The organism is Streptomyces sp. NPDC058773, assembly GCF_042746015.1.
Lineage (GTDB): Bacteria > Actinomycetota > Actinomycetes > Streptomycetales > Streptomycetaceae > Streptomyces.
Genome location: NZ_JBHYPE010000060.1, coordinates 1 through 41,193, shown reverse-complemented (window position 1 = coordinate 41,193; position 41,193 = coordinate 1). Strand labels below are relative to the sequence as shown.

Below are 41,193 nucleotides of genomic sequence, written 5' to 3'. Positions count from 1 at the left end.
CCACCCCCCAGGTCATCGGTTCGACAGGGGGAGACAGTCATGCCGGGCCCGGAGGCCAGCGGCCCTCTTGCAGGACCGCGAAGAACATAACGGGGGGGAGGGGACGCACGGCACCCGCCGCCCCTCCGCCCCGCCGCCCGCCTGGCGAACGGCGCCCAGCCGCCGGCAACGCGCCGCGCCCGCTCCCCCAACAGCCACACCCTGCATAAAGTGGCGATGAACAGTGGCACGCAAGCATCACCCACCACAGCAGGAGGCCGGCGACCATGAGCGACGCGAATTCCGAGCCGCAGGGGCCCGAGGCGATCGAGCACGCGCACGACCCCGAGGTGCTTCAGCTCGCGGCCAAGGTGTTCGACCTGGCGCGGCACGGCGACACCGACACCGTCGCCGCCTACGTGGACGCGGGCGTACCGGCCAACCTGACGAACGACAAGGGCGACTCGCTCCTGATGCTGGCGGCGTACCACGGCCACCCCGCCACCGTGGAGGCCCTGTTGCAGCGCGGCGCCGACGCCGACCGCCCCAACGACCGCGGCCAGACCCCCCTCGCCGGCGCGGTGTTCAAGGCCGAGGACGAGGTCGTGAAGATCCTGATGGCACACGGCGCGGACCCGACGGCCGGCACCCCGTCGGCGATCGACACGGCCCGGATGTTCCAGAAGGCGGAGTTGCTGAAGCTGTTCGGCGCGGAGTAACCGGCGGACAGCGCGGCAGACGGCGCGGCAGGCGGCCCGGGAGGCGTGGCCCGGCCCCGCCCCGAGGACGGGCCACCACCACGCTTGACCTCAAGCTCACTTGAGGTCCTAGCGTCGGCTCCCGAACGGCACCCCGCCGCTCCACGCCACGAAGGGCCCCGCATGTCCGAGCACCCGTACCGCCTCGCAGTGATCACCGGCAGCACCCGGGAGGGCCGGTTCGCCCCCGTCATCGCGAACTGGTTCACCCGGCACACCGAAGGCCACCCGCACATCGACGTGGACGTCATCGACCTCAACGACGTCCGCCCGTACGAACTCCGTTACGGCAGCGAGGAGTACGAGACCTTCGCCAAGCGGGTCGACGAGGCGGACGCCTTCGTCGTGATCACCCCGGAGTACAACCACTCCTTCCCGGCCCCGCTCAAGCACGCCATCGATCTGCTGCACCCCCAGTGGCACGCCAAGCCGGTCGGCTTCGTGTCGTACGGCGGGATCTCCGGCGGCCTCCGGGCGGTCGAGCAACTGCGGCTGGTCTTCGCCGAGTTGCACGCCACCACGGTGCGCGAAACGGTGAGTTTCCCGTCCGCCGGCAACCTCTTCGACGACACGGGCCACCTGCACGACCCGGCCCCCGCCGCAGCGGCCGCCGACAAGCTGCTCCACCAGCTCACGTGGTGGGCGGTGGCCCTCCGCGAGGCCCGCACGACCCGCCCGTACGCCGCCTAGGCAGCCCCCTCCTTCTCGCCGTCCGCCCCGATCGCGCGGTCGACGAGCGCCGAGATCAGCCCCCCGGTCTCCTCCTCCGGCACCACGCCGGGCAGCGTCAGCTGCTCCAGCATCAGCCCTGTCATGGCGAGGTAGATCAGCATCACGGCAGTACGGTCACCCGGCAGCCCGCTCTCCAGGTGGAAGCGGATGTCGTCATCGAGCGTGGCCCGGATGACCCGGGTCAGCTCCGCCCGCAGTTCGGGCCGCCGGGTCGCCTCCAGGCGCAGCTCCAGCATCGCCAGATAGCCGGTGCGGTTCTCGGTCACCCGGCGGTTGATCCACCGCATCAGCTCGGCGACGAGTTCCCGGGTCGGCGGTGCGGCCATCACCGCGGTGACCTCGTCCGGGTCCGGCGCGATCCGCTCGTGGATCTGCGCGGTGACCTGCGCCAGCAGATCGTCCCTGTTGGCGAAGTAGTTGGAGGCGGTGCCACCGGGCACGCCCGCGGCCGCATCCACCGCCCGGAACGTCAGCCCGCGCGCACCGTCCCGCGCCAGCACCTCGATCGACGCATCCACCAGCGCAGCCCGGCGCTCAGGGTTACGCACCATGTCGTCCACCTCGCTCCATGTCGCCCGCCCCTTTCCTCTGCTCTCTTCTGCTGCCCTTGCTCTCTTCTGCTCCGGCTTCCCGGACTTCCTCCCCCGGCCTCCCGGAAAAACCCCGTTCCGAAAACCCCTGGCAACCACTACGGTTAAAGTACTACAACTGAAGTTGTTGCGCGCCGGACCGGCCGTCGCCAACAGAGGGGACCACCATGCGCTTCGCCAAACTCGGCACCGCCCTGCTCACCGACGACGTCGCCGCCAGCACCCGCTTCTACGCCGCCCACTTCGGCTTCCGGCCACTGGCGGAACTGGGCTGGTACGCCACCCTCCAGCACCCCCAACACCCGGAATACAGCCTGGACTTCGTCCAGCGCGGCCACGAGGCCGTGCCCGCCGGCTTCCGCACCCAGGAGACCGGCGGCATCGTGCTCGCCTTCCTCGTCACGGACGCCGCAGCCGAGGAAGCCGCCCTGCGCGCCAAGAACGTCCCCATCGCAGAACCCCTGAGGGACGAGCCCTGGGGCCAACGCCGCTTCAACGTCTGGGCCCCCGAAGGCACCCTGATCGAGGTACTCCAGAACATCGACCCCGACCCGGAGTGGATGGCGGCCCAGGGGCTGTGACGGGCGGCCCTCAGGGGCCACCGGGAGGCCGCCTGCCCCGTACGCCGCCCAGTGCCGGCCGGCTACGGCGCAGTCCGGAGGTTTGGCACGCCACGCCTTCGGGGCCGCCGCGGCCCCTCGTTGGACAGTCCCTCACAGAGCCGGGCACTCGGGCCTTGAGAGCACTCGGGCGCTCGGGGCCTCGGGCCGTCCCGGCACCCGGCCCAAACCTGACGGATCCTGCCACCCTTGAGCCTCCTGGGCTCGGGCTCCCGGTAACAGCCTTAGGGACTCAGGCGGCCCGGGCCCACCGACCACTCAGGCGGTTCCGGCGCCCCGTGGGCCTTCGGAGTCACCGGCGGATTCCGCCTGGTGCTCCGCACGGGCAGCCGCCAACGCCCGCTCAAAACCATGCTGGGTGGCGTCACACCACTGCATGAGATCCCGCAGCACCTCCCGCAGATTCCCGCTCGGGGTCCGCCGCCAGCCCCCTTCGGACAGCCCGTACACCCGCAGCACCTCCTCCGCCCGCGCCACCCGCTCATCACTCGCCATCGCGCCCATACCGCCCCGCCTCACTCGTCGCCAGTCCTTCACCAGCCGCCGGCACGGCCTCGCCCAACCCGGCCCGCTCCAGGCCCCGTTCCCCCTTCACGCCGACACAGGTCATCCACCCGAAGCATTCCAATGCAAACGCATCGGAACGCCGCCCGGCAACCCGAATTCCCAGCCTCAGGCGGCAGAGTTCTCCGTAACGTGGACGCGGCCTTGCCTCGGTGCCGCGGCAAGGCGGAACGAAGGGGTGGCGGGGCCGCGGTTGCAGCACCCGGCCGTCCTCACGCGGCTGCGACGGTTCGGGCCCCCGGCCGCGGGCAGGCAAGGCCGACAGCCGGCGGCTGATCACCCTGATACGACCGAAGGCGCCGAGGACGGCCGAGCGGCTGATCGAGGGATCTTCGCCGCGCCGCCCTGGACGATCCCGCCTCCCGGGCCCACTACGACGAGAAGACCACCCAGGGCAAGCAGCACACTCACCCCCTGCCCTGCCTCGCCAGGCGCCGGGCCGACGCCCTGTTCGCGATGCTCCGTGACGGAACCCTCTACGAACCACAGCCGTCGGCCACAGTCACCTGGTCAGCGGGCCCGCGAGAAGGACGACTCGGTCGGCTTCGACGTCGAAGCCGAGCACCGGATGGCCACAGTCGCCTTCCGGGTCCAGCAGCACCGGCTTACGCAACCGCCGCCCGATCTCCCGAAGGAAGCCGCAGAACACATCAAGCCGATCCTGGCCCTGCAACTCCCGCAGGTCGACGTCGAAGTCGACTTCATCGTCGGCATGAAAACGAAAGATCACCAACACCTCGGCCGTTGGCCGGACCCACAGCTCCGGGCGCTCGGCATCCGCCGGACGGGACAGCACGGCCTCCGCCCGGGGCACCGGAAGCACCGCGTCTCCTTCGGAGTACTGGCACTTCCAGCCCTTCTCCGCGACAAGATCGAGGACCTCCTGCCAGTCCTCCACCGAGGCGTTCGGGACGCGCGCGTCCGGCAACCGCCCCACCAGGTCAAGGTCGAAGAAGCACTTCACGTCATCCCACAGCAGGTCGGCCACCCCGCCATGCTGCCCGGTTCCCCGGCCCAACTCACCCCCGTTTCCCTTGGCCAAAGACAATGGGGCCTCCACCCCGCCGCATCCCGTAACCGGAACGGCCGTCCGCAGCCCGCCGGACACAGGAGGCAAGAACGCAGGAACCCGCCCACTCAGCTCCCACAGGACCCAGCCCTCGAAGGGCCCGACCCCCGGAGGGCCCACCTCCCGGGAGGGCTCACCCCCTCGAAGGTCGCTCCTGCAAGGCCCAGCCGTTGCCATCCGGGTCGCTGAAGTAGACGAACGAGTTCCATGCGCCGCCGGGACCGTCGGCCATCGCGCCGTCCTCGACGTGCTGAACGGGGCCGGCCGCCACCCCGTGTTCGACCAATTGCGCACGGGCCGCGGCGATATCGGAGACCACCAGTTGCAGCCCCTGCAACGAGCCGGGCGACCCCTCCGTGACGCCACTGCCCGCGCCGATGACGATCGAGCAGCCCGATCCCGGCGGTGTCAGCTGCACGATGCGCACCTCGTCGCCAATGGACATGTCGTGGTCGACGGCAAAGCCCAGCTGCTCGCTGTAGAAGCGCTTCGCCCGCTCCACATCGCTGACCGGAACCGGCACCAGTTCGAGCTTCCAGTCCATGGCGCGCCGTCCTTCCGTACGGGGCGACGGCCCATGAACAGCGGCCGCCGGAACCGGCCTTGTCGCGCTGCAAGAAGTCTAAGGAGCGGGACGGGAAGACGCGCACCGATTGACGGAGTGAGCACTCACTCCGTAGCTTCAGGATATGACACCACCACCTTCACGCCGACGCGCACCCGGCATGAGCGCCGAGGAACGGCGGGCCATGATCGTGGCCGCTGCCCTGCCCCTCGTGGCGGAGTACGGCGCGGCCGTCACCACCAGCCGGATCGCCCGCGCCGCCGGCATCGGGGAAGCCACGATCTTCCGGGCCTTCAAGGACAAGGACGAGCTGCTGGACGCCTGCGTCGCCGAGGCGGCCGGCACCGACCATGTGCTGCGTGAGCTCGCCTCCATCTCCCTGGACGTGCCGCTGGCCGCCCGGCTGGCCGAGGCCGCCGAGGCACTCCGCGCCCACATGGAACGCATGGGCACCGTCGTCAGCGCCCTCCACGCCTCGGGACACCGCCGGAGCCGCGGCCCCGGCCCCGAGAGTGGGCCGCTCGCCGGAGACGGACCAGCCACCGGAAGCAGGCCGGATACGGGTGCCGGGCCGGAAGCCGGAAGCGGACCAGGTACCGGTGCCGCGCCGGATTCCGGAAGTGGCCCGGGTACCGGTGCCGAGCCGGGCACCCGAAGCGGTTCAGGTACCCGTGCCGGAGCGGGCGCCGGCCCCCAGGGCGGTACGGAGCCGCCGCCGGACCGCCGGACGCAGTCCATCGCCGCGCTGCGCAACGCCGTCGTCGAGCTGATCGAGCCCGACCGGGCCGCCTTCCGCCTGAGTCCCGAGAAGGTCGCCGCCGCCTTTCTGGGCCTGCTCTTCACCCGGCTTCAGGCCCCGGTGCCGGAGGCCGAAGCGCCGCTCACCCCCGAAGAGCTCATCGCCGTACTCCTGCACGGCACCCTCCACGCCCCCGGGAGCGCCTGATGGCCGTGACCCTCAACCACACCATCGTCCCGGCCGCCGATCACCGCACGGCCGCCCGCTTCTTCGCCTCGGTCATGGGCCTGCCCGAACTCCCGCCGGCCGGCCGTCACGGGCACTTCCTCCCGGTCCGGGTGAACGAAACGCTCACCCTCGACTTCATGACCGCACCGGATGTCCCCGGCCATCACCTCGCCTTCGACGTGGACCCTGAGACGTTCAACGGCATCCTCGCCCGCCTCCGGGCCGCCCACATCCCCTACGGCAACGCCCCCACCACCCCGGACAACGGCCGTACCGACCACCCCCTGTGCGCCCGCGGCCTGTTCTTCAGCGACGACTCACACAACCTGTACGAGGTCATGTCAGAGGCCATGTCACCGGAGTGAGGCAGCCGCCGCCGGCTTCGACCGCCGGCTTCGACCGCCGCTCCGTCGCTGCTCCCCGGCCTGCTTCCCCGCTGCTCTCAGCCGTTGACGAGCGTCATGCTGGCCTCGTCGTAACGCGTTCCGGCTATCTGGGCTGCCGGAGCGGCGGCGTCGATGGTGGCGAGTTCCTCGGCGGTCAGCTCGATGGTGAGGGCGCCGAGGTTCTCCTCCAGGTACTTCTGCCGACGGGTACCGGGGATCGGCACGACATCGGTCCCGCGGTGCTGCACCCAGGCCAGGGCGAGCTGCCCGGCGCTGACGCCCTTCTCGGCGGCGAGTTCGTCGAGCTTCGCCACGATGGCGAGGTTCTGCTCCAGATTGCCGTCGGCGAAGCGCGGCTGGCTGCGCCGCATATCCGACTCCTGCAGCCCCTGCACCGAGGTGTAGCGGCCGGTCAGGAAGCCGCGCCCGAGCGGTGAGAACGGCACCAGGCCGATACCGAGTTCACGGCACACCGGTGCGATCCCGTCCTCCAGGTCGCGGGTCCACAGCGACCACTCGCTCTGCAGCGCGGCGATCGGATGCACCGCATGCGCCCGGCGGAGGGTCGCCGCACTCGCCTCGGACAGACCGAGGTGGCGCACCTTGCCGGCCGCGACGAGTTCGGCCATCGCCCCGACGGTCTCCTCGATCGGCACCTCGGGGTCGACGCGGTGCTGGTAGTAGAGGTCGATGTGGTCGGCCCCGAGCCGGCGCAGCGATGCGTCGCACGCCTCACGTACGTAGGCGGCGTCGCCCCGGACGGCGGCCGGCTCACCGAGGCGGTTGGTGAAGCCGAACTTCGTCGCCAGCACCACCTCGTCGCGCCGGCCGGCGATGGCCCGGCCGATCAACTCCTCGTTGCGGCCCGCACCGTAGAAATCTGCGGTGTCCAGGAGGGTGACGCCGAGGTCGAGCGCGCGGTTGATGGTCGCGGCCGACTGCGCGTCGTCCGACTCCCCGTAGCCGTGGCTCATGCCCATGCAGCCGAGCCCCTGCGCGGAAACCGCCAGCTCGCCGAGGTGACGCGTCGGGATCTGCGCCGGGATGTTCGTCGTGGTCATGGCTGGTGCTACCTCCTGGGCGTACGGCGGAAGGATCTGGCTCTCGGGACCTGAGCCCAGCGCCCCGGTCCGGCCGCAGCAGTCCGCCGAGCCGAGCCCTGCATTGTTCTGAGCCGTCCTGAGCTGTTCTGAGCTGCGCCGAGTCCGGCACTGAAGTGAGGCCGCCGGTCCCGAGATCCCGTTCCTGGACGGTATGAGTTGAAGTGCACTCCAAGTCAACAGGCCTTTTCCGGGTGTTGGTTGAGCAGCGCTCGCACCCAAGCGGCGACGCCTCACGCCTGCCGTCGTGTCAGCCTCCGCCGGCGGTGTCTCCCGCTATTGCCCGTAGCGCCTGGCAGTGTGCGGCGAAGGCGGTGCGGCCGCCGGGCGTCAGGGAGAGCCAGGTCCGCGGGCGCTTGCCGACATAGCCCTTGGTGACGGCGACATAGCCGGCCTTCTCCAGGGTGGCGACCTGCCGTGACAGGACCGAGTCGCTCACCTCGACGGTGTCGCGGACGAAGGCGAACTCGGCCTTGTCGGCGGCCGCCAGGGTCGCCACGATGGAGAAGCGGACCGGGGCGTGGATCACCTCGTCGAGTCCGTGACGCGGATGTGCCCCGGGACGCGTTTCGGTCACCGTCGCGCCTCCAAATAGCCGCCTATCAGCCCGGGAAGAGCCACCACCACTGCGCCGGGCACCCACCACCACACGGCACCCTGGTACCAGAGACTGCCGGGCAACAGCACCGCGATGGAGAGTGCGGTCCACACCGTGATCAAAACGGCATGCCACCGTCCGAAGCCGCGCCGGGCAACGCGCTGGCGGGCCGCGAAGACCGACAGTCCCACGATGGCGGCGACCCAGACGCCGGTGCCGATCGCCACGCCGTGCGGCGTGGGCAGCAGCCCGGTGGCCAGCACCATGAACGCGGCCGCGCAGCCGTAGATCACTTGATATCTGACATACCACTTGGTGCCCTTGCGCACTGTCGAGCCCAGCTCCTGCGCTCGGGCCAGTGCGGCCGCCGCGTCGTGTGAGGCGTACTCCGCCATCTCAGTTCCCCCTGACCGATGCTCCGCTGCCGCCGGTTCCTCCGGCGCCGCCGTTCCCTTCAAGAGCCTTGGAGTTGCCCGCTCGACTGCCGCCCGGCTCGCATCCCCGCTCACCGAGTCGCACTCGGACGTTCCGAACCGCCCCCCGACTTCCTGCATTCAGCGTGACAAGAACTTTCCAATCTGACAAGTACTTTCCAGTCATTGTGAGTTAGGGGAGCGCGCACCGCGACCGTCTGTGCGCCAAGGCGCAGGTCAGGTAGTGTGGCGGCCCCAGAAGTGAACGGACCGAGGAGGTGAGACCGATTCCCCGCCAGACCAGGCAGGTGCTCCCGGCTCACGCCCGTGCGGTCCAACCGATGCAGGTGACCCTCCGGCACAGGTGACCCGGGAAGCGCACTCGGCGCCCCGAAAGGCTCACATGTCGTCATCTCCGATGCCGTCCCACTCATCACCCCTCCCAGCGCCCGCCGCGGCGCCCCTCACCGCACCGCTCTCCCACTCCACCGTCGTCACCACGCTGCGCACCGCCGGCTGTGTCTTCGCCGAGGACGAGGCGGAGCTGCTCCTGGCCACCGCCCGTACGGCGGACGAACTCGCCGCCATGGTGGAGCGGCGCGTCCTCGGCCTGCCTCTGGAACAGGTCGTCGGCTGGGCGGAGTTCCGCGGACGACGGGTCACCGTCGATCCCGGTGTCTTCGTACCGCGCCGCCGCACCGAGTTCCTCGTGGGCCGGGCCGTCGGCCTCGGGCGCCGGGCCGCCGGCCGCACCGGCCGGCCACCGGTCGTCGTCGACCTCTGCTGCGGATCCGGTGCGGTGGGCGCAGTCCTGGCCGATGCTCTGGAACGGGTCGAGCTGTACGCGGCGGACATCGAGCCCGCCGCGGTGCGCTGCGCCCGCCGCAATATCGCTCCCGTCGGGGGTGAGGTCTTCGAGGGCGATCTGTTCGACGCGCTGCCCATGGGGCTACGGGGTCGTATCGATGTCCTGGTGGCCAACGTTCCCTACGTACCGAGCGAGGAGGTCGGGCTGCTGCCGCCCGAGGCCCGGGAGTACGAGCCGCTGGTGGCGCTCGACGGCGGTGCGGACGGGCTCGACGTACTGCGCCGGGTGACCGCCGCCGCGCCGCAGTGGCTCGCGCCAGGAGGTCATCTGCTGGTCGAGACGAGCGAACGGCAGGCCCCGCAGGCGGTCGAGGCCTTCACACGGAATGGGCTGCTTCCCAGGGTGGCCGAATCGGAGGAGCTGTACGCGACGGTCATCATCGGGACCCGGCCACCGAAGGAGCGGTGAACGGGGCGGCGGGCAGCGGCGACGAGCCACGACGGTGAGCAGGGGCAGCGCGCTGGGGCGGTGAGCAGCGGCAGCAAGCAGGGCCTCCCGCGCCGCCCCCCGGCGGCGCGGGAGTATCGTGCGAACCCGTACGCCCGGCCGGAGAAATGCGCTGGGCCCCGGCCCGACGGCGCTCTGCCGTGACGGCATGCCTTCGCTGAGCCATGCCCACTACTGTGCCGAAATCGTCGCTCAGACCGAGCTGTTGAAGTCCCACATCGAGGGCGCCGACGCGCCCCCCTGGCCGAACTCCTGCTGCTCATCTACGGCCGCCGCGCCACCCACGACGCCGGGACCGGTGGCCACAACGGCGGGGACGGTGGCAGCGGAAGCGGCACCGGTAGCAGCAACGGCATCGAGATCGTCGGCGAGGTGTCGCTGCTCGACGCCTGGCTCGACGGGGTCAGCTTCTGGCTCAAGGAGTGAGGGCTCCTCCGGACGGCGGCCTGAGCCTGCCCCGGTCGCGGTCCGCGCCGGACTCATCCGCCAGGTGAGGGCGACGGGCCGCACCCGCGCCCACCCGCTCAGCCCGCAGCCGCGCCGAACCACTTCCGCAGAGGGCCCAGCAGATCGCTCTGCTCGTCACCGACCCACGCCACATGCCCGTCCGGCCGCAACAGCACGGCGGGCACGTCCAGTTCCTCGCTCACCTGGCTTCCCTCGCCTTCCGCGGTTCCCTCGCCCGCGTCCACGACGTGGTCGATCCGGTCCTCCCAGCCCGCCACCGACAGCAGGCCGGTCCGGTCGAGCAGGAGGCCGCGGGCGCCGTGCATCAGCTCGTAGAGGCGCCCGCTCTTCAGCGGCACGTCCCGCATCCGCCGGCCGAGCAGGTCGTGGCCCTCGCCGAAGTCGTAGCGGACCCCGACCGCGGTGATCATCTCGGTCACGTAGCGGTTCACCTCCTCGAAGTCCATCAGCTTCGAGAACAGCTCGCGCAGCGCGGTCGCACCGGGGTCGGTCCCCAGCAGGGTGATCTGCGCGCGGGTGTTCTCCAGTACGCGGGCGCCCACCGGGTGCCGTTCGGTGTGGTAGCTGTCCAACAGCCCTTCCGGCGCCCAGCCGTTGACCTCGGCGGCCAGTTTCCAGCCGAGGTTGAACGCGTCCTGGACCCCGAGGTTGAGCCCCTGCCCGCCGGTCGGCGGGTGGATGTGCGCCGCGTCGCCGGCCAGCAGCACCCGGCCGACCCGGTAGCGCTCGGCCTGCCGGGTGGCGTCGCCGAACCGGGAGAGCCAGCGCGGCGAGTGCACCCCGAAATCGGTGCCCGCGACGGCGCGCAGCTGCTGCCGGAAGTCCCCGAGCGTCGGCGCGGTCCCACGCTCCTCGGTCACACCGTCCGCGGGCACGACGAGGCGGTACGCGCCGTCCCCGAGCGGGATGACGCCGAACCGCAGCTGCGTCTTGCGGACCTCCTCGACGACGGCCTCGATCGTCGCCGGATCCTCGGTCAGCTCCAGGTCGCCCAGCAGCGTCTCGACCGTGGCGGGCTCCCCGGGGAAGCCCACACCGATCTGTTTGCGCACCGTGCTGCGGCCGCCGTCGCAGCCGACGACGTAACGCGAGCGCAGGTACGTCCCTCCTCCGCCCCCGGCGGCCTCGCCCCCGATACCGGGGCCGCCACCGGCCGCGCCCTCTTGGGCGGCGGTGCCCGCGCTCGCCAGCTCGACGGTCACCCCGTCCTCGTCCTGGCTCAGCCCGACCACTTCGCAGCCGCGCCGGATCTCGGCGCCGAGTTCGAGGGCGCGCTCGTTGAGCAGCTGCTCGGTGACCGGCTGCGGGGTGGCGAGGCCGTACGGGTGCGCCGTGTCCAGCCGCTCCGGCCACGGCTTCTGGATGCCGCCGAAGAGACCGCCGGCCTGGAACGTCTCGCTGACCGCGAGGAACCGGTCCAGCAGACCGCGCTGGTCCATCAACTCGACGCTGCGCGTGTGCAGACCGCGCCCCCGGGACTGTCCGGTCGGCTCGGCGAGCTTCTCCAGTACGACCGTCCGCACCCCGGCCAGCCGCAGCTCGGCGGCCAGCATCAACCCGGTCGGTCCCCCGCCCACGACGATCACATCGATCATCACAACCCCCATTTCCGCAGGTCCTGGCTTCAGGCCGGTGATTCTGCGGTACATGGGGGGCCTTGCCGCAAGGCCCCCCATGAGCTATACGTTGAGAGTGGCAAGGAGCGGTTGACCTCCTTGCCTTTGTCTTTGCGTCCGGGCTTTTGCGTTTGCCGTCCGGTCCGGACGGACGGTCGCCTCTCGGAGCGGCGCACCGCGCGCCGTATTACCGACCGGCCCCTACGCCATCGGGCCGAGGTCTCCCTCCACAACGGTCTGGACGATCCGGGGCCGGTCCCAGAGCGCCAGGAGTTCATTCGCGAGGCCCACGACGGGCAGGGGTTCCTGGTCGCCGTGCACCGTGATGGCGGCCGCCGACAGGCTGCGCGGGACGGCTCCGGCGTCGAGGAGGACGCGCCATTCCTCCGGGCCCAGCTCCAGGAACTCCAGGCCGGTGAGCTCGGCGATCTCCAGCGGGTCGGCGAGCGTGCCGGGGTAGGCGGTGAGGGTGCGCAGGCGAGGCAGCGCGATGACGGGGGCGAGGCTGAGCGGAGCCCCCTCCCACACGCCGATGCGCAGGACTTCCAGGCCGGGGTGGGCGGCGGCCTCGATGCTCTTCAGCTGGGCGATGTTGACCCACGCCACGGCCGGTGGCTGGTCCCCACGGCGGTCGTCGCGCTCTTCCGCGCTCCGGTGCATCACCAGGTCCGTGAGGGAATCGGCCAGGAGCTCGGCGCCGATGTTCTGTTCGTGGTCGAGCATGATGACCTGGCCCGTGTGGCCGCGCGGCCCGGGTGTCAGATCGACCGCCAGCCGGTCGCCACCGCCGTTGTCCCCGAAGACGATCCAGCCGGGTGAGCCGACCAGGCCCTGCACCGCGGCGTCGGGCGGAGTGACGACCGCGGCCGTCGCCGCGAACCCCCAGCGGCAGTGACGGGACGACGCGTCGGCAACGTACAGGTCGTCCAGAGCGAAGAGCTCGCAGCCGACCGCCGTGCACTCGCGCTGCGCTGCCTCGGGGTCGTCGCCCAGGTCTTCCCACCGTGCCCGGGTGACCCGGTAGAGCGCCTTGAGTTCGTCGGGCAGCGTGCGGCCCAGGCGCGCTTCCGCGGCGGCTATCTCCTCCTCCGTCGCGCCGATGGCGTCGGGCAGCCGCTCGCGGAGCGTCCGCGCCAGCAGCTCCGGATCCGCCGTAGCGGCCGGCACCGCCCCGGGCACCGGCTCGGGGAGACGGCGCCAGGGCTCGGGCACGGCGCCCTCGACCAGGATGAGCGCCCCCGGGTGGGGGTTGCCGAGACCGGGCTCCGCTGCGGGGCTGGGCCCGAGGAGGCGGAGCGTGGTCTTCCCGGCCGGTGCGATCTGCGCGGTGAACGCGATGTCGTCGACACCGGCGGCCGCGAGCGCGCTCTGCACCCGCTGCGCCGCGTCGGCCACGTCCTGCACAGCAGTCCGGGCGGCTCGGCCCTGCGACGGGCGCCGCGGCTGGAGGGCCAGACTCCAGCTGTGCCGGCCGATGCGTCCCGACACCCTGGCGGGCGGGGCAGCATCTCGCTTCGCCCCGGCCGCCCGCAACAGCCGCAGCACGGGCACCCAGGTCGCGAAGTCGTCGATGGCGGGACTCTGTTCCTTCATGCGCAGACCGTATGCGGGACCACTGACATCGCAGGGTGCCGTCCCTTCGCAGCTACTGGCCGACACGACACCCAGCGGGGAAACACGGCAGCCGACGGGACACAAGCCGCCGGCCGGGACATACGGCACGCAGGCGGACCGGCCGGCCCGCTCCCGGGCCCCTGCCGCGTACGTTCCGACGGCGGCGCCGGACGGGGTTGACCCTGCCCCTGCGTCAGGGTTGGAACCTGGCCGCATGACGCACAACAGCACCTCCCCCGCCCGGCTCACCCCGCCCGCCGGAGGGTTCCAGGAGATCGACGGCCGCCGCATTTTCGTGCACCGGTCGGGCAGCGGCGGGCCGGCCGTGGTGTTCCTGCCGGGCGCGAGCGCGGTCGGTCTGGACTACTTCGGTGTGCAGCAGGGGGTTTCGCAGTTCACCACCGCCGTGGTGTACGACCGCGGCGGCACGGGCTACAGCGATCCCCTCCCGCTTCCGCGCACCGCCGCAGCGGTCGCCACGGAACTGCGCGAGCTGCTGCACGCCCAGAACATCGCCGGCCCCTACGTTCTGGTCCCGCACTCCCTCGGCGGCTTCTACGCGCACCGGTTCGCGCAGTTGTACCCGCAGGACGTGGCCGGGCTGGTCTGGCTGGATGCCTTCCACCGCGACTGGGACGCCTTCATGCCGCCCGCGGCGAGTCTGTCCGCGGTCGAGCAGACGGCACCTGACCGGGAGCGGCTGGAACAACTGCGCCCGGCCCTGCGCGAGATGAGCGCCGAATTGCTCGCGGACCACCCGGAGCACATACGGCACGCGCTGCTCGATGCCAAGATGAGCGACGCATGGACCGACATCGGCATCGCCGAGCGCACCGGGCTGGCCGGACTCGCCACCGAACTGCGGGCCGGGCCGGGCCTTCCCGACGTCCCGCTGGTCGCACTCACCGTGGTCGGCACCGACCCCGCCCAGCAGGCGCTGACGTCGGAGCGGACGCTGCAGGAGATGCATGACGGCCACACGAGAATGGACGCGGCCCTGGTGAACGCGGTCTCGTACGGGGAACAACGCCTCCTCTCCGACACCGTCCACCACCGGCTCTGCTTCGACCGCCCCGATGCCGTGATCCAGGCGGTCCGCGACGTCGTCGATCGCGTTCGTCCCTGAGACGGGGCTCGTCCCGAAGTCCGCCGTGCCACTCCCGCAGTCGACCGGGCTCGCCCGTAAGCCGACAGGCCTCGCCCCCAATTAGACTCAGCGAGACCACGCTGCACGAAGACACGAGGGGGACGGTGCTCACGATCGGCCGGCTCGCGGCAACCGCCGGCGTGACCGTGCGCACCGTTCGCCACTACCACCACGTCGGCCTGCTGCCCGAGCCCGAGCGCGACGCCTCCGGCTACCGCCGTTACGGCGCGCAGGCGGCGGTGGATCTCATCCGGATCAGGACCCTCGCCGATGCGGGGGTGCCACTGGCCCGTATCGGCGCGCTGCTGCGGGCGCAGCCGGCCGAATTCGCCGCGGCCGTCACCGACATCGACGCCGAACTGCAGCGCAAGATCGGCCAACTCACCGAATACCGCCGCAGGATCGCCGAACTGGCCGGCGGCGAACGGCTCGTCCTGCCCCCCGAGGTCGTCGCCGTCCTGGACCGGATGCGCGGTCTCGGGGTCAGCGAACTGCGGGTACGGCTGGAACGCGACGCGTGGATCCTGCTGCGGGCAATGGACCCGCAGGCCGTGCCGCAGCGGATACGGGAGAAGAACGCCGACCTCGACGACCCCGAGACGACGCGCCTGTACCTCGCCTGCGATCAGTCGGTCGACTGGGATCCGGACGATCCCCGCCTGGACCGGCTCATCGACGACCTGGACGCCTGGGAGATCGCACACGGACAGGACGGCGAACGGGGAGGGTCCCGGAAGCTGGTCTCTGCGCGGATCTCCGAGGCCTCACCGGCCTGGCAGCGCATCCTGGAGGCGCTCGCCCACCGCGCCGAGCAGCGCCGGACCGCCGGGCACGAAGGCTGATCCGCCCCCTCCTCCCACCCGAGCGGACCACTCCAGCTAGCGCTTGCTTGCAATAGTTAGCACGGCGAGGCACCATCGAGACATGGCATCACTCAACGTCGGCAATCTCGGCGAGTTCCTGCGGGAGCAGCGGCGCACCGCGCAGCTGAGTCTGCGGCAGCTCGCAGATGCCGCCGGGGTGTCCAACCCGTACCTCAGCCAGATCGAGCGCGGCTTGCGCAAGCCGAGCGCGGAGATTCTGCAGCAACTCGCCAAGGCGCTGCGGATATCCGCGGAGACGCTCTACGTCCAGGCCGGGATTCTGGACGAGCGGCAGGGTCTGGACGGGGTCGAGGTGCAGACCGCGATACTCACCGACCCGGCGCTGAACGAGCGGCAGAAGCAGGTCCTGCTGCAGATCTACGAGTCCTTCCGCAAGGAGAACGGGCTCGGGAACGGCGGCAAGGCCCCCGCCGCGAGCGGTGACGGCAAGGACACCGCTGCGAGCGGACACGAGAACGGGCGCGGCACGGACTCCCTTGAGACAGAGGCCGACGGCGGCCCGCACGCCACCTGAGCAACCGATTTCGTTTCCAGGAGGAACAACGTCATGGCCATCAACACCGATGACCTCCGCAAGGCCCTGACCGACGCGACCCCGCTGTACGCCCTGGCCGGCACCGTCGACCTGGCTGCCGAGAAGCTCGGCGAGGTCCCGCAGTTCGTCGAGAAGATCCGGGTCGAGGCGCCCAAGCGCTTCGAGTCCGTGCGCAGCACCGACCCCAAGGACGTCCAGGCCCTGGTGACCAAGCAGGCCAAGGACGCCAAGGAGAAGCTGTCCGAGCTGCTGGGCTCGCTCGACGGCGACATCAAGAAGGTCCGTGACCAGGCGCAGGAGCTGGCGCTCCAGGGTGTGGGCCGGGCCGCCGAGGCCGTCGTCCGGACCCGTGAGGGCTACGAGGAGCTCGCCGAGCGCGGCCGGGGCGCCGTGGCCACGTGGCGCGGCGAGGCCGCCGACCAGGTCGAGGACCTCGCGGTGGCGATCGAGCCGGAGCCGGCGCGGAAGCCCGCCCCCAAGCCGTCGCCGAAGCCGGCCGCCAAGAACGGCCCGAAGCCGCAGGGCGCCAACGGGGCCAAGGCGGAGACCAAGGCCACCCCCTCGACGCAGCCCAAGCCGGCCGCGGCGAAGAAGCCGGTGGCGCAGCGCAAGCCGGCGCCGGCCAAGAAGAGCACCCCGCCGTCCGCCAAGTGACCGCGGAGCGCAGGAGGTAGCGGGCCGTGAGCTCGCTCACCCGGCGCCGGGAGCGCCGATTCACCGCACGGGCCGGGCACACTTCAGGTGCCCGGCCCGTTGTTTGGGTACGGTGGGCCGATCGGGCGGCAGACGGCCGCGGCAGCAGACCGACACGAGACGACTGGCGAACGGGCGGTGCACGGCGTGCTGATTTACGGGTTCCAGAGCTTCCTGAGCTGGGTGCAGCTCGCCCTGGGCATCTACGCCGCGGTGATGCTGATCGACGCGGCCGTACGGCGTGAGGACGCCTACCGCGCGGCGAGCAAGCAGACCAAGGGCATGTGGCTGATCTTCCTCGCGCTGGCCACGGCGCTGCTGTTCATTCTCCCGATCATGTCGTTCCTGCCGGTCATCGGCGTGATCGCAGTGATCGTCTACACCGTCGACGTACGGCCGGCGCTGCGTGAGGTCACGGGCGGCGGCGGTCCGCGCCGCGGCGGTTCCAGCTCGGACGGGCCGTACGGGCCCTACAACGGCGGGCGCTGAGCCGCACCGGGCCCCGACCCGGCCCCCGGAACCCGCGGCTGCGTCAGCGCCGGTCCAGCAGGAGGACGGCGACGTCGTCGGTCAGCTCGCCGCCGTTGAGGTCGCGGACCTCCCGGACCGACGCGTCCAGCAGTTCCTCGCCGCTGAGACCGGCCGCCATCTGGCGGCTGACCAGCTCGGTCATGCCTTCCTGGCCGAGGCGCTGATTGCCCTGGCCGATCCGGCCCTCGATCAGGCCGTCGGTGTACATCATCAGGCTCCAGGCGCCGCCCAGCTCGACCTGCCGGCGCGGCCAGCGGGCGTGCGGGAGCAGGCCGAGCGCCGGGCCGCCGAATTCGTACGGCAGCAGCGCCGGCTGCTCCCCGGCGCGGGCCAGCAGCGGTGCCGGGTGGCCGGCCAGGCAGAGCCCGGCGCGGCGGCCGTCCGCCGAGATGTCGACGGTGCACAGCGTCGCGAAGATCTCGTCGTCCGCGCGCTCGTGCTCCAGCACCTTCTGGAGGGTGGCGAGCAGCTCGTCGCCGCAGAGCCCGGCGAAGGTCAGCGCGCGCCAGGCGATCCGCAGCTCGACGCCGAGGGCGGCCTCGTCGGGGCCGTGGCCGCAGACGTCGCCGATCATCGCGTGGACGGTGCCGTCCGGGGTGCGGACGGTGTCGTAGAAGTCGCCGCCGAGCAGCGCGCGGCTGCGACCGGGGCGGTAGCAGGCGGCGAACCGGAGGTCGGAGCCGTCGAGCAGCGGCGTGGGCAGCAGACCGCGCTCCAGGCGGGCGTTCTCCTGGGCCAGCATCCGGGACTCGGTCAGCTGGCGCTGGGCGAGGTCGGCGCGTTTGCGTTCCACGGCGTAGCGGACCGCACGGCTGAGGACCGCGCCGTCCAGCTCGTCGCGGAAGAGGTAGTCCTGGGCGCCGACGCGGACGGCGTCGGCGGCGCGCTCGGCGTCCGTCTCGTAGGTGAGCACGAGGACGGCGTGCGAGGTCGCCATGCGCAGCACGTCGTGCAGCATGCCGAGGGTGTCCCCGGGGGCGGCGGCGGCGTCGCCGTCAGGGTCGGCGGCGGGCTCGGCCGGGGGCAGGTCGAGCAGGATGCAGTGCACGTCGTCGGTGAGCAGCCGCTCGGCCTCGGTGAGGTTGCGGGCGGTCCGCAGGCGCACCTTGCGGCCCGCCCAGTCCCACATCTCGGGGACATGGCTGTTGGGGTCCTCGCCGATGAGGAGCAGCGTCAGGCCCTGGTGCAGCGGTCCACGATCGGCTGAAATTCGCTCCTCGGCCGACTGGGGCTGTCCGGCTTCCGGGAAGCCCTGCACCGCCGGACGGACCGGCTCGTGGCCGGCGGCGGGCGACGGGATGCCCGCGCTCCGGGCCGTCGCGTCTCCCGCGCCCGGCACGTCGGCGACCCGCGCGGTGGCCGCGCAGACGTCGTCCGCCGGTCCTGCCTGCTGAGGCAGCACGACCGTCCGCTGGTGCGGTACGGGTACGGGCATTGATCTGCTTCCTTCCCTCCCCCCGAGGGGCGCGATGGGCACCTGCCGGCGCCTCACCGTGCCCGGCTCCCTGCGTTCGTCGGTCAAATGAGTGAGGCGTACGCCGGGCACTGACAGGCGACCATAGCGTCAGTGTGGAGAGGTATGGAATGCCCGGCAGCAATCGGCCATCGGCATATGCCGCACCTGATAAGCCATTTGACCTGGGGAGGGCGGAATGCGGAATGACGAACATCACCCCGCATGAGTGCATTCAGCTACACCACGACAACCCTCAGATAGCAAGCAATCCGGTCATTTATCGTCCGTGTGATGCGCGCCATCGTCGCCGTCGGGGCGCACCACGCCGAGGATCGGCATGGACCCGGCGCCGGTGACCGTCACCTGCCGGCCGGGCCGCGGCGCATGCACCATTGCGCCGTCACCGAGGTACATCCCGACATGGCTGGCATCCGAGAAATAAATGATCAGATCGCCCGGCCGCATATCCCGCAGGCCGACCCTGGGAAGCTGCCGCCACTGCTCCTGTGAGGTCCGCGGAATCGTGTGGCCACCGGCCTGCCAGGCCCGCAGCGTCAGCCCGGAGCAGTCGAAGGTGTCCGGCCCCTCGGCGCCCCACACGTAATCCTTGCCGACCTGTGCGGTGGCGAAGGAAATCGCCTTCTTGCCGGCCGCCGACGCTTTGTTGCTGATGTCGTCCAGCACACCGGAGTCGAGCCACTTCTGCTGCTGCTTGAAGGCCTGCTCCTCCTCCAGCTTCTTCAGCCGGTCCTTTTCCTTGGCGGCCAGCCGGGATTCCAGCTGCTTTGCCTCGTCGATCTTTTTCTTGATGTCCCGCCGGGCGCTTTCCTTCTTCTTGCGGTGCGCCTCCAGCTGCTCCCAGCGGTCCGTCGCGGAGTCCGAATACTTCTCCAAGTCACCCTTGAGGTGCGCGAGTTGACTGATGACACGCTTGGCGGCCAGCTGCCCCTTACGGGCCAGGGTGGCATTGTCGAGAAAGCCTTCGGGGTCGGCGTCGAGCATCAGCTTCGCCTCGGAGGGCAGCCCGCCGCCGCGGTACTGGGCGCTGGCCAGCGAGCCCGCCTGGCGCTTGAGGGCGGTCAGCTTGCGCTGGGTGCTGTCGATGGTGCGCGCCAGCCTGACGATCTCCTTCTGCTGGAGCTCGACCTGCTCCTCGGCGGCGTTGTAGGCGTCGGTGGCCTGTTCGGCCTTGCGGTAGAGGGCGTCGATCTTCTTGCGCGCCTCGTCGAGGCGGCGGGCGTCGGCATCGGCGGCGGCCGCCGCGCCACCGGCCCGCCGTGCGTCCGCCGAGGGGTTCTTCGGGTCATCGGCGTACGCGGCCGTGGCCGTGCCGCCCAGCAGCCCCATCGCGCAGAGGACGACGGCGGTGCAGGCCACCAGCCGGCCGCCCTGAATACCTCGTATCCCCCGCATACCCCGTACGCCCCGAACGCCCTGCTGTGCCCCCTGGCTCCCCACCAGCCACCTCCGGTCGTTCCGCACCGATTCGCCGTGCCTCAGGCGCGGATGCTGCCATACCGACTGGTAATTCAACAGGGCGCCGGGCCGTTTCGCACCAGTCGGTGCGCAGTTCTCCGCTCCGCACCCAGCCGATGGCCGAGGTTCACCCTGCGTTCACTCCCCTCCATCGGCCGCTTCACTTGATCTACCTAATTTCAGCCGTACCGAGTGCGCGTCCTGCCCACAGCGCAAGCGCGACACACCGGTATGGCAAAGATCGCGCCATTCCATGCCCGCATCACCCCCTTGCTCGCCGACGAAGCGGCGCGCCCCAGGAAGGAACTCTCGACAGTGAAGCTTCAGCGCAAGAACCGGGTTCGCGCCCTCGCCGTTGGCGCTCTCGCCGTCTCCGGTGCCCTGGCCCTGTCCGCGTGCGGCTCCGACGACACCACCGGTGCCGGCGGCGGTGGCGCCGCCAAGCCGGCCAACATCAAGTGCGACGGCAAGGGCAAGCTGCTCGCGTCCGGCTCGTCCGCGCAGAAGAACGCCATGGACGTCTGGGTGCAGGCGTACTCGGGTGCCTGCAAGGGCACCGAGATCAACTACCAGCCGACGGGCTCCGGCGCCGGCGTGACCACCTTCCTGCAGGGCCAGACGGCCTTCGCCGGCTCCGACTCGGCCCTCAAGCCCGAAGAGGTCGCCAAGTCGAAGAAGGTCTGCAAGGGCGGCCAGGCCATCGACCTGCCGATGGTCGGCGGCCCGATCGCGGTCGGCTACAACGTCCCCGGCGTCGACAACCTGGTGCTGGACGCCAAGACCCTGTCGCAGATCTTCGACTCGAAGATCACCAAGTGGAACGACCCGGCGATCAAGGAGCTGAACCCGGGCGCCAAGCTCCCGGACCTCAAGATCCAGGCGTTCCACCGCTCCGACGACTCGGGCACCACCGACAACTTCACCAAGTACCTCAAGGCCGCCGGTGACTGGAAGCACGAGCCGGCGAAGAAGTGGGAGGGCGCGGGCGGCCAGGCGGCCTCCGGCTCGGCCGGCGTCTCCTCGCAGGTCAAGCAGACCAGCGGCGCGATCTCCTACTTCGAGCTGTCGTACGCCACGGCCGGCAAGATCGCCACGGCGAAGCTGAACACCGGCGCCAAGGCTCCGGTCGAGGCCACCGTCGACAACGCCTCCAAGGCCATCTCCGAGGCCAAGCAGGTCGGCAAGGGCGATGACCTGGCCCTGGACCTCAACTACACCACCAAGGCCGAGGGTGCCTACCCGATCACCCTGGTGACGTACGAGATCGCCTGCGACAAGGGCAACAAGGCCGCGACGCTGCCCGCCACCAAGTCCTTCCTGACCTACGTCTCCAGCAAGGACGGCCAGAACGCCCTCAAGGCGCTCGGCTACGCCCCGCTGCCCACCGAGATCGCCGACAAGGTCCGCGCGGCCGTCGCCAAGATCTCCTGACCCACCGGGCGGCGGCCCACAGGCCGCCCACGGTCCACCCAAAGGGGCCCCTTCGCCAGGGCCCCTTTCGGGCCGCCGCCCTTCCGGTGCACCGCCGCGCCAGGAGCCTCACCCGGCTCCGCAGACCGGAGAACCCATGAATACAGCTTCCTCGACAACTGATACGCCTCCGCCACCCCCCGCCGGCCGCACGGCCATATCGGGCAAGGCGGTCCGCCCCGGTGACCGGATCTTCCTCGGGCTCTCCCGGGGCTCCGGAATCGCCCTCCTGGTGATCATGGCCGCCATCGCGGGCTTCCTCACCTACCGCTCCGTGCTCGCCATCTCCGGCGACAAGGCCAACTTCTTCACCACCTGGGACTGGAACGCGAGCGGCACGGAGCCGAAGTTCGGCATCGCCGTGCTCGCCTTCGGCACCGTCGTCAGCTCCGTGATCGCGATGGTCATCGCGGTCCCGGTCGCGGTCGGCATCGCGCTGTTCATCTCGCACTACTCCCCGCGCAAGCTGTCCGCGGCGCTCGGCTACGTCATCGACCTGCTCGCCGCGGTCCCCAGCATCATCTACGGCCTGTGGGGCGCGCTCTTCCTCGTCCCGCATCTGACCGGCCTCTACACCTGGCTGGACGACTACCTCGGCTGGACCGGCGTCTTCGAGTACGGCGGCGGGGCGGCCCGTTCGCTGTTCACCGTCGGCATCCTGCTCGCGATCATGATCCTGCCGATCGTGACCAGCGTCAGCCGCGAGGTGTTCCTCCAGGTCCCGAAGATGCACGAGGAAGCCGCGCTGGCCCTCGGCGCCACCCGCTGGGAAGTCATCCGGATGTCGGTGCTCCCCTTCGGCCGCTCCGGCGTCATCAGCGCCTCCATGCTGGGCCTGGGCCGCGCGCTCGGCGAGACGATGGCCGTCGCCACGGTCCTGTCGCCGAGCTTCCTCATCAGCACCAGCCTGCTGGACCCGGGCGGCGGCACGTTCGCCCAGAACATCGCCAGCAAGTTCAGCGAGGCCGATCAGTTCGGCCAGGACGCCCTGATCGCCTCCGGTCTCGTCCTCTTCGTGATCACGCTGCTCGTCAACGGCGCGGCCCGCCTGATCATCGCCCGTCGCAAGGAGTACTCGGGAGCCGCCGCATGAGTATCACCACCGACCGCCCCGCGGTCTCCAACGGCGGCCGCCCGCTTCCGGTCTCCCTCAAGCAGGCCCGGCTGCCGCGCTGGACCCCGCCGGTCCTCGCGCTGGTCGCGGCCGGCGCCGGCTGCGGCATCGGCGTGGGCGCCGGCCTGGACAGCACGGTCCAGTGGGGCCTGGTCGCCGCCGCGCTCTTCGTCCTCGGCACGTTCGCGCTGTCCGCGGCCGTCGAGGGCGCCCGGCAGGCCAAGGACCGGCTGGCCACCTGCCTGGTCTGGATCGCCTTCCTGGCCGCCGTCGTCCCGCTGGCCTCCCTCCTGTGGGAGACCGTCAGCCGCGGCACCCGCGTCCTGGACGTCTACTTCCTGTCGCACTCGATGGGCACCACCCCGGACGCGCTGCCCGGCGGCGGTATCTACCACGCGATCGTCGGCACTCTGGAGCAGGTCGGCCTGGCCACCCTGATCGCCGCGCCGATCGGTCTGCTCACCGCGATCTACCTCGTCGAGTACGGCCGCGGCCGGCTCGCCAAGGCCGTCACCTTCTTCGTCGACGTGATGACCGGTATCCCGTCGATCGTGGCCGGCCTGTTCATCCTCTCCGTGTGGATCCTGATCCTCGGCTTCGGCCCGTCCGGCTTCGCCGGCGCGATGGCCCTGGCGATCCTGATGATGCCGGTCGTGGTCCGCTCCACCGAGGAGATGCTCAAGCTCGTCCCGAACGAGCTGCGCGAGGCCTCGCTGGCCCTCGGCGTGCCGAAGTGGCGCACCATCCTCAAGGTCGTCCTGCCGACGTCGGTCGGCGGCATCACCACCGGCGTGATGCTCGCCATCGCCCGTATCACCGGTGAGACCGCCCCCGTCCTGCTCCTGGTCTGGGGAGCGAAGACGATCAACAACAACCCCTTCGAAGACGCCCAGCAGTCGCTTCCGCTCTATGTGTTCCAGCAGTGGCAGCAGGGTTCCGAGGCCTCGTACGACCGCGCATGGGCCGCGGCACTGGTCCTCATCGCCTTCGTCATGATCCTCAACCTGGTGGCCCGCGGGATCGCCCGCTGGAAGGCCCCCAAGTCCGGCCGCTGACCAGCCGCGCCCCATTCGATGTGCGGCTCCGCCGCGTGAGAAAGAAGCAGTGATTTCCATGGCCAAGCGAATCGACGTCAGCGGCCTCTCCGCGTACTACGGCAGCCACAAGGCCATCGACGACATCTCGATGACCGTCGAGCCGCGCTCCGTGACCGCCTTCATCGGCCCGTCCGGCTGCGGCAAGTCGACGTTCCTGCGCACCCTGAACCGCATGCACGAGGTCACCCCCGGCGGCCGCGTCGAGGGCAAGGTGATGCTGGACGACGAGAACCTCTACGGCTCCGGGGTCGACCCGGTCGCCGTCCGCCGCACCGTCGGCATGGTCTTCCAGCGCCCCAACCCGTTCCCCACCATGTCGATCTTCGACAATGTCGCGGCCGGTCTGCGGCTCAACGGCTCGTACAAGAAGAGCGAGCTCAAGGAGATCGTCGAGCGGTCCCTCAAGGGCGCCAACCTCTGGAACGAGGTCAAGGACCGGCTGAACAAGCCCGGCTCCGGCCTCTCCGGCGGCCAGCAGCAGCGGCTGTGCATCGCCCGCGCCATCGCGGTCGAGCCGCAGGTGCTGCTGATGGACGAGCCCTGCTCGGCGCTCGACCCGATCTCCACCCTCGCCATCGAGGACCTGATCGGCGAGCTGAAGGAGCGCTTCACGATCGTCATCGTGACGCACAACATGCAGCAGGCCGCCCGTGTCTCGGACCGCACGGCGTTCTTCAACCTCGCCGCCGTCGGACAGCCCGGAAAGCTGGTCGAGATCGACGAGACCGAGCGGATCTTCTCCAACCCCTCGGTCCAGGCCACGGAGGACTACATCTCCGGCCGCTTCGGCTGAGCTGCGCAGCGCGGCCCGGCCACTCCGGCCGGGCCGCCCCCACCAGCGTCCTGCGGTGCTGCATGGCGGTGCCACCGCAAGGCGAAGGGCCCGCCCCCACTTCCCGGGGGGCGGGCCCGACTTTCTGTCCGCGTCAGGCGCCGGACGAGCCGTACGGCCGCGTCGGCGCCTGTGCTGCCGGCCGCTGTGCCGGCTGCCGTACGGCCGTGTCAGCCGAAGGCCAGCTCCACGATCCAGTACGCACCCGCCGCGACCAGCGCCGCGGCCGGCATGGTGATGAACCAGCCCATCACGATGTTCTTGGCGACGCCCCAGCGCACCGCGCGGGTGCCCTTGGTCGAGCCCACGCCCATGATCGCGGAGGTGATGACATGGGTGGTGGAGATCGGCGCGTGGAACATGAACGACGCGGTGTACATGACCGAGGCGGCCGTGGTCTCCGCGGCGAAGCCCTGCGGCGGGTCCAGCTCGATGATCCGGCGGCCCAGCGTGCGCATGATGCGCCAGCCGCCCGCGTACGTACCGAGCGAGAGCGTGATCGCACAGGCCAGCTTGACCCACAGCGGGATGGCCGCGTTCTGGTCCTCGACATCGGCGATGACCAGGGCCATCACCACGATGCCCATGGTCTTCTGGGCGTCCTGCAGACCGTGGCCGAGCGCCATGCCCGCCGCGGACACCGTCTGGGCTATCCGGAAGCCACGCTTGGCCTTGTGCGGATTGGCCTTCCGGAAGATCCAGAGGATGACGACCATCACCAGGAAGCCGAGCACCAGCCCGATGACGGGCGAGATGAACATCGGCAGGACGACCTTCTCGATCACCCCGGACCAGATCACGGTGGTGCCACCGGCGAGGGCCGCACCGACCATGCCGCCGAAGAGGGCGTGCGAGGACGACGACGGCAGACCGAAGTACCAGGTGACGAGGTTCCAGACCACCGCGCCGAGCAGCGCGGCGAAGAGGATGCCCATCCCCTTGCTGCCGTGCGGAGTGGAGATCAGCCCCTCACTGACGGTCTTGGCGACACCGCTGCCCAGGAAGGCACCGGCGAGGTTCATGACCGCGGCCATCGCCAGCGCCGCCCGCGGGGTCAGCGCCCGCGTCGAGACCGAGGTCGCGATGGCGTTCGCGGAGTCGTGGAAGCCGTTGGTATAGGTGAAACCGAGCGCGACCGCAATGGTCACGACGAGCGCGAAGGTGTCCATGGGCGGCGCTCAGGACTCCTTGACCGCGATGGTCTCGACGGTGTTGGCGACGTGCTCGAAGGCGTCCGCAGCCTCTTCCAGGATGTCCACGATCTGCTTGAGCTTGAGGACCTCGATGGCGTCGTACTTGCCGTTGAAGAGGTGCGCCAGCAGCTTGCGGTGGATCTGGTCGGCCTGGTTCTCCAGACGGTTGACCTCGATCCAGTACTCGGTGAGGTTCGACATCGTGCGCAGGTTCGGCATCGCCTCGGCGGTCAGCTCCGCCGCCCGCGCCAGCACCTCGATCTGCTGATCGATGCCCTTCGGCAGTTCCTCGACCTTGTAGAGGACGACCAGATCGACGGCCTCCTCCATGAAGTCCATGATGTCGTCGAGCGACGAGGCGAGGTTGTAGATGTCCTCGCGGTCGAACGGCGTGATGAACGAGGAGTTCAGCTGGTGGAAGATCGCGTGGGTCGCGTCATCCCCTGCGTGCTCCGCGGCGCGCATCCGCTCGGCGATCTCGGCCCGCGCGGAGGCGTCCGCCCCGAGCAGTTCCATCAGGAGCTTGGAGCCCGTGACGATGTTGTCCGCGGAGGCGGCGAACATGTCGTAGAAGCTCGTCTCCCTGGGGGTCAGACGAAAACGCACGTGAAATCCTCGGGGTGCATCGGATTCGGTCGAGTTGATGCTAGGCGCATCATCCAGCCACTGCTAACCGGCATTCCATCAGTGTGGCCCATCGTGCAGCATGCTCTGCACGGGGTACCACAGGTGCCCGCAAAGTTCGGTAGCATATACCCACCAGGGGTATACAGATCGCCGAGATTCCACGGGAGACGGCCATGACGAGCACGGACGCCGACACCGGCGGCAGCACCGCAGCCGCCGCGGCCGACCACCCCCGGAAGCCGGCCCCCGACACCCGAAGCGACGTTCAAACCGTGACCCACACCGCAGAGACTTCGCCGTCGGCCGGTAAACATGGCTACGCACAGCAGAAGGACGCACACATCAAGCGACTGCGGCGGATCGAGGGGCAGATCCGCGGACTGCAGCGGATGCTCGAAGAGGATGTCTACTGCATCGACATACTCACCCAGGTCTCGGCGAGCACCAAGGGCCTGCAGTCCTTCGGCCTCCAGCTCCTGGAGGAGCATCTGCGGCACTGCGTCGCCGACGCGGCCGTCCAGGGCCCCGAGGCCATCGACGCCAAGGTCCAGGAAGCCACCAAGGCCATCGAGCGGATGCTGCGCACCTGAGCCTGCGGGCTCCGCGTCAGCCGGGGCACCGTCCGGCGGGACCGGTCCGGGGCGGCACCCGCTCCGCGCGGCCGCCGTCCTCCCCGTCGACCTCCAGCACCTCGTCGATACGGTCCGGGCTGAGCCGATCCTCGCTCGCGGCCGCGGCCGCGATCATCAACTCACCGGTCAGGTCGATCTCGACGAGGGCTACGTGGTCCTGAACCGTCGTAGGGCGGTGTCCGGGCACGTACCACACCTCCTCCTTCGAGCGCCTTCCCACGCCTGGGGTGGTTACCGCAAGCCTAGGGACGGGCGCAGGCTCGGCGCATGGCACGGATGGACCATTTCCGCCATCCGGCAAGCACCCCCGTCATATGCCCCGCCCGCGGCACGCGGCCTCATGACGTGGGCGACGCGATCTTCCCTGCATAGATGTCCCGTTCGTCCGGAAGCCGCACCGCGACCTTCGTCCCGAAACGGGAGAGTTCCGTCGTGGAGGTCACCGCGGCCCCCTGCGGCGCGCCGTTGGCGAAACGGAACCACTGGCGCACCTTGCGCAGCCGCCCGGCGTCGTCCAGATACGCGTCGAACGGCACCTCGTCGGTGGTGAATCCGCCCTCCGCGGCGCGCAGCGCGGGTCCGGTGCGCGGTGACGCCGCCGCGGCGGCCGCCCCGATGTCCGTCGTCCCGTGGTAGTGCCGCACCCGGACGCCGTCCAGCCACTCCTCGCCCTGATACGTCACCTCCCGTGCGCCGCGCAGCAGTTCGGCGGCGGCCAGCGGATCGGTCGCGCCGCCGGTGACCAGATTCCCGTCGGCCAGCGCGGCGGTGGCCACCCGCACCCACTTGTCGGCGGGCACCCCGGCGCCGCGGTTCTTCATGAACAGCGCACCGGGCGCGAGGATCTCCGTGATGGGCTCATGGCCGCCGTCGGGCCGGCCCGCCGGATCGGGGAGCACCACCCGCAGCCGCCCGGTGCTGGTGGCGAAGTCGTAGCCGCCGGTGCCGCGGATGGCGACGAGGGTGCCGCCGCTGACGGTCTCCATGGCCGTGCGGACCGTGGCGGAGCCGGCCCGCACCAGGGCGTCGGCGCTGTCCCGGACCTCCGCGGCGGCGGGGGCGGCCCGGCCGGCCGGCTCCTGGTCGTCGGCCGCGGCGCCGTCCGGGGAACAGCCCGATGTCAGCAGCCCGACCGCCAGACCCGTGCCGCACGCCATGGCCACGGCGACCGTGCCGCCGCCCCGCCTGTCCTGCACCACCATCGCGTACGAGCCCCCTCGGCCGCTGTCTTCGGGACCGGCCAGGTCCGGCCGGTCCGCTCGGGAGGGTCGAACGCTCCGCCGGCGCCGCATCCGGCGATTCGTCGACCGTTCCGTTCAACGACCGTCCAGGGGGCTCGTCACGCAACGGCACCTGGGGCGCGTAGCGTGAGCGGGTGCCCGACCGAGCCCCTCACGCGACCTCCACCACCGAACGCGGCGCCTTCTGCACGGCCCGCTGCGACTGCGGCTGGCGGGGACCGGCCCGCCGCGCCCGCTCACAGGCGCGTACGGACGCGGAGCGCCATCTGGCCAATGTCCGGGCCGGATCGGACGCCGCCGACGACGGAAACGGGCGCCCGCTGGAATGAGGAAGTCCGTTCCTGGAACCCCTCACGCCCCTGCCGCATCTGCCTAGTCAGGGAAGCAAGGCACCGCGCCGCCAACGGACTTCGAGGACAGCACCGGACAGCGCGGAGCATTACCGGGCACAGCGGGACGCGAGGGGCAGCGCGTCGCCGCGCCCGTCCGGTGCGGGTTCCCGGCACGCGCCCCGCGAACAGCGGCCGGGCCACCGGTCGGCGGGGCAGGACCGTTCGACATCGAAGGGGATTCATCCCAGTGAAGCGGCGCACACTCCTGCAGGCCGGCGGCGGACTGGCGGCGACCTCGTTCGCCCTGGCCACCGGCTGCGACAAGAAGACCGCTGCGGCGGGCCCGGCCTCCGCCACGGAGGCCGCGGCCGGCAGCGCGGCACGGACCAACGCGGCGTCGGCGGCGGGGGGCGCCGCCAAGGGCCGTGCCTCCCGGTCCGCCTGGAGCGCGCTGGGCAAGAGCCTGGACGGCAAGCTGGTGCAGGCCTCCGACGCCGCGTACGCGAGCGCCCGGCGCCTCTACAACACCCGTTACGACACGCTGAAGCCGTCGGCCATCGCCTATGTCGAGCACCCGGCGGACATCGCCGAATGCCTCGCCTTCGCCCGGCGTTACGACACCCCGCTCGCCATCCGCAGCGGCGGCCACTCCTACGCGGGCTGGTCCAGCGGCAACGGCAAGCTCATCGTCGACGTCTCCGCGCTCTCCAAGGTGGGCACGCCGTCCGGCGGCGTCACCCGCATCGGCGCCGGCGCCAAGCTCATCGACGTCTACGAGGGCCTGGGCAAGCACGGCGTGACGATACCCGGGGGCTCCTGCCCCACCGTCGGGATATCCGGCCTCACCCTCGGCGGCGGCCACGGTGTGGCCTCCCGCGCCTACGGGCTGACCTGCGACAGCCTCGTCGGCGCCACCCTGGTCACCGCGGACGGCAAGACCGTCGACTGCGACAAGAAGCAGCACGCCGACCTCTTCTGGGCGCTGCGCGGCGCCGGCAACGGCAACTTCGGCGTGGTCACCGAGCTCCGCTTCCGTACGCATCCGGCGCCCCGCTCGGTGATGGCGTATCTGACCTGGCCGTGGTCCAAAGCGGCGAAGGTCGTGGCCTCCTGGCAGAAGTGGGGGCCGGTGCAGGCCGACGAGATATGGTCCGCGTGCCATCTCGACGCGCGCCCCGGCGGCACCCCGTCCGTCTCTGTCGCGGCCTTCTCCCTGGGCAGCTACGGCGATCTGAAGAACGCCCTCGACAAGCTCGCCGACCAGCCGGGCGGCCCCGGCCCCGCCAAGAGCGTCCATCTGACGCCGACCGGCTACCTGGACGCGATGGAGTCCTACGCGGGCTGCTCGACCAAGTCCACCGCCCAGTGCCACACGCCGGGTTCGCTGCCCGGCCAGAACGGCGCCGGCCAACTGGGCCGCGAGACCTACGCCGCCCGCTCGCACTTCTTCGACCGCTCGCTGTCCGCGGCCGGCATCCGCACGCTGATGGACCAGATCGAGGCGGGCGGCCGCAAGGGCGTCGGCGGGAACGTGGCGCTGACGGCACTGGGCGGTGCGATCAACCGCGTCGGGAGCACCGACACCGCCTTCGTGCACCGCGGCTCGCGGTTCCTCGCCCAGTACTTGGCGTCCTGGCCGGCGAACGGCTCGCCCGGCACGCGCACAGCGTGGCTGAATTCCTTCCATGACGCGATGCAGCGGTACTCCTCGGGAGCCGCCTACCAGAACTACACCGACCCCGGCCTCACCAACTGGAAGTCCGCCTACTACGGCGCCGCGGCCGGCCGTCTCGCCGAGGTCAAGCGGACCTACGACCCGCAGCGGCTGTTCAGCACCTTCCCGCAGGCCCTCTGAGCCCGCACCGTCCGCCGGCGGACACACGGACGGCCCGGTCCCCGCGAGGGGCCGGGCCGTCTGCATCCGCCAGGTCAGAGTTGCCGGGGCGGACCGTCCGTTGCGTTCCGGACGGCCCGGCCCTCAGGCCGCCAGATCCTTGTCCCGCTCCTTGTGTCCGCCCCGCATCGCCGAGCCTGTGGCCACCACCCGGCTGCCCTCGCCGTCCGGCCCCGCGCCCGTCTCGGCGCCCGGCGCACACACCAGCCACGCCAGCTTCGAGCGGCTGATCGCCGTCGTCAGCGGCACCAGCAGCGCCTGCGCGAGCGGCGCCAGCAGCAGCGCGACGGCGGTGCCCAGGGCAAAGCCGCCGACCACGTCGGTCGGGTAGTGCACGCCCATGTAGACGCGGCAGAAGCCCTCGGCGAGCGCCAGCAGAATGCCGATCAGGCCGAACTTCCGGTGGGCGATGAACAGCCCGACGCCGACCGCCATGGTGAGCGTGGCGTGGTCGCTCACGAACGAGAAGTCGCTCTTGCCGGGGATCAGTACTTCCAGTCCGGCGTGGTCCTTGAACGGCCGCGGCCGCTCGACGAACGACCGGATCGGGATATTGGCCAGCAGCGCGATGCCCGCGGCCAGCGGCGCCCACACCAGGCCCGCGACGGCGGCCGGGGCACCCGGCCGGCGGCGCGCGGACCACCAGGCGACCAGACACAGCACGGCGAGGGCGGCGATGATGCCGTACTCACCGATGTACTCCATGGCCTTGTTGACCCAGTGGGGGGCGTCCTTCGCGAGGCCGTTGATGCCGTCGAGCACGTCGACGTCAGGATTCGGCCCCTCGAATGCGAGTCCAGCCATCTGCAGCGGCCCCTTATCTTTCGCGCGCGCGAGCGCCTTCGTGTGCTGCCTGCCCCCGTGGTCGTCGAGCGTGTGCTGTGTCAAGCGCTGCTACGTCACCACGCCAAGGAAACGCGATGCCCGGGCCTGGCGTTCCACTCTCCACCGGATGATCACCAGGACGTTATCGAAGCTTGACTCATCACCGCAGTTCAGGGCCCTATGTTCACGCAGCGTTCGTACCGGGCAGCGCTTTTGCGCCATCCGACGTGACGCGGGTCGCGCCGATGTAATCCGGCGTATCGATCTTGTCGAACCGGATCCGGGCCCCGGTGTACGGCGCGTTGATCATGTACCCGCCTCCCACATAGATCCCCACGTGATGGATCGAGCGCGGGTCCTTCAGGTCGTAGGCGAAGAACACCAGATCACCCGGGAGCAGCTCGTTCCGCTTCGGGTGCGGTCCGGCGTTCCACTGGTCGTTCGCCACCCGGGGCAGCTCGATGCCCACGGAGTGGTACGCGGCCTGGGTCAGCCCGGAGCAGTCGAACCGGCCGCCCTGCGCCGCGGTGCCCGTGCCGCCCCACAGATAGCGCGTACCGAGCTTCTGCTGGGCGAAGTAGATGGCGCCCGCCGCCTGCCGCGACGGCTCCACCCGCCCCACCGGCGCCTCGAAGCTCTTGGCCAGCGTCGTGATCGTCTTCACGTAGTTCTGCGTCTCGCGGTACGGCGGCACGCCGTTGTACTGGATGACGCGATAGGCCCCGGCGTTGTAGGCGGCGAGCATGTTGTGGGTGGCGTTGCCGGGCGCGCGCTTCACATAGCTGGCCAGCTCGCAGTCGTACGAGGCGGCCGACGGAATCGCGTCCTCCGGGTCCCACACGTCCTTCTTGCCGTCACCGTTCCCGTCGACGCCGTGGGTCTGCCAGGTCCCCGGGATGAACTGCGCCATACCCTGCGCGGCCGCCGGGCTCTGCGCCTTGGGGTTCCAGCCGCTCTCCTGGTAGAGCTGCGCCGCCAGCAGCGCGGGACTTATCGCCGGACAGAGCTGCCCCCACTTCTGCACCAGCTGCTGGTACTCGGCCGGCACCGAGCCCTTCGCCAGCCCGAGCGCCCGCCCGCCGGCCCCGGCCAGCCCGGCCGCCGCCATATACGTACCGATCACGAGCAGCCCGAGCAGGCAGAGCACCAGCCCCGCCCCGAGCCCACCGGCCACCCAGAATTTCCGCACCCCCCAACCCTCCCCCATTCAGCCCCGGTTCACTGCCCTTTTCCGGCCGCTCCCCGCGCGCGCCGCCCCGCCGGGTGCCGCACGGCGGCGCATGACGCGGCGCAGGGGGCGCTCCGGCCGGGGTGTGATTCCGCACACGGTGCCGCTCCGTACACCGCCGGACGGGCTACGGGCATTCCGGCGCGCCGGACCGGCCACGGGTGCTCCCGATGATCATTGCCCAGGGTTATCCCCCGTGATACACACGGTGAGACCAGTCGGTTGAATGAAGAGCGTGCACCCACAGGCACACGCCACCCGCACGGGATCCTTCAAAGAAAGCCGCCAAGTCGACAGCTGACGGTCCATTTGTCAGCGAAGATAGAGGCTGACCTGCGCCACGCCGGTGCGGGGAGACAACACCCATCAAGGGGCGGTGAGTTCACACATGTTCATTGCGGCCGAAAAAGGCGACATCACCACCATCATCGGCGGAATCGCCCCGGACTGGGGGCCGTTCGGGAGCCTGGGCAACGAGGCCCGCGTGATGATCGAAGTCATCATGGCGGTGGCGATCCTGCTGTGCCTCGGCATCGCGATCTGGGGCGCCGCCAAACAGCGCATCGGCGCCACCGCGCTGCGCGACACCTTCAGCGCCGAACAGGGCAAGGGCCTGATCGTGGCCGGCCTGACCGGCGTCTTCATCATCGGCTCCCTGGGGACGCTGTTCACCATCGTCTACGGCATGGCGGTCTAGGCCACCCCTGAGACCGCCCTGCCGCCGCCGGGCCGCCCGTATGGCGCACCCGGGTCACCGCCCTTCCCCGCGCCGCCCCCTGTGCGCCCCCGCCCGCCTTCTCTCCGCCGCCCCGTGCCCCCACTCGCTCCCACCGGCCCCACCTCCCCTGCCGAGGCCACATGCTGACGCCCGCTCACGCCGGCCCGACGGAACCGCGGCACGCCCTCGCCACCCCCGCCACCAGCGGCCCGATTGGGCCGAGCGCTGCGCGGGGACAGGTGGATCCGGGGGCAAGAAGGCGACCGGCGACCGCGGAGCAGGCGATGCGCACAAATAACCCACAGTCCCCCATTCGCCTCTGCCGTACCGCATCTGAGGACCCGTCACGGTGAGATGTACTCGTACCGCTGCACCCGAGCCGCCGCCCGCGCGGCTACGGTCATATGAGGGCGGCACAACTACGGCACGCACGCGACGGCGGGCAGAGGGGGCACAGGCGCGATGAGTCTCAGTGACGACGGCGGCTACGGCGGCGACGGCCACCGTGGTCCCGAGACGGGCCAGACCCGGACCAGACTTCCCGACAACGACGGCGACGGCTACGGCTCGGGACGGCGCTCCCGTACCGGCATGTCCAGCCGCAACCTGGTCACGATCGTCGGCGTGATCGTCCTGCTGCTCGCGGCCATCGCCTTCGCCAACCGTGGCGGAAGCGGCAACAGCGAAACCGCGACCGACTCCCCCAAGGCCCCCGGCCGCGCGCAGCCCACGGCCCCGACCGGCACCAAGGCCGTCAGCGGGAAGACCGGCGGCATCGCCTCGGGGTTCGCCAAGACGGAGCAGGGGGCGCAGTCGGCGGCGGCGAATTTCGCCGTGGCGCTGGGGTCCTCGGACATGTTCCAGCGGGACCAGCGGCACAAGATCGTCAACACCGTCATGGCGCCGTCGGCCGCCGCCGCGCTCCAGAACAAGCTCGATGACGTCTACGCACCGGACTTCTTCAAGGCCGTGGGGCTGAAGGCCGACGGAAGCACCCCGCCGGGGATGACCTTCGTCTCGCGCACGATCCCGGTCGGCACCAAGGTCAAGGACTTCGCGAAGGACCAAGCGACCGTCGAGGTGTGGTGCACGGGTCTTCTCGGCCTGGCCGGCGAGGGATCCGTCAAGCCCGTCACCACCAGTTGGTTCACCCTGACGATGAAGCTCGCCTGGACCGACAACGACTGGAAGACGCTGACCCGCTCTCAGAAGGACGGCCCCGCACCGGTCAGCGGGGACGTTCCCGCCTCCGGGGCGAAGGACATCGCGGGCGCGGTCCAAGGCTACGGAGGTTTCACGTATGCCCGGTAGGCCCCTGCACCGTCGTGCGGCCTCGGTCGTCACCGTATTGGCAGCCGTACAGACCTGGGTCTTCCTGCTCGCGACACGCGCCATGGCCGCGCCGGAGCCCGACCCGGGGCCGGCCTCGGAACGCTGCAAGCTCCTCAGCGGCCCGGCCCTGCAGCTCTGCCGGCAACGCAACGAGTCCGGCGGCGGCTCATCGCCCACCAATCCCCTCGACAACAACCCCCTAGACCCCCTCGAATCCCTGGCCAAAGGCTGTGCCAAAGCCGCCGCCTGGATCGTCACGAAGCTGTCGGACGCGGTGAAGGCCACCTCCCAGGTGGACTTCACCAACGCCGCGTTCCTGCGGCAGTACGCCGTCGTCTTCGCCGCCTCCACCGTGCTCACGCTCGTCCTGTGGCTGCTGGCCGTCGCCAAGCGCGCGGTGCGCGGCGTCCGGCTGACGGAGGCGATCAGCGAGGCGGTCGGGTTCCTCTGGCTGACCGTGCTCGCCTCCGCCTTCACCCCGCTCATCCTCTACACCATCGTCTCGGCGACCGACGGGGTCACCGAGATCATCGCGAAGGGGACCGGGGCGCAGACCGACACCTTCTTCGGGGCCTTCTCCCAGGCGCTGACGAAGGGCACGGACATCGGCGGCGGCCCGATCATGCTGATCGTGGTGTCGCTGGTCTCCGTATTGGCCGCCGGTGTGCTCTGGCTGGAACTGGTGATCCGGGCCGCGCTGCTGTACGTCGGGGCGCTGCTCGGCACGGTCGTCTATGCCGGGCTCGTCGACAAGAACATGTGGGGCCACGTCCGCCGCTGGGCGGGCATCATGATCGCGGTGATCCTGGTGAAACCGGTCATCGTGATCGTGCTCGGCGTCGCCGGCGCGCTCTCCCACGACAAGGGCCCGAACGCCTTCTCCGCGGTCGTCTCCGGCCTCTCGATCATCGTCCTCGCCATCTTCGCCAGCGCGGTGATCTACCGCTTCGTCCCCGGCTTCGGCGACGAGATGGTCTCGGCCCGTACGAACAAGGGCCGGGCCACCGACGGCAGCCAGGCTGCCGCGATGATCTCCTCGCCCGCCGCGCTGGTGTCCCAGGGCATCAAGACCCACAGCTCCCGCCGGTCCGGCGGCGACGGCGGACAGCAGCCGCAGGGCGGCCAGTCCCGGCCCGCCGACGCGGTGGCCGGCGGCGTCGCCGCGCACAGCTCCCGCGGCGGCGGCCGCGCCCCGGCACCCGCCACCCCCGCTCCCCGTGCCAACCCCAGCCCCGGCAGCAGTTCCCGCTCCGGCAAGACCGCAGGAGGTGAGGGGCGTTGAGTACGCAGTCCCACCCGATCGCCCCGCGCCGTACCTATCTGATCGGCCGCGCCCGGCCCAACGCCATCGTCGGCAAGAACCGCGAGACCGGTGAGATCGCACTGATCATCGCGGGCGCGTTCCTCGGCATGATGTGCGGCCTGCTGGTGCCCATGCTGCCGCTGCGGATCGTGTCCCTGACCGGCTTCCCGCTCCTGGGGCTCGCCCTCGTCTACGTGCCGTACAAGGGCCGCACGTTCTACAAGTGGTTCGAGATCCGGCGCAGCTTCCGCCGGACGGTCCGCCGCGGCGCCACCTACCGCTCCGGCGCCGCCGAGGCGGGCGTCCGGCTGGACGGCCGGGAGGTCGAGATCGGCCCGCCGCCCGGCATCGGCCGGATCAACTGGCTCTCCGCCCCCTTCGGCCCGGACGAGATCGCGGTGCTGCTGCACGCCGACCGCAAGACGGTGACGGCGGCCATCGAGATCGAGGGCCCCGGCGTCGGCCTGCGGGACAGCGAGGACCAGGAGGCGCTGGTCGACCGTTTCGGGACGCTGCTCAAGCATGTGGCCAACGGGGACGGCTTCGTGACCCGGCTGCAGATGCTGGCCCGTACGCTCCCCGCCGACCCGGACGCCCACGCCAAGGACGTCGCCCAGCGCGGCGACAAGAGCTCCCCCGGCTGGCTGCAGGAGTCCTACGACCAGCTCCAGTCGATGGTCTCCACCTCCTCCGAGCAGCACCGCGCCTACCTCGTCGCCTGTATGCACTACACCCGCGAGCTGGCCGCCGAGGCCCAGACCATGGCCCGCGCCGCACGGATGCACCAGGGCGGGCTGCTGCGCAAGAAGCTGGACCGGGACGCCGGACTCGCCGTGGTCATGGCCCGTGAACTCACCGACATCTGCGCCCGGCTCGCCGAGGCCGACATCCGGGTGCGCCAGCCGCTCGGCCAGGCACGGCTCGCCTCCCTCGTGCATTCCATGTACGACCCGGACCACCCCATCGACCACATCCAGGCGATGAGCAAGCGCAACGCCTGGCCGGCCGAACTGGACGCGATGGAGCCGACGTACCTCCAGGCCAAGACGCGGGAGTCGACGACCCGCGCGCCCTGGTGCCACGCCACCGCCTGGGTCAAGGAGTGGCCGCTGACCCCGGTGGGCGTCAACTTCCTCGCGCCCCTCCTGGTGCACACCCCCGATGTGATCCGTACGGTCGCGGTCTGCATGGACCTGGAGCCCACCGAGATCGCCATCGAGCGGATGCTGACGGAGAAGACCAACGACGACGCCGAGGCCAGCCGCGCGGCGAAGATGAACCGGGTGGTGGACCCGCGCGATGTCGCGCACCACGGCCGGGTCGACCAGCGCGGCGAGGACCTGGCCTCCGGCGCCGCCGGCGTCAACCTCGTCGGCTACCTCACGGTCTCCTCCCGCTCCCCCGAGGCGCTCGCCCGCGACAAGCGCACCATCCGCGCCTCGGCCGGCAAGTCCTACCTCAAGCTGGAGTGGTGCGACCGCGAGCACCACCGGGCGTTCGTCAACACCCTGCCGTTCGCGACCGGGATCCGCCGCTAAAGCCGCTGGGAGGCGCGTACGTCATGGCCATGCTCGACCCGATCGGAGCGCTCACCGAGGCGTTCACCAGCTTCCTGTTCGGGAAGGTGGAGACCACCCGGCTGCCCGTACGCACCTCCACCGGCCAGGCCCAGGCGGTGTATCTGCCCACCGCGGCCCCCGGCCTCGGCGACTCCGGCGTGATCATCGGCCGTGAGGTCTACAGCGGCAAGGGCTATATCTACGACCCCTTCCAGCTGTACGGACAGCAGTTGCCGGCCCCGCACTGGCTCGTCCTCGGCGAGTCCGGCAACGGCAAGTCCGCGCTGGAGAAGACCTACGTCCTGCGGCAGTTGAGGTTCCGGGACCGTCAGGTCGTGGTGCTGGACGCCCAGGGCGAGGACGGCGTCGGCGAGTGGAACCTCATCGCCCAGGAGCTGGGGATAACTCCCATCCGCCTGGACCCGACCGCCGCCCTCAACGGCGGCATCCGCCTCAACCCCCTCGACCCGTCGATCACCACCACCGGCCAGCTGGCCCTGCTGCGCACCATCATCGAGGTCGCGATGGGTCACGGCCTGGACGAGCGCTCCGGCTTCGCCCTCAAGGTCGCGCACGCCTACGTCACCGAGACCATCACCCACCGGCAGCCCGTCCTGACCGACATCGTCGAGCAGCTGCGGCACCCGGAGGCCGAATCCGCGGAGGCCATGAACGTCGACATAGACGACGTCCGGGCCTGGGGTCTGGACGTGGCGCTGGTCCTCGACCGCCTCGTCGACGGTGACCTGCGCGGCATGTTCGACGGACCGACGACGGCGGGCATCGACCTCGACGCACCGCTGATCGTCTTCGACCTGTCGCACATCGACCGCAACTCCATCGCGATGCCGATCCTGATGGCGATCGTCGGCGTCTGGCTGGAGCACACCTGGATCCGCCCCGACCGCAAGAAGCGCATCTTCCTGGTGGAAGAGGCCTGGCACATCATCAACTCCCCGTTCGTGGCCCAGCTCTTCCAGCGCCTGCTGAAGTTCGGCCGCCGGCTCGGCCTGTCCTTCGTCGCCGTCGTCCACCATCTCAGCGACGTGGTCGACGGCGCCGCCGCACGGGAGGCCGCGGCGATCCTCAAGATGGCCTCGACCCGCACCATCTACGCCCAGAAGGCCGACGAGGCACGCGCCACCGGCCGGGTCCTCGGCCTGCCACGCTGGGCCGTCGAGATCATCCCGACCCTCACCCCCGGCATCGCGGTCTGGGACGTCAACGGCAACGTCCAGGTCGTCAAACACCTCATCACCGAGGCCGAACGCCCGCTGGTCTACACCGACCGGGCGATGACCGAGGCCTCCGCCATCAGCGAGGCCTCCGCGATGCCGACGGACGAGGCGCGCGCCGTCCAGGCGGCGGCGGACGCCGAGGCGGAGGCGCGCGCCGAGGCCATGGCGATGGAGCGGCAGTGGAGAGACGAGTCGAGCGAGACGGTGGCGTGACCCACGGATACGACGACGCACGCGGCACGGGCCCGCACCGGGGGCGCGGCGTCCCCGACTCCCTGCTGGTCGGACTGCTCGCCTTCCTGCTGGGCCTGACCGTACTGGTGTGGACGGCGACCGGACTGGCCGGGCTCTTCGCCCACGGCGCCTGGCCCGCGGGCGTCACCTACTCCGGTACGCCGATGGCGCTGCGTCATCTGGTCTCCGCACCGCACGACATCTCCGCCGCCTGGCCCGACACCCCCAAGGGCCAGCTGTCCGGCTACGGCCTCTTCTGGGGCATCCTCATCGGCGAGCTGATGGTGCTGCTGGTCCTGGTGATCTTCACCCTCGGGACGGTCGCCCGCTACCGCGCCGTACGGGCTACCCGCCGGGCGAAGACCAAGGACGCACGGGCGGCCCGTCCGGCGGACCGGGAAGCACGAAGGGCACAGGAGGCCGCACGGGCCGCGCGGGAGGCCGCAGCGGCCCGGGAAGCCCTCCGGGAGACCGTCCCCGCCCCCCAGGAGCCCACGACCACCGCCGAGGACGCCCCCGCCACACCGGCCGTCCCCACCCCCTCGCCCCTCGCCCCCGTGACCGCCGGCCCCGTCCCGGAGCAGCGCACCGCGCCCCCGCTGTCCCCCGCCGCCGAAGCCACCGAACTCCCTCTCCCCCGCGTCCAGTTCACCACCGACCGCGCGACCGCCGTCGCCACCTCCGTCGCCACCGCGGCCGCCGCCCCGGGCCCGCTGATCGTCGCCACGACGGACCCCGCCGTCTGGGCCGAGACCAAGGACGCCCGCGCCAAACTCGGCCCGCTGCTGACCTACGACCCGGCCCACCGCCTCGACACCCCGGCCCGGCTCCGCTGGTCCCCGACCTCCGGCTGCACGGACCTCGCCACCGCCACCGACCGCGCCGCCGCCCTGCTGGCCCCCGTACGCCCGGCCGCCGCGCTGGATTCGGCGGTCGCGGACGCCGCCCAGACCCTGCTGCGCTGCTGGCTGCACGCCGCCGCGGTCGACGGCCGCCCGTTCCGCCAGCTGCACCGCTGGGCCCACGCCACCGGCGCCGCCCAGGAACCCGTACGCATCCTGCGCACCAGCCCCAAGGCCTCGGCCGGCCATGCCGGCGAACTGGAGTCGGTGCTCACCGCCCACCCCGAACGCCGGGAAGCCGCCCAGGCGTTGATCGGCCGGACGCTGACCGCGCTCTCCTCGATCCACATCCGGGACGCCTGCACGCCACTGCGAGCGGATTCGGTTCTCCTTGAATCATTCCTCGCCGAAGGGGGAACGCTGTACGTGGTAGGCGAGCCCCTCGAGGATCCGCGTACCGACCCGGGTGCGATGCCGTTGCTCACCGCACTCCTCTCGAACGTGGTCGAGCACGGCCGCCGCATGGCCGAACGGTCATCTGACGGTCGGCTCGACCCACCACTCACCCTCGTCCTGGACGACATCGCGGCCCTCGCCCCGCTGCCCGCCCTCCCCGGCCTCCTCACAACGGGCCGCGACCGCGGCCTGCTGACCCTGGCCACCATGCGCTCCCGCGAACAGGCCCGCGCCCGCTGGCCCCACCACTCACTCCCGGGCTGACCACCGCGCTATGCCCGCCGCAGCGCCATCTCCCGCTCCCTGGCTTCGGGGTCCTTCGGATCGGCCATGGTCCGCCCCGTCGCCGTGAACCCCAGCCCCCGGTAGAACGCCTCGGCCCGCGGGTTCTCCTCGTGCACCCACAGCCGTACGCGCTCCACCACCGGCTCGGTACGACCCCACGACCATCCGATCGCCGCCCGCAGCAACTCCCCCGCCAGCCCCGTCCCCCGGTGCTCGGGCCGCACATACACCCCGACCACATGCGTCTGCGGCACCTCTTCCGCCGTCTCGACGAGAGCCACCACCATCCCGGCCCAACCGCCGTCCACGGCCTCCCCGATGAACGTCACCACCGTCCGCCCCACAGCACTCATCGCCGCCCGCTGCCGCCAGAGCTCATCGGGCCGGCCCACACCGTCCTCGAAGGTCTCGTTGAACGCCACCCGCGCCACAGGATCCGCCAGCGCCGCCAGCCGCAACTCCTTCAGCCGCTCCCACTCGTCCGCCTTCACCGGCCTGATCACATATCCCATGCCCTTCAGCATCCCAGCGCCTTTCTCACCACTCGGCGCTTTTCTCACCACAAACGCGAAAAAGCCCCTCGGGAACTTTCGTTCCCAAGGGGCTTTCGCAAAATTTGTTCGGCGGCGTCCTACTCTCCCACAGGGTCCCCCCTGCAGTACCAT

Annotated in this window: 41 protein-coding genes and 3 pseudogenes; 26 read left to right on the top strand and 18 right to left on the bottom strand. The window is 70.9% G+C overall.

The window, feature by feature from the left end; all coding sequences use genetic code 11:
* Positions 1-266 precede the first annotated feature (266 nt).
* On the top strand, positions 267-698 hold the full coding sequence (locus tag ACFW5B_RS32220; protein WP_386447533.1) for an ankyrin repeat domain-containing protein: 432 nt from the start codon (positions 267-269) through the stop codon (positions 696-698).
* Between the two features lie 162 nt (positions 699-860).
* Positions 861-1,427, top strand: a complete 567-nt coding sequence (locus tag ACFW5B_RS32215; RefSeq protein ID WP_386447530.1) for an NADPH-dependent FMN reductase — start codon at positions 861-863, stop codon at positions 1,425-1,427.
* Here the strand turns inward: ACFW5B_RS32215 and ACFW5B_RS32210 are convergent.
* Positions 1,424-2,020, bottom strand: a complete 597-nt coding sequence (locus ACFW5B_RS32210) for a TetR/AcrR family transcriptional regulator (protein ID WP_386447527.1) — start codon at positions 2,018-2,020, stop codon at positions 1,424-1,426. The genes ACFW5B_RS32215 and ACFW5B_RS32210 overlap by 4 nt on opposite strands.
* A gap of 206 nt (positions 2,021-2,226) precedes the next feature.
* On the opposite strand from ACFW5B_RS32210, the gene ACFW5B_RS32205 reads away from it, so the two are divergent.
* A complete protein-coding gene (locus ACFW5B_RS32205; RefSeq protein ID WP_386447524.1) occupies positions 2,227-2,640 on the top strand; it encodes a VOC family protein in 414 nt (137 codons plus the stop codon).
* 297 nt (positions 2,641-2,937) lie between these two features.
* On the opposite strand, the gene ACFW5B_RS32200 is transcribed toward ACFW5B_RS32205, so the two are convergent.
* On the bottom strand, positions 2,938-3,174 hold the full coding sequence (locus ACFW5B_RS32200) for a hypothetical protein (protein WP_386447544.1): 237 nt from the start codon (positions 3,172-3,174) through the stop codon (positions 2,938-2,940).
* A gap of 241 nt (positions 3,175-3,415) precedes the next feature.
* On the opposite strand from ACFW5B_RS32200, the pseudogene ACFW5B_RS32195 reads away from it, so the two are divergent.
* Together ACFW5B_RS32195 and ACFW5B_RS32190 are read left to right on the top strand one after the other, a co-directional pair.
* A pseudogene (locus ACFW5B_RS32195) lies at positions 3,416-3,569 on the top strand (IS110 family transposase); the annotation flags it as partial.
* A 13-nt stretch (positions 3,570-3,582) separates the two neighbouring features.
* A pseudogene (locus ACFW5B_RS32190) lies at positions 3,583-3,738 on the top strand (IS110 family transposase); the annotation flags it as partial.
* Positions 3,739-3,745: 7 nt separating this feature from the next.
* Here the strand turns inward: ACFW5B_RS32190 and ACFW5B_RS32185 are convergent.
* Both ACFW5B_RS32185 and ACFW5B_RS32180 read right to left on the bottom strand, forming a co-directional pair.
* Positions 3,746-4,231, bottom strand: a complete 486-nt coding sequence (locus ACFW5B_RS32185; RefSeq protein WP_386447521.1) for a hypothetical protein — start codon at positions 4,229-4,231, stop codon at positions 3,746-3,748.
* A 214-nt stretch (positions 4,232-4,445) separates the two neighbouring features.
* The gene (locus ACFW5B_RS32180; RefSeq protein ID WP_386447518.1) at positions 4,446-4,856 is read right to left on the bottom strand and encodes a VOC family protein; all 411 of its coding nucleotides are present in this window, start codon (positions 4,854-4,856) and stop codon (positions 4,446-4,448) included.
* Positions 4,857-5,061: 205 nt separating this feature from the next.
* Between ACFW5B_RS32180 and ACFW5B_RS32175 the strand changes: the two are divergent.
* Positions 5,062-5,382: pseudogene (locus ACFW5B_RS32175) on the top strand (helix-turn-helix domain-containing protein); the annotation flags it as partial.
* A 440-nt stretch (positions 5,383-5,822) separates the two neighbouring features.
* Positions 5,823-6,209 (top strand): VOC family protein, encoded by a 387-nt coding sequence (locus tag ACFW5B_RS32170; protein WP_386447515.1) that lies wholly within the window; start codon positions 5,823-5,825, stop codon positions 6,207-6,209.
* A 77-nt stretch (positions 6,210-6,286) separates the two neighbouring features.
* Here ACFW5B_RS32170 and ACFW5B_RS32165 read toward each other — a convergent pair whose 3' ends face one another.
* The 3 genes from ACFW5B_RS32165 to ACFW5B_RS32155 form a co-directional block, all read right to left on the bottom strand.
* Positions 6,287-7,291 (bottom strand): aldo/keto reductase, encoded by a 1,005-nt coding sequence (locus tag ACFW5B_RS32165; RefSeq protein WP_386447512.1) that lies wholly within the window; start codon positions 7,289-7,291, stop codon positions 6,287-6,289.
* A 289-nt stretch (positions 7,292-7,580) separates the two neighbouring features.
* Positions 7,581-7,907, bottom strand: coding sequence for a winged helix-turn-helix domain-containing protein (locus ACFW5B_RS32160; protein WP_386447509.1), 327 nt, complete (start codon positions 7,905-7,907; stop codon positions 7,581-7,583).
* On the bottom strand, positions 7,904-8,323 hold the full coding sequence (locus tag ACFW5B_RS32155; protein ID WP_386447506.1) for a hypothetical protein: 420 nt from the start codon (positions 8,321-8,323) through the stop codon (positions 7,904-7,906). The genes ACFW5B_RS32160 and ACFW5B_RS32155 overlap by 4 nt, the downstream gene beginning before the upstream one ends.
* Before the next feature lie 436 nt (positions 8,324-8,759).
* Between ACFW5B_RS32155 and ACFW5B_RS32150 the strand changes: the two genes are divergently transcribed.
* Positions 8,760-9,617, top strand: a complete 858-nt coding sequence (locus tag ACFW5B_RS32150) for a putative protein N(5)-glutamine methyltransferase (protein ID WP_386447503.1) — start codon at positions 8,760-8,762, stop codon at positions 9,615-9,617.
* Positions 9,618-10,180: 563 nt separating this feature from the next.
* On the opposite strand, the gene ACFW5B_RS32145 is transcribed toward ACFW5B_RS32150, so the two are convergent.
* Both ACFW5B_RS32145 and ACFW5B_RS32140 read right to left on the bottom strand, forming a co-directional pair.
* Positions 10,181-11,719, bottom strand: a complete 1,539-nt coding sequence (locus tag ACFW5B_RS32145) for an FAD-dependent monooxygenase (RefSeq protein ID WP_386447541.1) — start codon at positions 11,717-11,719, stop codon at positions 10,181-10,183.
* Positions 11,720-11,941: 222 nt separating this feature from the next.
* Positions 11,942-13,333, bottom strand: a complete 1,392-nt coding sequence (locus ACFW5B_RS32140) for an SMI1/KNR4 family protein (RefSeq protein WP_386447500.1) — start codon at positions 13,331-13,333, stop codon at positions 11,942-11,944.
* Between the two features lie 235 nt (positions 13,334-13,568).
* On the opposite strand from ACFW5B_RS32140, the gene ACFW5B_RS32135 reads away from it, so the two are divergent.
* The 5 genes from ACFW5B_RS32135 (at position 13,569) to ACFW5B_RS32115 (ending at position 17,102) form a co-directional block, all read left to right on the top strand.
* Entirely contained in the window at positions 13,569-14,480 is a 912-nt protein-coding gene (locus ACFW5B_RS32135; protein ID WP_386447497.1) for an alpha/beta fold hydrolase, read from the top strand.
* Between the two features lie 125 nt (positions 14,481-14,605).
* Positions 14,606-15,343 (top strand): MerR family transcriptional regulator, encoded by a 738-nt coding sequence (locus ACFW5B_RS32130; protein ID WP_386447494.1) that lies wholly within the window; start codon positions 14,606-14,608, stop codon positions 15,341-15,343.
* An 82-nt stretch (positions 15,344-15,425) separates the two neighbouring features.
* Positions 15,426-15,899: a helix-turn-helix domain-containing protein gene (locus ACFW5B_RS32125; RefSeq protein WP_386447491.1), complete on the top strand. Its 474-nt coding sequence runs from the start codon at positions 15,426-15,428 to the stop codon at positions 15,897-15,899.
* 33 nt (positions 15,900-15,932) lie between these two features.
* A complete protein-coding gene (locus ACFW5B_RS32120) occupies positions 15,933-16,574 on the top strand; it encodes a hypothetical protein (RefSeq protein WP_386447488.1) in 642 nt (213 codons plus the stop codon).
* A gap of 186 nt (positions 16,575-16,760) precedes the next feature.
* Positions 16,761-17,102, top strand: a complete 342-nt coding sequence (locus ACFW5B_RS32115; protein WP_386447485.1) for a DUF2516 family protein — start codon at positions 16,761-16,763, stop codon at positions 17,100-17,102.
* A gap of 43 nt (positions 17,103-17,145) precedes the next feature.
* Here ACFW5B_RS32115 and ACFW5B_RS32110 read toward each other — a convergent pair whose 3' ends face one another.
* Positions 17,146-18,579, bottom strand: coding sequence for a PP2C family protein-serine/threonine phosphatase (locus tag ACFW5B_RS32110; RefSeq protein WP_386447482.1), 1,434 nt, complete (start codon positions 18,577-18,579; stop codon positions 17,146-17,148).
* 294 nt (positions 18,580-18,873) lie between these two features.
* Positions 18,874-20,013, bottom strand: coding sequence for an NlpC/P60 family protein (locus ACFW5B_RS32105; protein ID WP_386447479.1), 1,140 nt, complete (start codon positions 20,011-20,013; stop codon positions 18,874-18,876).
* A gap of 378 nt (positions 20,014-20,391) precedes the next feature.
* Between ACFW5B_RS32105 and pstS the strand changes: the two genes are divergently transcribed.
* The 4 genes from pstS (at position 20,392) to pstB (ending at position 24,550) form a co-directional block, all read left to right on the top strand.
* A complete protein-coding gene (gene pstS / locus ACFW5B_RS32100; protein ID WP_386447476.1) occupies positions 20,392-21,507 on the top strand; it encodes a phosphate ABC transporter substrate-binding protein PstS in 1,116 nt (371 codons plus the stop codon).
* A gap of 136 nt (positions 21,508-21,643) precedes the next feature.
* Complete coding sequence (pstC, locus tag ACFW5B_RS32095; protein WP_386447474.1) at positions 21,644-22,639, top strand: phosphate ABC transporter permease subunit PstC; 996 nt, start codon at positions 21,644-21,646, stop codon at positions 22,637-22,639.
* Positions 22,636-23,715, top strand: a complete 1,080-nt coding sequence (pstA, locus tag ACFW5B_RS32090) for a phosphate ABC transporter permease PstA (protein ID WP_386447471.1) — start codon at positions 22,636-22,638, stop codon at positions 23,713-23,715. Before pstC ends, pstA begins: the two co-directional genes overlap by 4 nt.
* A 58-nt stretch (positions 23,716-23,773) precedes the next feature.
* Complete coding sequence (gene pstB, locus ACFW5B_RS32085; RefSeq protein WP_386447468.1) at positions 23,774-24,550, top strand: phosphate ABC transporter ATP-binding protein PstB; 777 nt, start codon at positions 23,774-23,776, stop codon at positions 24,548-24,550.
* Between the two features lie 209 nt (positions 24,551-24,759).
* On the opposite strand, the gene ACFW5B_RS32080 is transcribed toward pstB, so the two are convergent.
* Entirely contained in the window at positions 24,760-25,758 is a 999-nt protein-coding gene (locus tag ACFW5B_RS32080; RefSeq protein WP_386447465.1) for an anion permease, read from the bottom strand.
* 9 nt (positions 25,759-25,767) lie between these two features.
* Positions 25,768-26,388 carry a DUF47 domain-containing protein gene (locus ACFW5B_RS32075; protein ID WP_129246676.1) on the bottom strand — a complete coding sequence of 207 codons (621 nt, stop codon included), beginning with the start codon at positions 26,386-26,388 and terminating at the stop codon, positions 25,768-25,770.
* 194 nt (positions 26,389-26,582) lie between these two features.
* Between ACFW5B_RS32075 and ACFW5B_RS32070 the strand changes: the two genes are divergently transcribed.
* Complete coding sequence (locus ACFW5B_RS32070) at positions 26,583-26,999, top strand: metal-sensitive transcriptional regulator (RefSeq protein ID WP_386447461.1); 417 nt, start codon at positions 26,583-26,585, stop codon at positions 26,997-26,999.
* Between the two features lie 16 nt (positions 27,000-27,015).
* Here ACFW5B_RS32070 and ACFW5B_RS32065 read toward each other — a convergent pair whose 3' ends face one another.
* Positions 27,016-27,237, bottom strand: coding sequence for a hypothetical protein (locus tag ACFW5B_RS32065; RefSeq protein WP_386447538.1), 222 nt, complete (start codon positions 27,235-27,237; stop codon positions 27,016-27,018).
* Between the two features lie 142 nt (positions 27,238-27,379).
* The gene (locus ACFW5B_RS32060) at positions 27,380-28,243 is read right to left on the bottom strand and encodes a hypothetical protein (protein WP_386447458.1); all 864 of its coding nucleotides are present in this window, start codon (positions 28,241-28,243) and stop codon (positions 27,380-27,382) included.
* 173 nt (positions 28,244-28,416) lie between these two features.
* On the opposite strand from ACFW5B_RS32060, the gene ACFW5B_RS32055 reads away from it, so the two are divergent.
* Entirely contained in the window at positions 28,417-28,611 is a 195-nt protein-coding gene (locus ACFW5B_RS32055; RefSeq protein WP_386447455.1) for a hypothetical protein, read from the top strand.
* A gap of 250 nt (positions 28,612-28,861) precedes the next feature.
* The gene (locus ACFW5B_RS32050; RefSeq protein ID WP_386447452.1) at positions 28,862-30,469 is read left to right on the top strand and encodes an FAD-binding oxidoreductase; all 1,608 of its coding nucleotides are present in this window, start codon (positions 28,862-28,864) and stop codon (positions 30,467-30,469) included.
* Between the two features lie 123 nt (positions 30,470-30,592).
* Here the strand turns inward: ACFW5B_RS32050 and ACFW5B_RS32045 are convergent, their stop codons facing one another.
* Together ACFW5B_RS32045 and ACFW5B_RS32040 are read right to left on the bottom strand one after the other, a co-directional pair.
* A complete protein-coding gene (locus ACFW5B_RS32045) occupies positions 30,593-31,312 on the bottom strand; it encodes a phosphatase PAP2 family protein (protein WP_386447450.1) in 720 nt (239 codons plus the stop codon).
* A 205-nt stretch (positions 31,313-31,517) separates the two neighbouring features.
* A complete protein-coding gene (locus ACFW5B_RS32040) occupies positions 31,518-32,522 on the bottom strand; it encodes an NlpC/P60 family protein (RefSeq protein WP_386447447.1) in 1,005 nt (334 codons plus the stop codon).
* 427 nt (positions 32,523-32,949) lie between these two features.
* Between ACFW5B_RS32040 and ACFW5B_RS32035 the strand changes: the two genes are divergently transcribed.
* The 6 genes from ACFW5B_RS32035 (at position 32,950) to ACFW5B_RS32010 (ending at position 40,507) form a co-directional block, all read left to right on the top strand.
* Positions 32,950-33,258, top strand: a complete 309-nt coding sequence (locus ACFW5B_RS32035) for a hypothetical protein (RefSeq protein ID WP_362611306.1) — start codon at positions 32,950-32,952, stop codon at positions 33,256-33,258.
* Positions 33,259-33,741: 483 nt separating this feature from the next.
* Positions 33,742-34,590: a hypothetical protein gene (locus ACFW5B_RS32030; protein WP_386447444.1), complete on the top strand. Its 849-nt coding sequence runs from the start codon at positions 33,742-33,744 to the stop codon at positions 34,588-34,590.
* Positions 34,580-35,893, top strand: coding sequence for a hypothetical protein (locus tag ACFW5B_RS32025; protein ID WP_386447441.1), 1,314 nt, complete (start codon positions 34,580-34,582; stop codon positions 35,891-35,893). The genes ACFW5B_RS32030 and ACFW5B_RS32025 overlap by 11 nt, the downstream gene beginning before the upstream one ends.
* Positions 35,890-37,452 (top strand): SCO6880 family protein, encoded by a 1,563-nt coding sequence (locus ACFW5B_RS32020; RefSeq protein ID WP_386447439.1) that lies wholly within the window; start codon positions 35,890-35,892, stop codon positions 37,450-37,452. Before ACFW5B_RS32025 ends, ACFW5B_RS32020 begins: the two co-directional genes overlap by 4 nt.
* 29 nt (positions 37,453-37,481) lie before the next feature.
* Positions 37,482-38,924: an ATP-binding protein gene (locus ACFW5B_RS32015; RefSeq protein ID WP_386447535.1), complete on the top strand. Its 1,443-nt coding sequence runs from the start codon at positions 37,482-37,484 to the stop codon at positions 38,922-38,924.
* Positions 38,921-40,507, top strand: coding sequence for a type VI secretion protein (locus ACFW5B_RS32010; protein ID WP_386447436.1), 1,587 nt, complete (start codon positions 38,921-38,923; stop codon positions 40,505-40,507). Before ACFW5B_RS32015 ends, ACFW5B_RS32010 begins: the two co-directional genes overlap by 4 nt.
* Positions 40,508-40,515: 8 nt before the next feature.
* On the opposite strand, the gene ACFW5B_RS32005 is transcribed toward ACFW5B_RS32010, so the two are convergent.
* On the bottom strand, positions 40,516-41,052 hold the full coding sequence (locus ACFW5B_RS32005; RefSeq protein ID WP_386447434.1) for a GNAT family N-acetyltransferase: 537 nt from the start codon (positions 41,050-41,052) through the stop codon (positions 40,516-40,518).
* Positions 41,053-41,193: the final 141 nt, after the last annotated feature.

Bases quoted from the DNA above. Each gene is read 5' to 3' on its own strand.
- ACFW5B_RS32220 (WP_386447533.1), top strand. From the start codon at position 267: ATGAGCGACGCGAATTCCGAGCCGCAGGGGCCCGAGGCGATCGAGCAC.
- ACFW5B_RS32215 (WP_386447530.1), top strand. From the start codon at position 861: ATGTCCGAGCACCCGTACCGCCTCGCAGTGATCACCGGCAGCACCCGG.
- ACFW5B_RS32210 (WP_386447527.1), bottom strand. From the start codon at position 2,020: ATGGTGCGTAACCCTGAGCGCCGGGCTGCGCTGGTGGATGCGTCGATC.
- ACFW5B_RS32205 (WP_386447524.1), top strand. From the start codon at position 2,227: ATGCGCTTCGCCAAACTCGGCACCGCCCTGCTCACCGACGACGTCGCC.
- ACFW5B_RS32200 (WP_386447544.1), bottom strand. From the start codon at position 3,174: ATGGCGAGTGATGAGCGGGTGGCGCGGGCGGAGGAGGTGCTGCGGGTG.
- ACFW5B_RS32180 (WP_386447518.1), bottom strand. From the start codon at position 4,856: ATGGACTGGAAGCTCGAACTGGTGCCGGTTCCGGTCAGCGATGTGGAG.
- ACFW5B_RS32170 (WP_386447515.1), top strand. From the start codon at position 5,823: ATGGCCGTGACCCTCAACCACACCATCGTCCCGGCCGCCGATCACCGC.
- ACFW5B_RS32165 (WP_386447512.1), bottom strand. From the start codon at position 7,291: ATGACCACGACGAACATCCCGGCGCAGATCCCGACGCGTCACCTCGGC.
- ACFW5B_RS32155 (WP_386447506.1), bottom strand. From the start codon at position 8,323: ATGGCGGAGTACGCCTCACACGACGCGGCGGCCGCACTGGCCCGAGCG.
- ACFW5B_RS32150 (WP_386447503.1), top strand. From the start codon at position 8,760: ATGCCGTCCCACTCATCACCCCTCCCAGCGCCCGCCGCGGCGCCCCTC.
- ACFW5B_RS32145 (WP_386447541.1), bottom strand. From the start codon at position 11,719: ATGATCGATGTGATCGTCGTGGGCGGGGGACCGACCGGGTTGATGCTG.
- ACFW5B_RS32140 (WP_386447500.1), bottom strand. From the start codon at position 13,333: ATGAAGGAACAGAGTCCCGCCATCGACGACTTCGCGACCTGGGTGCCC.
- ACFW5B_RS32135 (WP_386447497.1), top strand. From the start codon at position 13,569: ATGACGCACAACAGCACCTCCCCCGCCCGGCTCACCCCGCCCGCCGGA.
- ACFW5B_RS32125 (WP_386447491.1), top strand. From the start codon at position 15,426: ATGGCATCACTCAACGTCGGCAATCTCGGCGAGTTCCTGCGGGAGCAG.
- ACFW5B_RS32120 (WP_386447488.1), top strand. From the start codon at position 15,933: ATGGCCATCAACACCGATGACCTCCGCAAGGCCCTGACCGACGCGACC.
- ACFW5B_RS32110 (WP_386447482.1), bottom strand. From the start codon at position 18,579: ATGCCCGTACCCGTACCGCACCAGCGGACGGTCGTGCTGCCTCAGCAG.
- ACFW5B_RS32105 (WP_386447479.1), bottom strand. From the start codon at position 20,013: ATGCGGGGGATACGAGGTATTCAGGGCGGCCGGCTGGTGGCCTGCACC.
- pstC (WP_386447474.1), top strand. From the start codon at position 21,644: ATGAATACAGCTTCCTCGACAACTGATACGCCTCCGCCACCCCCCGCC.
- pstA (WP_386447471.1), top strand. From the start codon at position 22,636: ATGAGTATCACCACCGACCGCCCCGCGGTCTCCAACGGCGGCCGCCCG.
- pstB (WP_386447468.1), top strand. From the start codon at position 23,774: ATGGCCAAGCGAATCGACGTCAGCGGCCTCTCCGCGTACTACGGCAGC.
- ACFW5B_RS32080 (WP_386447465.1), bottom strand. From the start codon at position 25,758: ATGGACACCTTCGCGCTCGTCGTGACCATTGCGGTCGCGCTCGGTTTC.
- ACFW5B_RS32070 (WP_386447461.1), top strand. From the start codon at position 26,583: ATGACGAGCACGGACGCCGACACCGGCGGCAGCACCGCAGCCGCCGCG.
- ACFW5B_RS32060 (WP_386447458.1), bottom strand. From the start codon at position 28,243: ATGGTGGTGCAGGACAGGCGGGGCGGCGGCACGGTCGCCGTGGCCATG.
- ACFW5B_RS32045 (WP_386447450.1), bottom strand. From the start codon at position 31,312: ATGGCTGGACTCGCATTCGAGGGGCCGAATCCTGACGTCGACGTGCTC.
- ACFW5B_RS32035 (WP_362611306.1), top strand. From the start codon at position 32,950: ATGTTCATTGCGGCCGAAAAAGGCGACATCACCACCATCATCGGCGGA.
- ACFW5B_RS32030 (WP_386447444.1), top strand. From the start codon at position 33,742: ATGAGTCTCAGTGACGACGGCGGCTACGGCGGCGACGGCCACCGTGGT.
- ACFW5B_RS32025 (WP_386447441.1), top strand. From the start codon at position 34,580: ATGCCCGGTAGGCCCCTGCACCGTCGTGCGGCCTCGGTCGTCACCGTA.
- ACFW5B_RS32015 (WP_386447535.1), top strand. From the start codon at position 37,482: ATGCTCGACCCGATCGGAGCGCTCACCGAGGCGTTCACCAGCTTCCTG.
- ACFW5B_RS32005 (WP_386447434.1), bottom strand. From the start codon at position 41,052: ATGCTGAAGGGCATGGGATATGTGATCAGGCCGGTGAAGGCGGACGAG.